The sequence below is a fragment of the Ureibacillus sp. 179-F W5.1 NHS genome, from assembly GCF_045369345.1.
GTDB classification, from domain to species: Bacteria; Bacillota; Bacilli; order Bacillales_A; family Planococcaceae; genus Ureibacillus; species Ureibacillus halotolerans.
In genome coordinates this window covers 1-56955 of record NZ_JBIQFG010000019.1, presented here as the reverse complement: position 1 = coordinate 56955, position 56955 = coordinate 1, and the positions used below count along the sequence as shown (strand labels likewise).

Below are 56955 nucleotides of genomic sequence, written 5' to 3'. Positions count from 1 at the left end.
TTTTTAATATCTTTTCTAGATATCATTTTAATAAGCAAAACTAATTCATATTTCAATCTAATTCCATCCCATTACGAAATGAATGCTTAAACAAATGCTTTTATAGAATCAAATATACAATTGATTTGAAAGGAGATTTTCCTATGCTTTGGCAAGAATAAAGATATGATGGAATTCACCATCAAGAATTTTATTCAATGACTTTAAACACAATTGATGGAAGGGGAAGAAACGATGTCAAAACATCCGCTGGAAAAGTGGGGAGGAATGGTTGGAAACAAAGGTTCACGTTGGGTAACCGTTTTACTCTGGATAGTAGTCGTAGCTATTTTATCAATGACCTTACCACAGATTAACAGTATAGAAAACTACGGTGGAAGTGACTTGCCGAAAGAGGTTATGAGCGAACAAGCAAATGCCCTCATAGAAGAACAATTTCCCTCCGATTCCGGTATTCCATTATTAATTGTCTGGTATAAAGAGGCTGGACTGGGTCATAAGGATCTACAGTCTATTCAAGAGTTGTATAAGCAGTTAGGCGAGCAACCTTTACATGAACAAACATCTCTTCCACCTATTGTAGCTTTGCCAACAGAGGCTTTATTAGGAACTGTTTCAAATAATGGTTCTTCCATTGTTACGCCGATTTTCTTCGATGAAAAGGCGAATACGGATACGATTAAAGAAGGCTTACAAAAAATTGAAGAAATGACGGAAGAAACTTTTGGGGTAAATCCATATGATACAAAACTAGAAGAATCAGGTTTGCATGCCCGTTTCTCAGGTCCTGCGGGTATTTCGGTTGATGCGACCAATTTATTTATGCAAGCGGATATTAAACTATTAATTGCGACAGTCATTTTAATTTTAGTATTACTAATTGTCATTTACCGTTCACCATTATTGGCGGTTACCCCTCTAATTGTAGTAGGGATTGCTTATGGAGCAATTAGCCCTTTGTTAGGGTGGTTTGCTGAAAATGGATGGATTGATAAAGATGCACAAGCGGTTTCGATTATGACCGTTCTGCTATTTGGTGCTGGAACAGATTACTGTCTTTTTTTAATTAGCCGTTATCGTGAAAAGTTACTTGTTGTTGAAAATAAATTTGAAGCCTTACGTCTAGCAATGAAAGAGTCGGGCGGAGCAATTATGATGAGTGCTTTAACGGTCTTTATAGGTTTAGCTACCCTTGGTTTAGCTGATTACGGTGCATTCCAACGTTTTGCAGTGCCATTTAGTTTTGCGATTTTCGTTATGGGAATCGCAGCTTTAACAGTATTACCAGCCATTTTATCTATATTAGGACGTATAGCCTTTTTCCCATTTGTTCCTCGGACAGAGCGGATGGAGCGTCTGAGGGCTGAAGTGAAAAACAAACCTTATAAAGAGCCAAAACTTAAGCATCTTGTTATGGCGAAAGTCGGTGACTATGTAACAAAGAAACCGTGGTTAGTTATTATAGTCACAGGTATCGTATTAGGTGGTCTAGCGATTACTTCTACTCAAATTAAATATAATTATGATTTATTATCATCATTCCCAGAGGATATGCCATCACAGGAAGGCTTTACATTAATTGCAGAAAATTTTTCCCCTGGTGAATTAGCGCCTGTTCAAATTATCGTTGATACAAAAGGGGAAGCGGTTCATTTAACAGACCAAATTGCAGCGCTTCCATACATTGATGTAGTAAGTGAGCCAACTTTTGGAGAAAAGGACTCCAATATTCAGCTTTATGAAGCGGATCTAAATGAAAATCCGTATTCTACGGAAGCGATGGATTTAATACCAGATTTAAAAACCGACATAGAAAAAATGCTAGAAGAGGCTGGTATTGAACAAGCGAATAAAAGCTATTGGATTGGTGGAGAAACAGCAGCACAAGTGGATACAAAAACGGTTCAGGAACGGGATGAATCTATTATTCAACCGGTCATGGTAGTAATCATAGCGATTTTATTATTATTGTATTTACGTTCTGTTCCGGCAACGATTTATCTAGTAGGCACTGTATTAATATCCTTCTTTGCTGCATTAGGTTTAGGGTGGTTAGTACTGACAACTTTCTTTGGAGCGGAATCGATTGCGAGCGCGTTGCCGTTATATTCCTTTGTGTTTTTAATTGCCCTTGGTGAGGATTACAACATCTTTATGATTTCAGAAGTTTGGCAAAATCGTAAAACCCAAAGCATTAAAGAAGCAGTCAAAAATGGGGTTGCTCAAACCGGTTCAGTTATCACATCGGCAGGTTTAATACTAGCTGGTACATTTGCTGTTTTAACAACATTACCAATTCAGCTTTTAGTTCAGTTTGGGATTATTACAGCAATTGGCGTTTTAATCGATACATTTATTGTCCGGCCATTATTAGTACCTGCAATTACCACAGTATTAGGTCGTTGGGCTTTTTGGCCAGGTAATTTATTTAAAAAGGAAGATTAACCATTACATTATGTCCAACACTATTCATCTGATATTTACTTATTGTCCATTACACCCGATGAATATTTCATGTAAATTAATAATAATTTAAGAGGATTCGATCATCGTTCATCGAAAAATCCAATAGGGATAATTATAAACTTTTAGTTAGGGGTGTATGGGAATGACAGTTGAACAAAAAGTGAAAGAATTACATCATTTTATTAACGGTGAGTTAGTAGCAGGTAAAAGTGGTCGTTTTTCCAATGTGTATAATCCATCAACGGGGGAAGTCATTGCACAAGTTCCTCTTGCTGCAAAGGAAGAAGTGAAAAACGCCATAGAGATGGCAAAAAAGGCATTCCCTGAATGGAGAAATACTTCCAGTGGAAAACGGGCAGAAATTGTGATGAGATTCCGTCAGTTAGTGAAGGAAAACGAAGAAGAACTAATCCAAGTGATTTGTACGGAAAGTGGCAAAACAAAGGAGGATGCTAAGGGAGAGATTACCCGTGGTTTAGAGTCAGTAGATTTGGCCATTAATGCTCCCCATCTTTTAAAGGGAGACTATTCAGTTAACGTAGGTGGAAATATTAATGCCTATTCAACAAAATCCCCTATAGGGGTTGTGGCAGCCATTTCTCCTTTTAACTTTCCTGTAATGGTACCCTTCGCCCAAACAAGCATGGCGGTTGCCGTAGGGAATGCTGTTATTTTAAAGCCGTCTGAAAAGGTGCCAATGTCTGCGCTGTTTTTCTCGGAATTATGGAAAAGAGCGGGATTACCTGATGGTATTTGGACGGTTATAAATGGCGACAAAGAAGCGGTTGATGAATTGTTAGCAAATCCAACTGTTCAAGCAATTTCCTTTGTAGGTTCCACACCTGTTGCAGAGTATATTTATCAAACTGGTACAAGTTACAATAAACGGGTTGCAGCCTTTGGTGGTGGGAAAAACTTTATGATTGTAATGCCTGATGCCGATTTAGAAAAAACAGCAAATGCCTTTATTGGAGCCGCATATGGTGCAGCGTCACAACGTTGTATGGCCATTTCAGGTGCGATGGTAGTAGGGAAAGAAACGGCGGATCAATTGGTTGCTATTTTAAAGGAAATGATTGAGAACTTAAAAGTAGGATCTTATACAGATGAAGAAGTTGATTTTGGTCCGGTTATTACGCAACAATCAAAGGATGCGGTTATCGGTTATATTAATCGGAGCATTGAAGAAGGGGCAAAGGTAGTAGTAGACGGACGAAATCCAACTATTTGCCAAACATCAAAAGGGTTTTATTTAGGACCAACGTTATTAGATGAAATTACACCTTCTATGGAAGTTTTCCAACAAGAAGTATTTGGACCTGCCCGCATCGTCGTCCGGGTTGAATCTTTACAAGAAGCGATCGATTTAATAAACGATCATGAACTAGGAAATGGTGTGACGATCTTTACGAATAATGGCGCAGCAGCTCGGAAATTCCAGGAAGAAATAGAAGTGGGGATGGTTGGAGTGAATGTACCCATTCCAATCCCAGTTGGATATTACAATTTCGGCGGGTGGAAACGTTCCAAGTTTGGTGAAGGCTTTATGTTTGGTCCTGATCAAGCTCGCTTCTTTACAAAAAGTAAAACAATATCTGAAAAGTGGTTGAATGGGGATGACGAAACGTCCACAACTTTCGCTTTTCCTAGCAACTCGACAAAATAAATTTTAAGCATGGTCTTCCATAGGGAGGATCATGTTTTTATTTTGAAGAAATTTTACCACTACTTTTGTCAGAAAATTTAAATTATAATATACGTAACTTCCTTTTCTACAAGAGAGGTGTGTGCCAATTGAGTCATTATTCCTTACTAGTTCGTGATATTTTAAAAAATAAACACTTTTATCAAGCAGAAGTTGTCGCTGGTGATGGCGGACTTCATAATACGATTAAATGGGTGCATGTCCTTGAAGTGTCAAATGTTCAAAAACTATTAAAAGGACAGGAGCTCATTTTAACAACCGGTGTCAGTTTTCAACATCATCAAGACCACTTTTTACAATTTGTTATAGGGCTTATCGAAGCAAAATGTGCCGGACTTTGCATTGAATATGGAGCATATATTCAAAAAGTGCCGGAAGAGATTATTCAATTAGCAAACGACCATCAATTTCCCATCATCGTTTTTCATGAAGAAGTTCCTTTTGTTGAAATTACCCAAGACCTACATACCCTTATTATTAACCACCAATATTCCATGATCGCTAAATTAGAAAACTACTCCCAATTACTAAATAAAGAAACTTTACATGCGCAAAATAGTGAACAGTTATTAAAACCTTTATATGAATATTTGAAAATCCAAACGATTTACGAAGTAGAAGGTAAAGATCCAATTTTCTATCCGAATATGGCAAAGAAACAAAGGGAAGCTCTCCTCCAAAAGAAGTTAAATCGGAATGATAGTACCCAATTTATAACAAAACCGATTTATCTGTTCGAACATATTTTTGGAGAAATAACGTTATATAGTGAAGAGAAGGAAATAACCGAGTTTGAGCTCCTCATTTTAGACAGAACGATAACAGCTTTAGCCCAGCTGTTACTTAGGGATTTATATGTGGATGAAAGGAAAAGGAAAGAGGATGCAAAATGGTTAGAGGAATGGTTGGAGGGGGCCCATACCGAATCGGAAATTAAACAATTTTTATTAGCGGAATGGCCAAGCTTTAGGCAAACGGATAGTACAGTACTTATTCTTTCCCTGCCGAGAAACGAAAAAAATCAACAATTGGATCGGACCTATTTTAAATTAAATTGCCATACGATTTTTGATAAAAAGGGTTTTCTTTCTTTTGTCATTGAAAGGAAAAATGATTTTATTTTCATATTATTGAACCGTCAAGATACTGATTCGATGAAGATGAGATTACAAGATTGTCTCGTGAAACTCGAAACATCTAATTTAATCGAAGGTCAAGAAATGGCAGTGGGCAAGTTTGTAAAGGAGTTAACGAAGGTTCATGAAAGTTACAAAAGTGCCCAGGATACGTTATATATTATTCGACATGTTGAAACGGACTCTTCCTTTTATGATGAGTTATATGTATTCCAACTTATTTATCAAATGCAAAAGCATACGAATTTACAAGAAATGATGGAAGAATTGCTTCAACCATTAATCGATTTTGATGAAAAGCATAATGGTCAGTTAGTGGAGACTTTAGAAATTTATTTACAGTCGAATGGTTCTAAACAAGAGACGGCAAAAAAATTATATATCGTAAGGCAAACGTTATACCATCGATTACGAAAAATTGAAAGTTTAATAGGTAAGGATTTTATGAAAGGTGAAAATCGCCTTGCTTTAGAATGGATGCTTTTTGCGCGGAAGTTTATAAAAAGAACTTAAAATTCGTGAGTCAAACCATTTTACTTACTGTTTAATTTCTATTGTTTTATTTTACATTTTGTTACATGAAAATACCCTCTATCTTCTTCATAATATGTGTAAAACAAAGCGTTAATGGGGTATGTATTAATGCTAACAAGATAGGAGTGGGCATGGATGTTGGATACGAATTTAGGAAAAGAATTACTAGAAAAGGATGAAATGTACGTTTGGCATTCGATGAAACCGTATAATCCTAATGGAACGCTAGTTGTGGAGAAATCAAAAGGTGCCCGTATAACGGATGTGGATGGAAAAGAATATATTGATGCAATGGCTGGGTTGTTTTGTGTCAATGTTGGGTATGGTCGGGAGGAATTGGCAAAGGCAGCTTATGATCAAATGGTTTCTAACGCTTATACACCATTATCCCAAGGACATGTTCCTTCTATAAACCTAGCAGAAAAGTTAAATGAACTTCTTGGTGGAGATTACGTTATTTTCTTTTCGAATAGCGGTTCAGAGGCAAACGAGACTGCCTTTAAAATTGTCCGACAATATCATCAGCAACAAGGTAACAGTTCTCGTCTAAAAATACTCTCCCGTTATCGTGCTTACCATGGTAATTCAATGGGCGCATTAGCAGCAACTGGCCAAGCGGAGCGGAAATATAAATACGAACCACTAGCTCCTGGATTTCTTCACGTTTCTCCGCCCGACTCCTATCGAAATAATGAAGACGAGTATACAGATATTTTCAATATTCCGAGTGTAAAAGAAGTGGATCGGGTGATGACATGGGAGCATAGTGATACAATAGCAGCGATGATTTTAGAACCGATTATTACCGGAGGAGGAGCTCTAATACCTCCAGAAGGTTATTTAAAAGGAATCGAAGCAACTTGTAAAAAACATGGTGCATTAATGATAGTAGATGAAGTGATTTGCGGTTTTGGTCGGACTGGAAAGCCCTTTGGATTTATGAATTACGGAGTACAGCCGGATATCATTACAATGGCGAAGGGACTTACTAGTGCATATTTACCTTTATCAGCTACGGCAGTAAAACGGGAAATATATGAAGCGTTCACAGATAGTGGAGACTACGATTTCTTTCGACATGTGAACACGTTCGGTGGAAGCCCAGCAGCTTGTGCATTGGCATTGAAAAACTTAGAAATTATGGAAGAGGAAAAACTGTTTGAGCGTTCTGCAACAAAAGGAACGGAAATGTTGAAGACGTTACAAGCTCGATTAAGTAGCCATCCTTTTGTTGGGGATGTACGGGGTAAAGGGTTATTGATTGGGATTGAATTAGTAAAAGATAAAGAAACAAAGGAACCTATTGAAGTTGAATCGATTAACAAAGTAATAGCGATTTGTAAGGAGAAAGGAGTAATTATCGGTAAAAATGGTACTACAGTTGCTGGATTTAATAATGTTCTCCTTCTATCGCCCCCACTAAATATCTCAGATGAAGATATTCAGGTTGTAATCGATACTTTAGTAGAAGCAATTTATGAGCTGAAGGAATAAAGGGAAAAGCAGAATGATTCATTTCATTCTGCTTTTTGTATCCCTAAACATAGGAATTTCTCAACAAATTATTTGTAATGAAGTAGAAAAATGAAATTATTTCCCGAGAAATGTTTTATTTTGCGAAATAGAACAGATAGTGGGGAAACGTTGATACTTCAATACTTTTAGCTTCCAATGCTGAAATTTTGTCGAATTAAATTTCTCTGTTGGTACAGTTTGTCTGGTTAATAGAAGTAATTTCTAATAAGGTATTAAAAGATGATATAAGCAAAAAAAGTAAATAGAGTTAAAATAAAAGAAGGAAAATAAACTACATACAACAAAGGAGTTTCATCATGACGAAAAAAATTTATGTAATTCATGAAAATGATGACTGGACTCGTCATTTAACAAAAAGATTAGAAGAGTTGAATTTACCTTATGAAACTTGGCATTTAGATGAAGGAATTGTTAATTTAAATGAAGCACCACCTGAAGGCGTATTTTATAATCGAATGAGTGCTTCTTCCCACACTCGTAACCATCGTTTTGCTCCTGAACTAACAGGTGCGGTAATTGATTGGTTAGAGTTTTATGGCAAAAGAGTGTTAAATGGCAGTAACGCCCTTCGATTAGAATTAAGTAAAGTAAAACAATATACGCAATTAGAAAAATACGGTATTCGTGTACCAAAAACAGTAGCGGCTGTTGGGAAAAATCAAATTATGGAAGCTGCTAAATCATTAAATACATTACCGTTCATTACAAAACATAACCGTGCAGGTAAAGGGTTAGGGGTTCAATTATTCTATTCTTTAGAAGCGTTGCAAGAGTATTTAGATAGCCCAGCATTTGAAGAACCCGTCGATGGGATTACTCTCGTTCAACAATATGTAAAATCTCCAGATCAGCATATAACGCGTGTGGAATTTGTTGGTGGGGAGTATGTCTACTCTGTACGAGTTGATACTTCAGAAGGTTTCGAATTATGTCCTGCGGATGCTTGTCAAATTGGAGACTTATTCTGTCCGGTTGGAGAAGAGCCAAAAGATCAAATGAAGTTTAAAATTGTAGATAATTCTCGGACAGAACTCATCGAAAAATATCAACAGTTCTTAAAAGGAAATGGCATTGATGTAGCGGGTATTGAATTTATCGTAGATGAAGAAGGTACTGTATATACTTACGATGTGAATACAAATACAAACTACAACTCTGATGCAGAAGAGGAAGCTCAGAAATTCGCAATGCTTGAATTAGCGAAATTGTTAGGTAGAGAGTTAGAGAATATATAATAGCTGAAAAGGCATCTCCTGTTAAAGCTTTTGCTTTAAAGGAGGTGTTTTTAGTAGAAATTAAAATGTAGGTAGTAAGAGAAAGTAAATCCTTTTAAAATAAAAGGAGTAAAACTTAATGGAAAATTGAGGAGCCTAATCAAATGACTTTAAGACAACAATTGGAACAATACTATCCGTACAATGAACAAGAAGCGAAGGATCAAGAATTGATGTTACGATATATGGATACCTTCGATAATTTACTAACAAGGGAAAATGAATTTGCCCATTTTACAGCTTCTGCATGGCTTGTGAATAAAGAGAGTACAAAAGTATTGATGGTCTATCATAACATTTACCAATCTTGGTCATGGGTTGGTGGACATGCGGATGGGGAAGCGGACTTATTGCATGTAGCATTAAAAGAAGCGATGGAGGAAACAGGACTTACGAACGTCCACGCTGTATCCGATGAGATTTATTCTATAGAAATATTAGGAGTTCCAGCCCATGTGAAAAAGGGAAAACATGTCGCAACCCACGTTCATTTAAATGTAACGTATTTATTAGAAGCGGATGAACAGGACGAAACCTTTATTAAACCGGATGAAAATAGTGATATCGGTTGGTTTGAATTAAGTAAAGCTATCGAAGTTTGTACAGAACCAGATATGAAAGTTGTGTATCAAAAATTAAATGAAAAACTTGATCGAAATTAATAAAGGTAGCGTCTCGTTAGGAGATGCTACCTTTTTCTTATGGGAAAGTTAGTTATAAGTCTATTTCTTTCTCTTTGGAAGAAAACAAATAGTGATGATACGTTTTTTTAAAGGAGAGAATGATACCAATTAACATAAAATTCGATAATAAGGAACTTCCACCATAACTTACAAAAGGCAGCGTAACGCCGGTTATCGGTAAGATCCCCATTGTCATACTAATGTTTTGGAAGATTTGAAAGGTGAATAAACCGATGATTCCTGCACCTACCGTATAGGCAAATGAATCATTCGTTTTCATGATGATAGTAATGAGCCGAAAAAGAAATAAAAAGTACAGTAAAATGACAAAAGTACAACCGATAAAACCTACTTCTTCAGCGATAGTAGAAAAAATAAAATCCGTATGTTTTTCAGGTATGTATACATCATTGTTTAGAAAGCCTTTCCCGGTAATTTCCCCTGACCTAATGGCTAACATTCCTTTTCTTGCTTGAAGGGAAGAATCCTCATATTCATAAGGGAAAAGCCAACCGTTAATCCTTGCTATTTGATGGGGGGATAATTGACCCATAATATGTTTCATGAAAAAATCGTGAAATTGAAAATATAAAATGATCAATGTTACTACAATACTGATAGGGATAGCAGTGAATGTTAGTAATAGTTTTTTATTAATCGTTGAAAAGTAGATCATAGGAATGATCAATGCTAAATAAAGCATTAACATACCTGTATCGGGTTGTTTATAAACGATAATCATTGGTGGTATGACAATCGCTGCGATTTTAGCAAGTAAATAACTATCCGAAATGAGTGTTTGTTTTGCTATTGAGTTTTGATGTTTTTCCATCGTTTTGGCAATGACTAATAAAAAGGCAAACTTTAAAAATTCAGAAGGCTGTAAAGTACCGATAAACTTAATTTTGTACCAAGCTTTTGCTCCATTAATTGGTTTTGCAATACTTTCAGGGGCAACAATTAATCCTATTAATAAAAGAAAGACAAATATATAAAACAACCAAGCAATCTTTTTTAACTGTTCTAAATCTAACATTGCTATAGCAATCATTAAGACAAAACCAATACAGTAGAAAATTATTTGCTTTATGACAAAAGAACCTGGGTATTGGGAAAATGATGCATTACTTGAGTAAATAAATAAACAACTAATAATGCCGAATAGTGCTAAGCATAAAATTATTTGTTTATCTAAATATTTGTTAATCATTTCGATTTGCTCCTAAACATCGGAATTTGGTTTCGATTTACTGAATATACATATATTTGAAACGCTAATAAAATACAAAATGTTCCATCACCGCTTGGGTAGGGGTGTTGTAATTACTTTGTGAAGGACTGATTTATCCACAATAAAAATTATAAATTTAAAACGTTTCATACGTACTATCCACAAAAAAACATTTTGCTTTAAACTTCGTTATAATTACAAAATTCGACCATTTTTCTTTGTGAAATTGAAATTATTTCCCTAGAAATGTCTCTTTTTTTCTTATATAGTTAAATTTTGTATTAATAGAGATTTGTTAATGAAAAGTTGTGACGATACATACTTTAATGTAAAAGAGGGAAAGGGGTGGACGGATGGCTATTGTCATATCAACCATTCATCTTAAAGGTGGCGTTGGAAAGACAACGACAACTGTAGGATTAGCAGAAATGCTAGCGTCGGAGTTTAAGAAAAAGGTATTAATTGTTGATCTTGACCCCCAAACTCACGCAACAATGATGTTGCTTGGTGAACAACGTTGGATGGAATTAAATCAAGATGGATATACGTTAGCGACGATGTTTGAAGAAGCGTTAGACCCAGACGATAAAAAATTTATACTTGAGAAAACATTGCAAAAAAACGTGTCCAATATTCATACAGTGCAAACGATTGATCTTCTCCCATCTAGTCTGGACTTAATTGGCATTCAAGATGTATTAGCTAAAATGCCGACGGGGCCATTTTACTCCAACAATCCAATTGAAATTTTAAAAAATGCTATCCGTCCAATTAAGTATGACTATGACTATATTTTAATTGATTGCCCCCCAAACCTTAGCCTTATTACATTAAACGGAATTCGAATTTCGAATGGATATATTACGCCTACCATACCAGACATATTGTCTTCGTACGGAATTTCCCATGTGATGAATCGTGTGGATGAATTTGCCGATAATATGGATATGAAAATTGAACATTTGGGCATTGTTGTAACAAAATATAAAGAAAACTCAAAAGTACATAGAATTACTTTAGAGCAATTAAAAAGTATGAACATTCATGTGTTTAGACGACTATTTAAAGAAACGAACCAAATGGCAAAAGCGGCGGATTACTACGTATCTTATTCAACTTTCAAACAGAAATGGGGAAAAGACAGTTCATTTCATGCATTTTATTATTTGGCAAAGGAAATAATCGAAATGTATGAAGGATGATAATGATATGGATTATAGTTTGGCTGGAAATCCCATTTTTATTTCCAAAATAATCGAGCCGAAGATGGACAAACTACTATTGAAAAGTTAAAGCTTTGTTGAAAGCGACCTTACTTTTCAAACATATCAATGGGGAGGATAGCAATGCCAAATAAAGAAGCGAATAATACTAGGTCCAATTGTCAAGGGAACGTTTGTGGAACGGAGAAGATTCCAATGAATCGAAATCGTCAATCCAAAAACAGTAGTGAAGAGTTTGCTTCTGAAATTCATATCAATGCAAATTTAGAACAAACCCATTCGAACAATGCCTTCGAAAAAAGGTCAAAAAGACAATTAGAAAGTGAACGCACTGCCTGGAATTAAAGTGTTATTTGGCGCTGTCGGAAACCTGCGATATTAGGGACTAAAGTTTTTCTTTAGTCCCTTTTTGATGGTTTTTAAAAAAATATTTTCCATATTTGTTTAAAAATTAATCCTACTATATTACTATAATAGTATAAGGTTTAATCGGAATGAAATAAATTTAAGGAAGTACCTATAGTAATGAAAAAAACAAATATAAAAATTATTTTAGTTCTTTCAGCTTTATTAGTTTTATTCTTTACATCATTTAGTGTTTATACGACAAATGTAAATATACGAAGTACAGTTGAAGAGGCGATTACCAATCAAAATTTGGAGACGGCTAAAACCATTTCAGAACGATTTGATATTGAAACATATAAAAAATTTTTAAAGAGTCCGCAAAAAAATAATTACTATTGGAAAATTAATAATGACTTAAATAATATTAGAGAAAAAATTGGTGCTCTTTTTGTTTATACAATAGAAGTAGATAGTCCAAAAGTGATGAAAACAATGGTTGCAGGGCTACCTGCTGATAAACAGAAATCCTTTAAAATCGGGAAACTGACGAATGTTCCAAAAAAGCTTGTGAAGATGGCATATTATGAATGCAAGCCATTTACAACAAATATGATAAAAGATCCGGACTATGGAACGTATTTAACAGTAGCAGCACCCATTATAGATGATTCTAATAATGTGCTTGGATATGTTGGTATTGATATTAGTGTGGAAGATATTAATGAAGTAAAAACAAGTGTTTTAGAAAATAATATTATCATTTTTATTTTTAATGCGTTATTTATTTTCATTATGATTACTTGCTTTTATTTCATTCAAAGATGGTATCAAAAGGCAGTTGTAAGAGAAGTTGAATATACCGAGGATACATACCAAGAGGAAATAAAAACGTTAATTACATCTGTTTCTTCATTAAGACATGACATGACAAATCATCTCCAAGTTATACATGGTCTTTTAATCATTGGGGCTGTCGACAAAGCCCAACAATATGTTAATTCCCTAGTTAATGAAGTCCAGTTAATTAAATCAGTATCCGTCGATTCCACAATCGAACATCCTGGATTGGCTATTCTATTGCAAACGAAAAAACTGGCTACAAATAACCATCAAATTAATATGACGACTTCCGTTGACCCGAACCCATTTGATCGAATTAAATCAACGGATATGATTAAAATATTGTCTAACTTAATTGATAATGCGATGGATGCAACAAATGAGTTGCCAGAAGAGCTCCGTCAAATAACAGTTAGCTGTGAAGCAACGGATTGCCATTATATTTTTGAAATAAAAAATACCGGGCCAAAAGTTCCCGAATGTGAAGAAATTTTTAAACAGGGCTTTTCTACAAAACATGCCGAAAAGGGAAAAACAAGAGGCCAAGGCTTGTTTATCGTAAAGGAAGTAGTAGAGAAGTATAATGGCGAAATCGCCCTCTACTCTACAAACGACTATGAAACAATTGCAAGGGTAAAAATTCCCCTTAAATAAAATGCAGATAAACAATCAAAATAGAATAAATGGCCCTAAAATATGGTTCAAATAAAAAGTTTACGGCCTATATAAAAGGAAATGTTCTATTTCGATTGGATTATTTTCGAAATGTAGAATTTCAATTCTTTTTACCTTAAATATAAAACTGAGGTGTCGTTGACATTCTCCTGTTGCTTATTAAAATAGAACTATCTTCGAAGATAAGAAGGGATGAATCGTTTAGTATTCCTTTATAAACGAACATCCCTGGGATGGACAGTTCTATTTTTATAAGCTTTTGATTTAGAGGTGAAATAGTGGAAATGGAAAAGGAAAAATTATTAGAATCGAAAAGCATTTTAATGAAACTGGCGAACGGTATTAATCCATTAAATAATGAACCTATCAATGATCACAGCTTTTTACATGACCCTCAAATTATACGTCCTTTATTTTATCTTTCAGATTATATTTCAAAACAGCTTGAAGTTAAAAAGATACCTCCGAGAAAACCTGCCACATTTCACATAACCGATGAACAATTAAAACAAGTTACATTGCCTCTAGGGAAAATTGGGATTAATGACTTTTCTAAGGCGATTAATGTAGTCATTGATCCTACTATAAGTAAAAAATTAACCGGAACAATGATTAATAAAAAATTAAAAGCAATAGGTATTTTAAGTGAAGAAGTGGATGGAAATGGTCATCGAGTCAAGGTAAAAAATGACAAATAGGAAGGGTATGGTATTGAAAGTGAGACCCGGACTTTTAACGGTAGAGAATACAAAAAGGTTGTTTTTAATGAAATAGGTAAACAATTTTTTGTTAAAAAATATTAAGACGTTAATGGAGTAGGATGTAAATAATATTCACTTAAATAAGGCAGATGGGAGAGGCATTAGAGTGGAAATACGAGATTTATTTGACTTAGAAAATGATGCAAACTTTCAACAATTGAACCAGCAAGTAAATTCCTTTAATACTTTAAAAATATTAAAATTGGAAAATCATGAAATTAGACATTCGAATATATTGGCTTGGTTACTGAACCCAAAGGAAAATCACAATTTGAGTGATTATTTTTTACGTAAAGTAATGGAACATCTTATGTTAATGGATGAAAATGGCGGAAATGTTCAATATCAAAAAATCGGGAATATCCTTAATCATTCCTTAGTCGACAGTCATGTTTATCGAGAAGTAAAGACAGATAAAAATCGATATATTGATTTACTAATTGTGAACCAGCAGTTGAAAACGGTTTTGATCATAGAAAATAAATTTTATTCTTCGGAGTCTGTAAATCAATTGAATGATTATTTGGAATTTACTCGCCATACATTTAAAAATTTTACGATTATTCCTATTTACTTAACCCTTAATGGGGAAAAACCTTCGAATTCCCATTATTTTATTCTAACATACGAGAAAATTGAGGTTATATTACATACTATTTTAGGGTTATATAAAGATCGATTAAGCGATAATGTATTTCAATTTATTAAAGATTATAATCAAATATTAAAAGAAAAATTTTATCCTAATCAGGAACAAATATTACAAGCTATTGATATTTATTTAAATCATAAGCAAACAATCGATGTTCTTTTTGAAGAAACGGCAAGTATATCTAAGCCATTAATTTTTGAAACCGGTTATTATTTTGAATTTTTAATGAAATATAAAAATACGATTCAATATATTTATAAACATGGGCAAAATATTTTGTCCTATAGTTTTGACGAATTTATTAAACTGCAATTTAATAATAATGTGTTGTATCGCTCCCAGCCAACTACTCCTCACTTACTACCGCCAGAATGGGAAGGAATTAGTCATGCCCATTTGAAAGAACCAACCTATTGGTTAGGAAAAGGGTTAGTCGTATGGTTTGAACAAGCGAAAGATAGTCGATTGAGTATGATAGCAGAAATTGGGCCAATTGAATACACCGAACGCCTTTCATTTTTGGAAAAATTAGAGCGAGCAGGTTTATCGGTTAAAGAAAGATCTAAATTAGAAACGGCTCGTTATACCCGTTTCTTTACTCAAAAAATGGATATTAACAAGTGGGATGATATGGCAGAGTTAACACAAGGGATGTTTGACTTATATAACTCAGCAGAATTTACACAAGTAAGAAATCAAGTAGCGGCTATTTTAAAAAATGATGATGTAGAAATAGATGAACCAAAAGCGACTATGGAGAAACAAAAGGGTTATGATTTTAAAGTGAAAGTACAAAGGGCGTTTAGAAAATGGATGGCATTAACGAATATACCTGAAACGGATTATCGTGTATCGAACAAACACCTTTCTTTCATTATTCCACTTTTTGATTCCTTTAAAGATCGATTAGGAGAAACTAGAGAAAAATGGTGGTGGTATAACGGACCATTTCTATTTTGGTTCATGATTAATGAAGATTCCCTTTATTTTACTTTAGAAGTTGGTCCAATCGAGGCAAATAAGCGGATTGTTCTAATGGAACAAATGAAAGAACAGGGGATTATTTTTAGTGAAAAGGGACTTTCTCCAGAAGCAAAATTTAATCGTATCTTTTCGCGATCAGTATCTATTAAATGCTTAGATGAGCCCGAACTACTACGAGTATTTCAAACGTTGTATGATGATCATGATCTGCAAAAGATTTTAAATAAAATCCAGCATATCTATAACGAATTCTATAGCAACATTGAATAATGAATCCACATAATATTCTTTTTATCATAGTTGATATATGAAACTTTTAAAATGTGTATCAATATGTTCAATATAACGAAATTTTGGTATAATGAAGTTATTAGAAGAACAGAGTAAAAAAGACTACTTGATGCTGCAACATCAAGCAGTCAACGGTAATAGCTAGTCCTAAGGGATTGGCAACCAGTTCGAAGTTTAACCTGCATTGAGCGAGAGCTCAGGTAGGTTATTTTTTTTGATTTACTGTAATCACAGTCACAATTAAAGTGGCGAAGGCCACGGAAAACATTAATGTTTCAGAAATAGACAAGGCATCACCGCCTCTCTGTAAAGGAGTTCCGCCAATCGTCCTTTTAAATTTTTTAGCTATTACACCTACATTATAGCACATATGTTCGTATTTTAAAGGGTATAAGGTTGTATTTTATAGAATATGGAAAGATATCCAACGAAGGAAAGGATATGAATGTACTCTATTTTTAATGCTAGCAAGCCCTTTTAACTTCTATTTGTAAATAATTTCAACGCATACTTTGCTCCATATTGAAAATAATAAGCGGAAAATGAATGAAAAGAAGGTAGAACGATGCGAAAACGTCTCCACATTCTAATTATAATGTGTATACTTCCTTTTGTTGTAGCTTGTACGGATAACGGTGATGATACCCCAGTAGAAGCAAAGGAGAATGACGGTAAATTCAATAACTCGTCTAGTAGCAAAATCGATTCATTACTTAAGGAAGTTTAACAACTTTTCCCTTTTTTACTCGAAGGCTTCCTTTTATTCCCTTTTCAAGTATACTTAATAGTAAGAGAATATTATTATGAAGTAATGAAAAGGGGATTCTTCATGTCTAAAATACCTATAATCATTGACACAGATCCGGGAATAGATGATGCAATGATGTTAACATACGTCTATGGAAATGATGATGCTTTAGATATTCGTTTAGTTACAACAAGCTCAGGGAATATCTCCCAAGGAAAATCCAATCATAATGCACGGGTCTTTTTAAGTTACATTGGGGCTAATGTAGAAGTTGCCCGTGGATTAGAAAGTCCTTTCCTTCGTAGATTGGAAATAGCAGAAGATATCCATGGAGAAAGTGGTTTTGGAAACGTCCAGTTTTTAACGCCTCCACTTCCAGTGAGCCATCGTCCGGCGGTGACTGCAATGGTGGAGACGATTTTAAGTAGCGATGAAAAAATAACGATTGTCGCAACTGGTCCTTTGACGAATATCGCGGCATTACTTGTTGCCCATCCTGAAGTAAAAACGAAAATTGAAAGGATTTTATGGATGGGGGGAGCAGCTGTAGGGGGCAATGTTACACCAACGGCAGAATTCAATGCATACGTTGACCCGCATGCTGTCCAAATTGTGTTTAATTCAGGGATTCAAGTTGTAATGAGTGGTTTAGATGTAACTCATAAAGCCTTTATTACAGTGGATGAAATCAAGCGATTAGAAGATATGGGGACGGAATTTACACAAAAGCTCCATGAAATGGTGACATTTTATCTTGATCAAATTGAAAAGACACCTTTTCATGAAGAAAATTATGATCAAGTAGTTCATTTTCATGATGTAGTGCCAGTGATGTATTTATTGCAACCTCACTTGTTTGAAGGAACCGACCACTTTGTGGAGGTGGAGTTAGAAGGTAAAGCAGCGGGTGCTACTATCGTAGATTATTTGAATCGTACAAACAATAAACCAAATGTTCATGTTCTACATAACGTTGAACGGGAGAAGTTTGTTGAAGAATTTATGAAGGCTGTGGAAAATATTTCGGAACGCCTCACAAAATTTTAATTGACCAATGCCCCTTCATCCTTTATTCTATTCAATGAATAGAATGCCCGGCGAACGGGAGAGGTTCATAGCTGATACCCTCTATAAAAAACTATGGAAACATGACGAATGATGCCATGTCCATAACTGGACATGGCTTTTATGTTTTTATAAGAGTTTTATAGAATATGAACTTCTCCTTGTTAATTGTTGGGAAACATTTGCAAGGAGGATTTTTTATGTCTGGCCGTAACCATGAAGAAGGTTTAAAAGATTTAACATTATTAGGAAACCAAAATACACAATATTCATTTGATTATGCACCGGAAGTATTAGAAGCGGTAGATAATCTTCATTCCAATCGGGATTATTTCGTGAAATTTAATTGTCCGGAGTTTACGAGTTTATGCCCATTAACGCATCAACCAGACTTTGCGACGATGTATATTTCTTACATTCCAGATAAAAAGATTGTAGAAAGTAAATCGTTAAAATTGTACTTATTTAGTTTTAGAAACCATGGTGATTTCCATGAAGACTGTGTCAATATTATCATGAACGATTTAATCAAATTACTAGACCCTCGTTACATTGAAGTTTGGGGTAAATTTACGCCACGCGGAGGAATTTCGATTGACCCTTGGTGTAACTACGGGAAACCGGGAACGAAATATGAAGAGATGGCTCATCATCGTTTAATGAACCATGATTTAAATCCTGAAAAAATTGATAATCGTTAAGAATGAAATTAAATAAAGAGGTTATTAGCGACCCTCTATAAAAAACTAAGGAAAAACAGCATTTTTCTTAGAATGCTGTTTTTTCATTAATAAAGGAGATTTTTTCACATGAAGCAGGGAAAAGCCGTTGTTGTATTTAGTGGAGGACAAGATAGTACAACTTGTTTGTTTTGGGCAAAAGAACGCTATGAAGAAGTGGTAGCTGTAACCTTTGATTACGGTCAAAGGCATCGGCTTGAAATTGACTGCGCAAAGGAAATAACGAAAGAATTAGGGATTGCTCATCACATGTTAGATATGTCGCTATTGAATCAGTTAGCACCGAACGCTTTAACAAGGGGAACTATTCCAGTGGAAGATGGGGAAGGTGGCGAATTACCATCAACCTTTGTGCCTGGGCGTAATTTGTTGTTTCTATCCTTTGCTGGGGTGTTGGCAAAACAAATAGGGGCGAAACATATTGTTACAGGCGTTTGTGAAACAGATTTTAGCGGCTATCCCGATTGCCGGGATATTTTTATTAAGTCGCTAAACGTTACGTTAAATTTATCAATGGATGATACTTTCGTCATTGAAACACCGTTAATGTGGCTTAATAAAGCGCAAACGTGGGAATTGGCAGATCAGCTCGGTGCCCTTGAATTTGTCCGCGAAAAAACACTCACTTGTTATAACGGAATAAAGGCGGACGGTTGTGGGGAATGTCCAGCTTGTAAGTTGCGTAAAAGAGGTTTAGATGAGTACTTAAACTCGAAGGTAGAGTCTTAAAAGACCAAGTTTTTAATTGAAATTTAAGGAGTAGTAAAATGAGAATCATATTTTATTTATTATCAATTGTCGTTGCCAATGTGGTGACGGCTGCCTTTGCACCATTGCAATTTGGAATGTTTATCGTTCCGATGGGGACGTTGTTTGTTGGAGCGACGTTCATTTTCCGGGATTTAGTACAAAATAAATACGGACGGAAAAAAACGTATTTATTTATTTTTACAGCATTAGTTTTGTCGGCAATCGTCTCCTTTCTACTAGGAGATACATTAATGATCGTAGCAGCATCAGCTATTTCCTTTATTTTAGCTGAAACGGCCGATACGGAAATTTATACTCGATTGAAATTACCTATCGCTTGGCGCGTTTTCTATAGTGGTCTAGTAGGAGGATTACTAGATTCGGCAGTGTTTGTCATTATTGGTTTAAGCCCTCTTGGCGCCGGTATGTTACCATGGGAAGCTGTACCAGCTGCTATTATCGGTCAAATTATCGTGAAAACCGTTATCCAAATGTTTGGTGCTATAATTTTAAGCCAAGTGCATGGAAAGAAAAGTAACAGTTTTGCTTAATAAATCGTTTTCTAAAAAACTGGTGTAGCTTGAAAAAGTTTCCGCCAGTTTTTTTATAGGACAATATGTAAAGATATCTTTACATATTGTCCATTTTTATTTATATTAAATGTAAAGATATCTTTACATTTAATATGGGGTGAAAAGTTTTGTGAAAGTAATTAATCATATTAAAGAAGTTCGGTTAGCCAAAAAAATTACGCAAATTCAAATGGCGGAAGATTTGCAAATTACTCGTCAAACGATTAATGCCATTGAGAAAAATAAGTATAATCCAAGTCTGGAATTGGCTCTAAAATTAGCTAAATATTTGGATGTTCCTTTTGAACAATTATTTTACTTAGAGGAAAAGGAGTGAAGTAGGTGAGCGTTAAGAGGTTACAGCATTTGTTATGGACTGTGATTGTTCTATGTATGATAATAGGCGGTTTTTTAGGTATATATATCATTGGAAAAGAAACGGGTGATTATCCTGTTGAATTAATGTTGCCAATTATCATTGGAGTTATAGGTGGATTAATGGTATTTTTGATGGTTTCTAAATGGAGTCAGAAAAGAAGGGGAAATGTGCCTGAAATCGATGAACGAACTTTAAAAAATCTCCAAAAGTATTTTTTGGGGGCGCTATATTTTATTTTAATAGGCAGTGGGGCTGCTCTATTAATTGCGTATGCAATGGGAGTAAAAACGATCGAAACGGGACTGTTGATTTTATGTTTAGGCGGAGTGTTTTTAATGACGATTGCTGGGGCATTTATTGTTAAAAGAGTTTGAGGAAGTAAAGAGGGGTGGGTCCATTGGGTATTCGTCTCTTACTCACTCAAGTAGTAGGAGTAGTAGGATAATTAAACTTTTTGTCGAATTATACTTACTAACAATGGATAGAAGGAGGGGTTTTTTGGGTTCCAATCCAAAGTTACCGTTAACAGTTGAAGACAAAGGCAAACTTCGAAAAGCGAAAGTGAAATTAGGAGATATACATACACTAAGTACAAATCAAATAGCAGAAATACTGGAAATGTCGTTAGACGAAGCAAAGAAAATAAAAGCACTTGCAGAATTTCAACGAGTCCCATCCATTGGATATGAACTTGCAGAAAAGCTCGTTAACCATTTACATATTTTTTCTTTACAAGAGTTACAGGAAAAAGACGGTGCGACATTATTTAATGAATTAGAGAAGAAAATGGGCGTTTGGACGGATAGTTGTGTAGAAGATCAAATACGATGTGTCATTCATTTCGCCAATAACCCGAAGAGTAACAAGCAATGGTTTGAATTTACACAGGAAAGAAAAAAGTATCGGGAAGTCTATGGGTATCCAGATGATCGACCTGAAACGGCTTGGTATGAATAGGGAGGAAAGGATAATGAAAACACGATTATCCTACGTAAGAACGTAAAAATTTAGAAACTTCTATCGAGTGGTATACAGCTGTATTAGGTTTTAAAGTAGAGGCTACTTGGCCACCGGAAAAACCAAACTATGCCCATTAGAGTGTATCTGTAGGGGACGGTTGAAATTCGATAAAATATGGTTGATTTAGAAATAAATCAGAGCCAGGGGACAGGTGAGTAAGTGATAAATAAAAGTTTAGGATTCTATATAGCTTTTGGTGGAATTGTAGGGTTATTTTTTGGCGGTATGTGGAATGGAATCGGGGCAATGGTATTAATTTATATTGCACAACAATTAGAATATATAGCAAGAAATAAAAAACAATAATCTTATAATTTCCCTTAAATAGAGCGATTTTAAAAGGATTACCCCCATGTTTGTTGAACTTAATTTATAGAGAAAGGGGTTCAAGTATGATGATAAATGAATTAGATTTTAGAATAGCAGAAGAAACAGATTTAGATCAAATTGTTCAAATGCTTGCTGATGATGTGTTGGGGAGTCAGCGGGAACGATATGAACAGCCGCTGCCAGTAAGTTATATAGAAGCTTTTCAGGCGATATCGTCAGACCCAAACAATGAGTTAGTAGTAGCTTGTATAGGAGAGGACGTGGTAGGTGTACTACAAATTACCTTTACTCCATATCTAACATATCAAGGTGGGTGGCGAGCAACAATTGAGGGCGTTCGAACGGCGACTTCTATGCGCGGGAAAGGGCTCGGGACAGAGTTATTCAAATGGGCTATTGAAAGGGCAAAGGAACGAGGTTGTCATCTAGTTCAACTAACGACAGATAAAAAGCGACCAGATGCTTTGCGATTTTATGAACGGATTGGTTTTAAAGCAACCCATGAAGGTATGAAAATGAAACTTTAATAGTACATAGGAAAGGACGTTACCCATGGCGGAACGTCCTTTTTTAATGAAATCGAAATCAATTGGTATTTACATAGAATCATTTCTATTATATAGTTAGTTAGGAATACTAACTACTTTGGAGGTTTTTATGAATCTGTTTTCAACAATCTACCGCTTTAATAAATTGTATGTGAACCGACTTCAAGAAATATGTTCTGCTAATGGAATTACGCCTGTACAATGGCTAGTTATAAATCATGTATTTAAAAATGAAGGATGTACAAGTATCGATATTGTGAAAGAGTGGTCTGTTGAGAAGCCAACAGTATCTACTTTAGTGCGTAAATTGAACGAACAGGGGATACTTGAATTCACAAGCGGTGAAGATAAACGGCAAAAATATTTGTCTTTAACTGTTGAAGGGCAGATCCTTTGTAGAAAAGTAGGAGAAAAAGTAATGGAACTCCAATCATTTGTAACAGAGCCAATGTCAGAGGAAATGGTAAATGAATGGACGGAACAGCTTATGATATTAGAGGAGCGTTTGAAACACTATGAAGGATAAAATATGGACAAAAAATTTTATATCAGTTGCACTCATTAACTTTTTGGCCGTATTAATGTTTTATTTATTAATCGTCACAATCGGAAGTTACACTATAAAAACTTACGATGCATCTACAAGTATGGCTGGTCTTGTATCCAGTATTTATGTTATTGGCGCTTTAGTAGGGCGGCTAATGACAGGTAGACTTATTGAAAAAATAGGACCGTCGAAAATTTTAATAATTGGCGTTATTGGTTTCTTTATTACATCATGTTTATATTTTATTGAAATACATATTGCCTTTTTATTAATTGTACGTTTTATTCAAGGAGTATTTGTCGGTATTATTGGTTCTGCTGCCGGTACAATTGTTGCATATATTTTACCAGCTAACCGAAAAGGAGAAGGGATCGGTTACTATAGTTTAAGTGCCATCTTAGCGACAGCGATTGGTCCGTTTATCGGCCTTCTATTAATGAAATTTGAACATGGAAATACGTTAATTTTCGGATTTAATGTTTTTCTATCATTATGTATGATTGTGATGCTTGCTTTTGTAAAAATAGAGATTACCATCGCATCAAAGAAAAACGAACAAGAAATCGAAGGAAAACAATCCTTTATTTCAAAGGTGATGGAACCGAAATCGATTCCAATTTCTTTCGTTGCACTACTTATTGGGTTTGCCTATTCAGGTGTGATGTCCTACATTTCTCCATATGCGGAGGAAATAGATTTAGTTACGGCAGCGAGTGTATTCTTTATTGTTTATGCCTTCGCAACGATTGTAACGAGACCTATTACCGGAAAGCTGATGGACAAAAAGGGACCAAACATCATCGTTTACCCAGCGTTAGTCATTTTTGCACTAGGGATGTATTTATTTAGTACAGCCCACAGCTCATTCGTGTTATTACTAGCTGCCGCGTTAATAGGGTTAGGTTTTGGTAATTTCAACTCAATTGCTCAAACAATCGCCGTAAAAGTAACAGAGCCACACCGTTTCGGCTTTGCAACATCCACTTATTATATTTTTTATGATTTAGGTCTAGGTTTCGGCCCATACTTACTTGGAATTCTCGTTCCATTACTTGGATTCCAAACGATGTTTATGTGGATGGTACCGGTCATTATTATTTGTATTCCACTTTACTTTGTTTTACATGGAAGAAAAGCGAAACAATATATTTAAAATCGATAAAAGAGGTAACTTACAATCGTAGGTTACCTCTTTTTTATGGTTAACTTTCTATTTATTCCAAGAAGGATTCGATTACTTTTTGTTGAAATTAAGGATGAATAGATTGATAAGGGACTTAATAAAAGTGGAGGGGATGAGATGGAAGTAGTTACAAAAACATTATCAACAGAAAGGGTCTTTTTAAGGGAAATGGTTGAAGATGATTGGGTCGACGTACATAAATATGCTTCCCAAGAAATCGTCTGTCGCTACCAACCTTGGGGACCGAATACTTTACAGGAATCTAAAATGTTTGTAAATGAAGTTTTAGCTGACGCATCTAAAACCCCAAGGAGAAGATATGTCTTCGCTATTATAAACAAAAAGGATGACGAAATGGTCGGAGCTGGAGAGTTGCACCTTCGCGATTTTACGAACAAAACGGGGGAAATTGGATATGTGGTGAACCCAGATTATTGGGGTAAGGGGATCGCAACAGAGGTGGCAATGCTGTTGATTGACTTTGGCTTTGAGCATTTCAATCTCCATCGCATTTATGCTACTTGTGATCCTAGAAATATTGGTTCATATAAAGTGTTGGAAAAAGTCGGTATGACGAAGGAAGGGAGAATTCGAGAAAACTTGAAAATGAAAGATGGTTGGAGGGATTCATTCCTTTATAGTATTTTGAAATATGAGTGGGGTAAATAACGATTAACAAAGAGGGTTGTGAGCGTATGCCTGAAATTTTATCACGGAAAGTTCTTCTAGATTTGGCGGTATCGTTAGATGGTTTCATTGAAGGGCAAAACGGCGAAATAGACTGGTGCATCATGGATGAGGAAATGGGGTTTAACAATTTCCTAAATCAAATTGACACGATTTTTTATGGACGGAAAAGCTATGATTTATGGGGAGAATCTACGCCGGATATAGAAGATGTAGATTTGCAAAAGCAAATGGAATCTATCCACACTAAAAAGAAATACGTCTTTTCCAGAACACAAAAAGGGACGGATCAAAAAGCGGTTTACATTAATGAAAATATTTTAGAAGAAGTGGAGAAAATTAAAAGTCAGTCAGGAAAAGATATATGGTTGTACGGTGGCTCAAGTCTAATTACTACTTTTATGAACTTAGGGCTTGTAGATGAATTAAGATTATCGGTTCACCCAGTTATTTTAGGAGAGGGGAAACCTTTGTTTGTTAATATCAAACAAAGGTTAAATTTAAATCTAGTCGATACAAGAAGGTTTTCCTCTGGAGTAGTGCAATTAATCTATCATTTGAAGTAAGGTTTTAGAGGGTAGCTTTTGCCACTCCTTTTTTAATGTTCTTAAAATCCATAGAAATATAGTCAACAAAAATAAAAGAATAGGAAGAAAACCAATAAATTTAAAAGCATTATTTGCTCCCTGAAAATAGTACCCAATAAAAGTTTAAGGTATCAATCATAAAATAAAAAACTTGAAGATTATAAATGAAGGTAATGAATCTTTCTTATAGAATTTAATAGTTCAGGAAAGAGAGGGGATCATTGAATGGACAATTCATTCGTAATAAGTTTAGATGAAAGTCATTCTTTAAATTTTTTAATTTACTTACAAAATATTTATCTTAACCAACATCGTAGCGGAGAGCATTTAAAGTATCCCTACTTGTCTACGACGGTTCCGTTTAAAGAAGATTTTGAGTCAAGATTCAAAGAACTATGGGAAGAGGTATTACAAAAAATTTCGGATGAAAAAGTTCATGATTTAAATTTTTTTCATAAGGAAAGAAACCGGTTTTATGAAAGATTCTTCGTAATCAATGACAGTAGTTTAAAATTATTTGATGAAATTTACACAGCTTTCCAAGTTTGGTGGAGTAGTAATGTAGGGCACTTTGCAATCGAGAGGTCAGTGGATGAAATGGTGCATCCAGTTTATTTAGAATTGGCCAATTTTCTAAAGGTAAGTAAAAGGACACCTAAAACAAATTTACATATTAGTTTACTATATGATGATTGTTTATTAGTGAAAAATGAAGTTTCTTCTTACTTTGCCGTCCTTTCTTTAAACGATATGTATTATAAACAAGATCAATTGGCTTCAAAATTAAAAGGGTGTTTAGATTAGGGGAATTAATTCTCGCCTAATGAAACGTATGGGGAATTGTAACGTACAATAACTAAAGGGGGGGAAGTATATTGAAATATGTAATCATTGGTTTTATCCTTTCATTAGTAGGAATCATTGTATCTTTGGTATTTTGGGATATTCATATGATTCCTGTTATTACTAGTAGTATCGGTGTCGTTTTTTTAGTTGCTACACTGATTTTTTCGGGAACACTTGTAAGCGGAGATCGAATTAGGGCAAATTACGCCACCGAATCGGAAGAAGATCGGAAGAGCCGATATAAAATGTTTACTAGCTCACTTTTACTTGCTATCCCTAATTTTATTGTGTCTATCGTTTTTTCCTTTTTATTGAATAACGGATAAGAAAAATCCTTACTTTTAACAAGTAGGGATTTTTATGAATTCACATATAGCGTATCAGTTGAAATCGATTGACCGAGTTGCTTTAAGTAATTGTGTAATTGCCCACGGTGATGGTATAAGTGGGTGATGGCATCGAAAGTAACTTTAGCTTGAGTCACTTTTTCTCCAAAGGGATGGCGGATTAGCTTCGTATTAAATTCATCATTTGGTATCGCTTTAACAAACGTTTCTAACTTTTTAAATCCATCTAGGAAGAAATGATATAAGCCAGGGGTATCAATATGGTTAATCAAAAAGGGTTCATCCAATGGGAAAATACATTCATCTGGCAGTTGCTCCAGAATGTTCGCCGTCATCATCGGAATACCAGATATGTGATTCACAAGTGAAAAAAGACTTCTCAAATTATTATGGGGAGCCCAATCAGCAAAATCTTCCTTATACAGTAAAATATAATGACTTATATTGTCTTTTAAAAAATATAGCTCCTTTAACAAAATTTCTTTATTCATTCCGTATCCTCCAATAGATTTAATAATGTTTATCTAATAAAAGAAGTACATAACTAGATGCTGCAGTAAAATAGGTAAGTCGTATCACAATGTACATAAAGTGCTCCATTGAGGACAGTTTTCTTGCTCGTTTCGCTTTCTTTAATTGCAACAAATAAACAATGGTACTTAAAAATAGAATTGAAATTGAAATATCAAACAAATTTTCTAATAGATTGACCAATGTACCCATCTCCTTATTAAGAAGATACGGATTTTACCTTCGAAATATGACAGTTGTTTACCAACCCTTTTAATCTTCTACGGTCCTCTGCTTATATTTCCAGAAAAAGAAATAACCTACTTCACCAAGGCAATAAAAGAAAAAGAGTCTAAATAGAATGGTAGGATTTAAATTCGAAAATAGAAAATAGGAAATTATAAAACCGATAATCCATCCAAATAATATGTAAGTAAAATGCTTTGCTCGCATTTTTAAATAGTTCAAATGTATACCTCCAAAATCGTTAGTTTTTCCTTAACAGTTTTATAACTTCTTCTCCAATGATTCGAATTCCTTCCTCGATTTTCCTTTTTTCTACTTGAGAGACGCTCAAACGGATGACGTTATCTTTTTTATATGGAGGTAGGTACATGCCTGTCGCATCTTGAACAAGAACGTTTTTCTTTTTTAAAGAATTTACGAGATGGGATGCCTTCAATGGATAGGGCAATTGAATCGAAGAGTAAAATCCAGATTCGGCACCGGTGAAGGTTACTCCTTCAGATAAATAGGTAAGGAAAGCCCTTTTTAACATCTCGCCTTTTTTCTTATAAATTGTTCTTAAATTTTGTATATGGGCATTATACATCCCGCTTTGCAAATAAATTTCCAAGGCACCTTGCGTTAAAACAGGAGAGTGGACATCGGCAGCAAACTTTGCTTTCGAAAAAAGCTCAATAAGCGACTCAGGTAAAACAGCGGCCCCAAGTCTTAAGCCAGGTAAAAGTACTTTTGAAAAACTTTTCGTATAAATGACTCTGCCAGAAGGATCGTAGGCAAACATCGGATCCGCTTTTTTCCGTGTATCAAGATCTCCCATATAATCATCCTCGATAATGAATACATCATATTTTTGGGCCAATTCAACGATCTTTTTCTTTTCCTTATTTGTATAACTATAGCCGGTAGGATTTTGAAATCTGGAAACAGTATAAAAGAATTTAATAGGCCGTTCTTTAAAGATTTTTTCTAATTGTTTCAAGTCGATGCCTTCTTTTGTTATTTCAATCCCAACTGCATTCAGCCCTCTTGATGAAATTGACTCAATCATACTGAAATGAGTTGGCTGCTCGATACAAATTTCCGTCTTGCCATTAGGGAAGGGGAGGGCTACTAAAATATCAAGGGCTTGTTGGGAACCGGAAACGACACAAATTCTTTGTGCTGGTGCAAACACTTGAAGCGCTTGCAATTGCTTCGATAATTGGGATCTTAAAATAGGTAAACCGAGGGGCTCGGCGTATTGAAACATGTCTTCTTTATATAATTCGATTGCCTGATTCATACAATGTTGATAATCACGGTAGGGCATATGCCATTTGTCAGGACCGGCAGAAACAAAATCAATCATTTCCTCTGTTTCGGAATCTAAATGACGACTGCCGACGAGATAATAACCGCTTTTTGGAACAGCATAAATTTTATGTTGCTTTTCCAATTCATTATAAGCTTTAATAATTGTATTTTTACTACATTTAAAGGCCTCTGAAAGGGCTCGGATAGACGGCAATTTCCCTCCGGGTTGAAGGCGGCCGTCAGCAATTTGTGCATGAATTTCATTCATAATTTCTTGATATTTCGTGTCCATATTTAAATTTCCACCCCTTATTTTGTATGGGTACAGATGGCGTTTTTACTATCTACCGGAAATGAATCTACCTCTTTAGTATAAAGGATGGAAGTTCCAAAAACTTCTAAAATAAGGAGGTTATTCAAATGGACAAGGTAAAGAAAGGTTCAATGAAAAAGGTTTCTAGTTTCATAGGGTTGTGTTTACTCTCAATCGTCCTTGCTTTTACTACTTTTTCTTCAACTCCAGGCGCGGAAGGTAAAAAAACGAAGGAATTGCATATTGAACAATTATTTGATGGAAGAGATGGCACGATGGTTTTGAAAAATTTAAAAAATGATCAGATGTATGTCTATAACCGTGAGAGAAGTGAAGAACGATTCACACCCGAATCGACTTTTAAAGTGCCGAATTCGTTAATCGGTTTGGAGACAGGCGCAGTAAGAGATGAGTATGAAGTGAAAAGATGGGATGGAGTGATAAGAGAATTTGAAAGTTGGAATCGGGATCACACCTTAGCCTCCGCTATAAGGGAATCCGCTATTTGGTTTTATCAAGATATGGCGCGGGATATCGGGGTAACGAACATGGAAAAGTTTGTGAATCAAATAGGGTATGGAAATAGAGATATATCTGGTGGAATCGACGAATTTTGGCTCGACAGTACATTGGAAATTTCAGCAATAGAACAAGTAGACTTTATAGAAAGCTTAGTAGAAGAAGATCTTCCTTTTACGGAAAAGAACCAAAAAACCGTCAAAAGAATTTTGATTCAAGACGAACAGGATGAGTATACGCTCCACGGTAAAACGGGAACGAGACTTTCAGATATGGGATTAGGATGGTATGTCGGCTTTATTGAAACGGAGAAAGAAACATGGGTGTTTGCTGTTAACCTAGATGGCTCCGGAACAGAATCAAAACAAATTACGGTGGAAACGTTAAAGAAAATGGATATTCTTGATGAAGAGTAATAGGTAGTAAATTTCAATTGTTTAGAAGTCATTTTGAAATTATTCAAATGGCTTCTTTTTTTATATAAATGCACTATATTTCTAGCAAATTAAATTTTTTGAAAAAATTTAAGTAAAAACATTTGACTAATCTCAAGTAAGTTTGTAGGATTTAATTAACTGATGAGTCAGTTAGGAGGGTGTGAATGATGCAAGATCGAATGAGAAGGCAGGATAGAAAGCAACAATTATTGGCGATTGCATTAGAATTATTTGCAACAAAAGGCTTTGAGAATACGAAAATTTCTGACATAGTAGCAAAGGCTGAAGTCTCCCAAGGGACGTTTTATTGGCATTTTGAAAGTAAAGAAGCCATTTGTTTAGAGATGTTGGAAGCTGGTCGTGTTCAAATTTTAAATGCGATCCAAATCGGATATCGTACAACGAAGGTGGATGTGAAAGATTCAGTTGTCTCTTCCATGAATATATTTGAACATATATTTCAATTTGCTGAAGAAAATCCGTTTTTAATGCAAATCATACTAAAAGGGATTCATTCACAGCCTACATTACAAGCAAAAGTGGATGAAATTAAAACGGATATGGAAGCTGCTTTTGCAAAAAATATAAGAAGGGCAAAAGAGTTGCATATGACAAATGAACACATCAATCCAGAGATGCAGGCTGTTTTTGTCATGAGTCTTCTCGAAGGGGTTTTATCGCGATGGTTATTTAAAACATCCTCATCAAGCCAAGTATTGCAGCATCATTCACTACAACAAATTATTGAAGAGACCGTTAAATTTGAATTTTTCGGTATTTTCGGAGTCTAAAACAGGAGGGAAAAAACATGAAAAAGGCAAAATGGTTAATATCACTTGTAGCAGTTACTTCACTAATATTAGCTGCATGTGGAACAGATACAACGAAAGATTCAAAAAAAGAAGAAACAAATGCTCTTGAGCAAATTCAACAAGATGGCAAAATGACAGTTGGTATTATGGGGACATATGCGCCTTACAATTACTTAAACGAAAATAAAGAATATGATGGATTTGACGTAGATATCGCTAAAGAATTAGCTAATCGACTAGGTGTAGAAGCAGAGTTTGTCGCACAAGACTTCTCAGGTCTTATTCCAGGCTTACAAAAAGATAAATTTGATATATTAGTGAGCCAAGTAACGATTACGGAAGAACGTCAAAAACAAATTGATTTTACAGAACCATACATTACAAACCAAGTAAAAGTCATTGTAAAAGAATCCAATACAGACATTCAATCAAAAGAAGACTTTAAAGGGAAAAAAATCGGTGTTGGACTAGGTACAAATGATGAAACGTATTTACGTACAGAATTAATGCCTGAAGTTGGAGATTTTACAATTAATACGTACGACGATGTCATTACAACTTTAAAAGATTTAGATGCAGGTCGTATTGATGCAACAATTAACAATGTATATGCTTTAAAACCTGTCATTGAAGAAAACGGATATGCGATTAAAGCAGTTGGCGAACCAATCAAATCCGATAAAGCGGCCGTTGCGGTGAAAAAAGGAAATACAGAGCTTGTTGATGCATTAAATAAAGCATTAGAAGAAATGAAACAAGATGGTACGTACGAAGAAATTTTCATGAAATGGTTTGAAGAAGCACCACCAGCAGAATAAGAAAGTAGGTCACTACAATGGATTTGGTTATTGAAAATATCCCCTTTTTACTAAAAGGGGCATACTATACTTTACTTATCACAGTGGTGTCAATGTTCTTTGGTTTAATAATTGGTTTAATTACCGCGGTTGCCCGACTGAAGGGCAATCGCTTTCTACGTATGATTGCAAGAGTATACGTTTCAATTATCCGTGGAACACCGCCACTAGTTCAAATTGTCATTGTTTACTACGGTTTAGTCGACTACGGTATTGAATTTGGACCATTAACAGCTGCATGTATCGCTTTAAGTATTAATATTGGTGCTTATGTTTCGGAAGCCTTCCGTGGTGCGATTGAATCCGTACCAAAAGGTCAAACAGAAGCAGCGATTGCAACGGGGATGACCGAACGTCAAGCAATGCGCCGTATCGTAATTCCACAAGCTGTACGTTATGCAATTCCACCATTAGGAAATACCTTTGTCGGGATGTTAAAGGAAACATCACTCGTTTCAGTCATTGCAGTGACAGAATTAATGCGTTCTGCCCAACTGTTAGTATCTCAATATTATGTGTATATGCCATTTTATTTAGCAATTGCTGTCATGTATTGGATAATGAGTACGTTCTTTACGTTTATATTGCATAAAATTGAAAAACGGTTGTCTGTTTACTAAAGGGGGCGCAACGCATGATTGAGATTAAACATCTACAAAAAAACTTCGGAAAAAACGAAGTATTAAAGGACATTTCATTAACGATTCCCGCAAAACAAGTCGTAGCAGTAATTGGTCCTAGTGGTTCTGGAAAAAGTACGTTTTTAAGATGTATGAATGGGTTAGAGGCGATAACGGGCGGCACAGTCAAAGTGAATGGACATGTCATTGACCCACAAGCGCAAAGAAAAGTTTTACAAAAAGAAATACACGCCATCCGCCAAGAAACAGGGATGGTATTTCAACAATTTAACTTATACCCACATAAAACTGTTGTGGAAAATGTCATGGAAGCACTGCTCGTTGTGAAAAAAATGAATAAAGAGCAAGCCTATGTCATTGCTTCCGACTTACTTTTAAAAGTCGGTCTTGCCGAGAAAGAGGAATCCTATCCTTCTCAGCTTTCAGGTGGTCAACAACAACGGGTTGCTATCGCACGAGCCCTTGCAATGGAGCCAAAGTTAATGTTATTTGATGAACCAACATCGGCGCTAGATCCAGAGCTAGTAGGAGAAGTATTAAAAGTAATGAGGGATTTGGCGGAAGATGGGATGACAATGGTTATCGTAACCCATGAAATGAAGTTCGCAAAAGAGGTAGCAGATCGGATTTTATTTATGGCGGATGGTGTCATTGTCGAAGATGCTAATCCAGTAGAATTTTTTGAACACCCAGAAACAGAAAGAGCACAAAAGTTTTTACGACAAGTTTCAGAATTTTAACTTGGAACATGAAAGGAAATGAACAAAATGCAAATTAAAGCAAAATGGCAAGGTGGACGTGCCTTTACAGCAGTTGGACCAACTGGCTATCCCATGACGATGGATGCGACAGCCAACTATGGTGGAGAAGGGAAGGCGGCAACACCAACCGAAATGTTACTTGCTTCATTAGCCGGTTGTATCGGAATAGATGTGACAATGATTTTAAAACCACATTTAGATGATATTGAAAACATAGAAATAACAGTAGATGGTGTACGTCGTGAAGAATTACCAACAGCCTTCACTGCTGCTACACTTACTTTCGTAGTAGATGGTAACATTACACCTAAAAAAGTATGGCGCGCCATTCATTTAGGGGAAGAAAAATATTGTGCCGTGTCTGCATCTTTAAAAGCTGAAATCAATTACAAATTAATTTTAAATGGCGAAGAAGTAACTGCTGAACAAGTATAATGAAAAATGATTGAAAGAGTTGTATCGTACATCTCTTTCAATCATTTTTTGTTTTAGAGCATTTCACCTGAATAGAACGAACTAGCTAATTTATCAAAGTCATATTCTTTCAGTTCCTCTAAAGTAATATTAGCGTGTGCACCTTCATGGACCATCAAGTTACTGTTTTCACCAACATGAACTAAAATAACCGGCTTATCCGTAGCATAAGCATATCCGAGTTCCCAAGCGGTTCCGCTGTCGGAATAATTTCCATGATAGATGCCTACAACGATTTCAGCCCACTTAATATGTTTAATATCATCCATAAATGTTTCAATGGACCATTGGCGTGAACCCACTTCAGCGTTTGGGGATGCCGACTTTCTCATTGGAGAGAATACTTTTAATTGTTTCTCTGCTAAAATCTCCTCAACTTGTTCTAAATAACCGATCTCTTTATCGTTAAAAAAAGGACTAGCTAAATAAACTCTTTTCATTTCGTGTGACCCCCTGAGTGATTTTCAAAAATCACTTCATTATTAACCAATACTACGGTTAATCATAATCAAGTCTACCCATCCCTTCAATAACAATTACTTAAATAAGTTTGTTGGACGTTTTTTGAGTTGAAGGAATCATTTATTTAAAGAAATAACGAGTCCCATGATTGAGTAATGAAATTAAAAGTGCAAATGTAGGGGAGTAAAGTTGTAGAAGGAGAAAGTCAATTTTTATTGAAGTAATAAAAATGACCGAATATATTCAAATTTTAAAAGTTTAGAAAGGAGACAGGGCGATGAAATTAAAATTGATATTATACTTATTTCTAATCTTCTGTTTCTTACCTACTTTAGTAAGTTGTGAGAATTCTAGTAGTCCGGAACCTGATATTGTTACAGATAACGCGAGTGTAGAAGGGATCATAATATTTGATAAAAAGTCAGGGAAAAAAATTCTAATTCAAGATACAAATTTTAACTACGATGATATGGAACTACCTTTAAATACTTTATTAGATAAATATTATAATAAGGTACTATTTCTGAGTTTTAAAGATGAATCACTTTTAGAACATATACAAACCGGGCAAAAAGTAAAGGTTTGGTATAGTGAAATTCTAGAATCGAATCCTCCTACTTACAAAGTTAATAAATTAGAAGTTTCAGAAAATTAAAATTAATAAATTTACAGATTATACAAATAATGGTATTATTTAATTGGAAATTCTATCAATAGGAGGTTAGGAAATGAGAAGGATTATTTCTGCAGTATTATTTGGATTGATGGCTCTCGCTATTACAGTTAGTCCAAGTTTTGCTAATACTATTTCAAATAGTAATAGCCCCTATGATTTAATTAATTCTAAAGGTCAAATTATTAAGTATTCGGATTTACAAAACCAAGTACAAAGTTATAATGTTAGTGAATCTAGAGGGAAAGTTGGAAGTGGTAAAGTTTTACCAGAAAGAGAAATACCTAAAGATCCAAATAAACCTACGATAAACTTCGGTACAGGTCAAATAATAGATGAAGATAAAGATTCTAATAGCTTTTCTCCTTTTGCAGTCATTGGTACAGATCAACGTACAAAGGTTACAGATACTACTAAAACTCCACATAAGCAAATAGCTTACGTTGAATTAGAATATGATAATTTTTATGCTGCATGTACAGGTACTTTAATTGGTAAGGATTTAGTTTTAACAAATGCTCATTGTGTGCATGATTTAGATACAGGTGAAAGTGCAGTAGGCGGTGTGGTAATTCCAGCATTAAAGGACAACCATTACTCATACGGTGCATATTTTATCCAAGATTATTATCATCCAGTCGGGTATTCAAACTCAGGAGATAGTCAATACGATTTTGCCATTCTAAAACTTGAAAAGTATGGGTCATATGATGCTGGTGATATTGTAGGATACCTTCCATATAAACAAGTAACAAACCTATCAGGAACTACGATTAAAATATATGGTTATCCATCAGATTTAATAGAGGAAACTGGATTATACAATCAATGGGGAATGTCAGGAACTGTTAGTCAAGAGTCTACTAACTTAGCATATTATACGATTGACACTTTTAATGGACAATCTGGGTCCGCAATGCTTAATACTTCAAATCAAGTTGTCGGAGTTCATAATGCTTCATATAGATTACAGAATGGAAATGTTATAAATGGAGGCCCAAAAATGACGAAACCAATGGTAGACTTTATAACTTGGGCTTCATTACAATAAAAACGAATTTTTATATAAAAGAGCCAATAAAGGCTCTTTTTTCTTGTCTCTCACTTTTAGTCAAATTCCCAGAATTATACAATGTATGTATTTATTATACAATATAGAAAGTGTCAGTCCGTTATTCTATTCTTTTTTAAAAAAGAAAAGCGAGGCGAATAAATATGAATCATTTAGAATGGGTAAAATTTGCAGAAGAAGACTTTGATTACTACTTTCAATTAGTTTCCGATGAAAAGGTGATGGAGCAAATTACTGAACGGGCCATTCCTTTCACTGAAGCCCAGGAGAACTTTCAAAAAATATTAGAACGGAATCGAAAATATGATATTTTTGGGACTTACAAAGTGTGCGAGGGTGGAAAGTTTATTGGTCTAGGGCATTTAACGTTGAATCCAACCAATGAGGAAGAAGCTGAAATCGGCTATATGATATTACCTGAACATTGGGGGAAGGGCTATGGGAAGGCTATTGGAAAGCAATTGGTGGAACTTGCCAAAGGAACAAACGTCACAACGTTAAAAGCCATTATCGATCCGAATAATATCGCCTCTAGAAAAATTTTAATCAATCTCGGTTTTGAAACGGAAAAAGTTTGTGAAATAGACGGGTTACCGGGAGAAATTTTAAGCCGGGCAATTTAAATTGAGGAAAGAATTCAAAATTAGGCGGTGTTTTATGAAAAAAGTATTCGTGGCAATTGGATTCGCTATCATTATTGCTGGAGCACTTGTATTTTACAATAAGCTCTACTATCCATCGCTACCAATAGAAACTATAAGCAAAAGGGAAGTTTTAGAGAAACTAAATACTTCTGATCAACCAATCGTTTTTTTATCAAAGGAAAATGGTCAAGAATGGTATATAGTACACACTCCAAATACATCCGAATCTGATGAAATCATTAAAGAAATGGTTAGTCAAAGTGGATGGACTTTCACAGACAAGGATGGAAGTGGACTTTTCTTTGAAAAACAAGGCAAAAAGCTAATTGTAACAACGCAAAAGTGGACTAGTGAGTATGTGTTAGTGGATATCCCGGCTGATTGGAAGGAATAGTAGAGTGGGAGGTGTTCTCTAAAAATAAGACGATGCTATTTTTTAGTTAATAAAATTCAAAATTTCCTAGAGTAATGGCCAGTTTTTAAGAAATTTAGAGTTAGAAATGCCGAACTTTAACATCAAATCGGCCAGATGTATCTTTAGCAGAAACTTACAAGGCTGCTTGTAATCCTAAATAACAAATGCAGGAGGTTTTCTAATGGATGTTCATTATTTTGAACCAATTTCCATCTTTTACTTAGTTTTAGCCCTATTAATTTTGTATCCTATTCTATTCATAATTCTACTAATATCTAGTAAAGTAAATCTTTTAGAAAATTCTTATATGGAATTTCTGCAATTTTATATGCTTACGTCATTTGGTATAGTTATGGATTAGGAGTTTATTTAGATGAATTGGAATACAATGCTGCAAATGAAACGGTGATATTTGGGAATTTCGGATATTTCCATTTAATTTTATTAGCCTTTCCATATATTTTCCTTTTATTTGGGTTTTCGTCTAAGGATAAGAGATTAAATAATTAAAGAATGAGACTAGGGCAAAATCCAAACCACCATTTTCTCGGGTAGAAAAAATGGTGGTTTTTTGTGGCTAAAAAAATGATTACTACCAAATTTTTATTTTAGATTTCGACTAGTTCTAGTCATCTCATTTTTTTATAGAGTAGATTCGTTTAATTTAAAGTAGTTCAAATTGAATAAAAGTAAAATATGAAAATAGTCTTATGGTCTAATTTGATAAATAAAGATACTGTTAATAATATACAATTCCAACAAATATTATTGCATTAAAGCAACTGAAAAGAAGGGTAATTAATATGAAAAAATTTTTAGCATTAACGAGTTTGGCGTTTTTATTAACAGGTTGTAGTCAATTTGTAGAAGGCGTTAAGGAAGGTGTCAATGAAGCGGCAGAGGCACAAGATTCAGAGCAAAAAATAAATGATTTAAAAGAACAGTTAAATAAGGAAATTCAAGTAGAGCCAGTCACTCTTCAAGAAAGTGAATACAATGAGTATATAACAGGAAAAATCGATACTTTGAAAAAAAATCAAGAAGTGATACTTGATGTGTTTAATAATAGTTCTACTATAGAAGATCCAATGTTAAAAATGGGTAATGCAGCGATTGAGAATATGAAAATTTCAAAGGAAATTCAAACTGCAACAGTGCCTGAAAAATATAAAGAAACTCATCAATACTTTGTGGATGCTACGAATAGTTATTTAGTGTATTTAGAAAAGTTAAAAGAAGGATTACTTGTAAACGAAGTAGATGTAAGTAGCGTACTTGATAAATATGAAGAAATGAATGATTTCTTAATGAAAGGTTTAACGATGCTAAACGATTTAGATCCAGAAGCGGTTGGGGATGGAACAATTACAACCGAAGATTTAGATGAATTGGATAGTTTAGCTGGTATTGACCATGATAGTGTAACACTAAATGTATCAAAGGATGGGAAAGAATTAATTGGGAAATGGTTATATGACGACAAGTCTGTAGCCATTGTATTAAATGCTGATGGTTCTTATGAAGGATATGGTAGAGGACTATATCCTAGTAAAGATAATGTAATGTTAGGAACATGGGAATATGATTTCAGAACACATCAATTACTCATCGAAAACAATGAAGTATATAAGGATGGAAAAAGTGTATCCGCAGGTAACAGAGCCAAACAGGAAATGGTTTTAACCTATTTTAAAGATGGTATTCTTCGCATGATGGATGCCCAGACGTTAGCGGAATTTAGTTTTGAAAAGCAAAAAGAGGAAAAAGAATAAATAAATCCAAATAAATGACAGTTAGACGTTTATCCAAAATGGATGAACGTCTTTTTTGTCTAATTTAAACGAAACCAATAAAGGACAAATCTATTATTTACCGAATGTTATATTTAATCACTTAATGTAAGGAGTGGTGATAGATGGTGAAATCACTTTTAAAAGGAATGGAAGGGGTTTTTATTCCCGTTAAGGATCCGAAATTTTCAGCGGCATGGTATAAAGAGATATTAGGTTTTGAGCTTGTGTATCTCGAAGAAGAGGCGGCGGTGATGAAGATTAGCGAACATTCACCTACTGTTGTTTGTCTAGTTAAAACTGCTAACCACAAGCCAATGAAGTTTCCAGAAAATCAATTTGGTGTAGGAAAATACTACAACTTCATTCCCCAAGATATCGAAGAAATGTACACATATTTAGTTGAAAAGAACGTCAAAGTAAATGAAATGGGTGGGGAAGGAACGACGAAATTTTTTACTTTCTATGATCCAGATCATAATCCTTTAGGTGTTTGCCAATAAGGAAGTTACTACATTACAGAAGGAAGGCCAAGATTTGATGACAACAATCATTAACCGTTTAAACCAAGTTCAGGAAGACGGTCATTTTTCCGGAACAGTTCTAGTAAAAAAAGAAGAAGAAATTTTAGCAATGGAAAGTTACGGATTTGCCAGTCGTTCTGAACAAATTGAAAACAAACCAGATACTCGATTCGGGATTGCATCGGGCTGTAAACTGTTTACTGCGGTCGCGATTTGTCAACTAGTGGAGGCAGGAAAACTTTCCTTTGAAACGAAGCTGCAGGAATGTTTAAAGTATTCTTTTATTCACTTCGATCAAGATATTACGGTTCATCATTTATTAACCCATACGGCTGGAATACCCGACTATTTTGATGAGGAAGTAATGGAAGATTTTGAAGAGTTATGGATTAAAAATCCGATGTACTTAATAAGGAATTTGGAAAATTTCTTACCGCTATTTCAAAATGAATCGATGAAATCGGGAGTAGGGGAAAAGTTCCACTATAACAACGCAGGATATATCTTACTGGGGCTTATTGTAGAACAAGTAAGCCAGCGTCCATTCTCTGAATATGTAAAGGAGAATATATTCAAAAGAGCGAATATGAAAGGCGCTGGTTATTTTGAAATGGATTCACTACCAGAAAAAACGGCTCTTGGGTATATTGATTTTCCAGATGGTACTTGGAAGACGAATATCTATTCATTACCAGTCAAAGGGGGGTCCGATGGAGGGGCCTTTGTGAGCGTAAAGGATATGTCAAATTTCTGGCATGCCCTGATGGATCATCAATTATTAAGGGATGAATACACTCGTAAACTACTTACACCTCACATTCAAGTAAATGAAAATAGTTATTACGGTTATGGTGTTTGGATTCAAAAAAAGGGAAATGAAATGTTCAAGTATCACATAATGGGATACGATCCGGGAGTAAGTTTTCACTCTGCCTTTTATCCTTCATTCTCCATCCAAACTGTCATTTGCTCGAACAAATCTGAAGGTGCTTTTGCCATGATGAAGGCAATTGAAGAGGAAATAGTTGCACAAAGATTAATTAAATAAGCAATAAATAGGCGTTTGTTCAAGGAGGATAAACGCCTTTATTTGTTAAAACTTTAATAATATTAAACTAAACTTGAATTTTATTAAAAATAATGTTTAAATAAAATTAAATAATGATGAAGGGGTGGTGTGATGGATAAGCACGATATTCCAAGTTGGTTATTATCTTTAGAGAAAGAAGACGTTGAATTTATTAAAAATTTCATATTAAATTCAGGTTCTTTAAAAGATATTGCAAGATACTACGAAGTTTCTTATCCGACGGTGAGAATTCGCCTGGATAAATTGATTGAAAAAATTAAAGTTAATGAAAGTACGGAAAATGAAGAATTCATTCGTTTTATTAAAAAACTATCCATCGATGATCGGATTAGTTTAGAAGATGCAAAATTAATCATTGAGAAATATAAAAAGGAGGTACAAAACAAATGAATGACTGGTATCGACTAGGCATCATTGTACTCGTATTTGCTGTTCAACATTTTTTATCGACTAGGAACGAGAGGTATTTAGGTTCTATTATACCGATTGCCTATTTCGTATTTTTATTATATATCCAAACAACTGGAATGGTTGACTGGTCTATTCTGAAACTCATTTTACTGATTATTGTAGGGGAAGCATTTTTAATTGGATATTGGATTAGTGGAAGAAAAATTGTTGCCAATAAAACGCAAAAAGAATTAGAAAAAATGAAAGCTCGTGAAATTTAACTACAGTGAAATAAGCCCTAGACCAAAATAATCTAGGGCTTATTTTATTATTTTGAGCCTTTAAAAAGAAAAGTAACTACGATTTTCGTTTCAGCCGAATTGGGCAAGTTTTGCAAAAGTGCCCTTTGTTTTCTGTTAAATAAGATAAACAGCAAGTTTTTCTATCTTGAGCAGGGCCCTCTAGGTTGCTTAGAGCCTCATCCGTACTTTTAAACTTTAGAAATGGATTATCTTTATAGCTGCCGAATAAAATCCCTTTCCCACGAGCAGCAATCCATTCAAAATCCTCTTTCATATCGAGATACCTAGCCGAATATTGATGGTCATCTAACAAGTTTTTATACATCCAAACAATGTATATATATATGTTTTCCCACATGATGATTTTTGATAGTTTTGTTGTCTGATGAAGTTGGTTAAATAAAACTTCGATATGGTTCGCAAATATGCCCGTTAAAATTTCATTTCTCCAATTCTCCCTGTCCTGTGGTGCCGGACTTAACTTTATATTGTTAAATTTGATTGAAGGCAGCCATAACGGATCCGATTCATCTAACGTTTGAATGGAAACGTTTTGAAAGGAAAAGTTGATTCGTTTGTTCAACACGCTCATTGAATATAGCGCGGCTAGGATTGCAAAACTATATCGTTTTACAAAAAGGGATGCAGCGACACCAAGGTTAGCAGCCTTTGTTTTTTCTTTGATCGCCGTTAAATAAAGATGAATTTGTGCTTCATCTAATAAATCACTTATTTGAATCGATAAAGGGGACGAATTCGTTAAGGAAGTGAAACGAAATTTTTCCTCAAGTATTTTTAATTCATCGGGAGAGAACGTGTTCAATAGAGTTTTTCACCCCATTCATATGTCGACCTTTCCCATATGGGACACACATAGGGGTACCAAATATAGGATCTGCCACTACTTCACAATCTAAATGAAATACACTTTTCACTAATTCCCGATCTACGATTTCTTCCGGCTTCCCTTGGGCAAATACCGCTTTATCTTTTACCGCAATGATGTTATGGGCATAGCGACAAGCTAAATTTAAGTCGTGTAATACCATGACAATCGTTCGTTTTTCTTTTTCGTTCAGTTCAAAAAGAAGATCTAAAACTTCAATTTGATGAGTTAAATCGAGATACGTTGTCGGTTCATCTAATAAAATTGTATTTGTATCTTGGGCAAGGGTCATAGCAATCCAAGCTCTTTGTCTTTGTCCACCAGATAAAGAATCCACTAAACGATCGGAAAGCTCTGTCATCCCTGTAGAATGTAGGGCATGACGGACAATTTCTTCATCCTTTGATGACCATTGTTGGTACCATTTTTGATATGGATAGCGTCCTTGTTTCACTAATTGTAAGACCGTTAACCCTTCTGGAGATACAGGTCCTTGGGGTAGCATCGCTAACTTTTTCGCTACTTCCTTTGTAGGCAGCTTCATCATCGCTTCTCCATCTAACAAAATAGCGCCACTTTGAGGCTTTAGTAATCTAGCCATTGAGCGAAGAAGGGTAGACTTCCCGCAACCATTACTTCCAATCAGAACGGTAATTTCACCATTTGGAATCGTAATGTTTAATTGGTCTAATATAATCTGTTCCCCGTAAGTTACCGTTAAATCTTTCGTTTCTAATACATGCATGATCGTTACTCCTTTTTAAGCATTTCGGTGTCTATATAAAAGATAGATAAAATAAGGCGCCCCTATCGTAGCGGTAAATACGCCAGCGGGAACTTCAATCGGTAAAAAGAGCGTTCTACCAATCGTATCAGCAAGTAACACTAAAATAGCTCCTATTATGGCGGAAAGAGGCAAAAGATTGCCAAAGGATGAACCGACTAATTTTCGAGCAATATGGGGTGCCATTAAACCGACAAACCCAATACCTCCTGCAAAGGCCACAGCACTTCCAATTAGAGCTGTACTTAGTAATAACAGCCCTAAACGCTGTCTTTCAATTTTTGTCCCAAGACCTAAAGCGATGTCTTCTCCAAGTTCTTGAATATTTAAATGTCTCGTCATCATAAACGTAATGATTAATAAGACAATGGTGATGGGCGCTAAAATTTGAACATTGTTCCAATTCGATCCATAAACGGAGCCGGTTATCCAGACATTCGCCTGACTTGCCTGAACAATCGGACCTAAAATCATAAATAAATTCGTTAACGCTTTTGTTAATGCCCATAAACCAATTCCGATTAGTACTAAACGGAAAGGGGATAGGCCGTTTTTCCATGCAAGGATATAAAGGAGAAAGGCAATAATCGTTGCTCCTATAAAGGCGGCAAGGGGCATCCAATGGATACTTACCGTTAAAACATTACTATCGTTACTAAAAAGTGCTAAAAATAACACGACCGCGACTGATGCTCCACCGGTAATGCCCGTTACATCCGGTGATGCTAATGGATTTCGAAGAATGGATTGTAAAATGGCTCCGGCTACTGCCAGACTAATCCCAACCAAAATGGATATTAAAATTCTTGGCATTCGAAAAGATTCAACGACCATCGATTCAAAACTATCACTATTCCCTAGAAGTATATTGAATACTTTCCAAGGAGAAAAATATTGCTCTCCCATACCAGCGCTTAAAAGGAAAAGAAAGCAAAGAAAAAGAAGGAAAGAGACATTATATTTAAATGCTTTATGATCCACTAAAAAAGAGAATTTCTCCCGAAAAGCTCTTACTGAAGTATATTTTTTCATGTTACTTTCCACCTTTTCTTGCAATGTAAATAAAGAATGGTATACCGACGAGTGCCGTCATAATACCAACGGGTACTTCTTCCGGCATCAGTACATATCGTGCACCGATATCCGCTATCACAAGGAAAATTCCTCCGACGATTGCGCAGTAAGGGATAATCCAACGATAATCAATTCCTACAACCGTTCTTACAATATGTGGTACGACAATACCGATAAATCCGATGGGACCAGCAATCGCAACAGAACCACCAGCAAGTAAAATAATCGCTAGCCCCGTTACTAACTTTACAAATCCTGTCCGTTGTCCTAATCCTTTCGCTACATCATCGCCCATCGTTAAAATATTTATCTTCGAAGCTATCACTAAAGCGATTACGACCCCAATGATGATATAGGGGAGTACGGATAGTAAAATGGCTAGTTCTCTCCCTTGAACAGAGCCAGACATCCAAAATAACATTTGATCCAAAGCCGATTCATCCATAACAAGTAGTCCTTGAGTTAACGAACCAAAAAGCGCTGCAATGGCGGCCCCGGAAAGGGTCATTTTAATAGGTGTCATGCCGTCCCGACCAACGGAGCCTAAAAAGTACACTAAGAGCCCTGCAATCATTGCGCCTAAAAAAGCAATCCAAGTTGTTGCTTGTAAAGAAGAGATAGAAAATAACATGAGTGCAACGACAATAAAAAAGCTCGCACCCGCGTTAAATCCTAAAATGTCTGGAGAAGCTAGAGGGTTTCTAGTTAAGGCTTGCAATAAAGCCCCAGCTATCGCCAAACTTGCCCCTACAACTGTCCCAATTAAAGCCCTCGGTAGTCGAACATCTTGAATAATGATATGTTCATTGGAGCCGTCAAAATGGCTAAAGGCATCGATTACTGTATGGAACGTTAAATCCGTATAGCCAAGAACTAGGCTTAGAAAATTTACGATTAGAAGTAAAATAACTCCTAATACTAATCCAGCTACTTTTCCATTTTTGCTATGAAGTTGCATATCGTTTTCTCCCTATGTATCTATTTATAATTTGAGAAATGGTCGAAAAAATAATAGTGATTATCATTTTCAATTACATATTGACAGAGATTATTTTATCCAATAGTATTCAGAATGTAAATGAAAATCATTCTCAAAAGGGGATAGAAAAATGATAAACTTTTTTAAGCATAGTAAACTTTTATTTTTTACTGCTTTACTATTTGTTGTCGTACTAAGTGGGTGCGGAAACAAGGCAGAAACTTCGAAGGAAGATAGTACATCTGATAAAGCATCAAGTACAGAAAGTTATACAGTTGAACACGCAATGGAGTCAACGGAAATAAAGAAAACACCTGAACGTGTGGTTATTTTAACAAACGAAGGAACAGAGGCTTTATTAGCTTTAGGCGTGAAACCAGTAGGAGCTGTAGAGTCTTGGACTGGCGATCCTTGGTATGACCATATTAAAGCGGATATGGAAGGGGTCACGAGTGTTGGTACGGAAGGTGAACCAAGTTTAGAAACGATTGCATCATTAAAGCCTGATTTAATTATCGGGAACAAAATGCGTCATGAAAAAATTTATGAACAGTTAAAATCGATTGCCCCAACAGTATTTGCTGAAGATCTTCGTGGAGATTGGAAGAAAAACTTTGAGCTTTACGCTAAAGCTGTGAACAAAGAAGAAGAAGGGAAAAAAGTAATTGGCGATTTTGATAACCGTATTGCGGATTTAAAAAGCAAATTAGGTGACCAATTACAAAAAGAAATATCGATTGTACGCTTTATGGCAGGAGATGTTCGAATCTATCATAAAGATACATTCTCTGGTGTGATATTAGATCAATTAGGATTTGCCCGTCCAGAATCACAAAATGTGGATGATTTTGCGGAAAAAAATGTAACAAAAGAACGTATACCTGCAATGGATGGAGATATGATTTTCTACTTCTCTTATGAAACAGGTGATGGTGAAGCTTCTAAACTAGAAGAAGAATGGGTGAATGATCCATTATTTAAAAACTTAAGTGCCGTTAAAGAAGGGAACATTCATAAAGTAAGTGATGAAATTTGGAATACAGCTGGAGGCGTCAAGGCTGCTAACTTAATGTTAGACGATATCGAAAAATTTTTCCTTGAAGGCAAATAAGCCTTAAAATCAAGTAAGGTATTTAGAACAAGTTCGTTCTAAATACTTTTTTGTTTTACTCAAGTTAGCCTTAACAAAGATTTTTCATGCAAAGGTAAAATCTAGTACAAGTAAAACATATATTTATTAAAAATTTTGAATTCATCTAGGAACTACTATTCATTCAATATCGTCCTATCATTATTAGCGATTTACTTAGTCGGGGACGGTTACTATTGGAAAGGTAATGGAATGAATAGAGCTTTCATCGCTGAGTTTTCCTTTTCGTAATAAGGGTATCACTATACAAAGAGGAGTGACAAGTAATGGAAGTATATGTTATTACTTTTATTGGATTAGCCCTTTTGTTTCTCTTTGTAACCTTCGGAGTTCAAATGGGCGTTGATAGTTCAAAACAAGTGAAGGCTTTAAAGACGGAATTGAAAAATATAAAAAAACAAATAAAAGAGTTAGAGGAAAAGCAAAAATAGATTGAGAAATAAAAAGTATTATTCCGCTAGAATGGAGCAGAATTCGTTTTTATAAATGCGAAAAGTAAAAGGAGCTTTTTTCATGGAAAGTCATATAATCGACCAAACAGAACGCATCAAGAAGTCATTGCGAAAATCGTGGTCTTTACAATCTAGTTCAAAATGGAGCGCGGATAATCCTGCAAAGGGCCAATGTGGAGTAACGGCATTAGTTGTACACGACATTTTAGGCGGGGAAATCAGAAAGACGAAACTACCAGATGGATGGCACTTTTATAATGTAATTAGCGGGGAACGTTTTGATTTTACAGCTTCACAATTTGAAGAAGACATCGTTTATACGGATGTTCTCTCGAACCGAGAGGAAGCCTATGCTGATACGAACGAATCACAGTACAGCTATTTAAAACAAACAGTATTCATGAACTTAAAGAATGAATCATAACCTAGGTGCTTTGCTTGAAACAGCAAGGCATTTTTTGTTCTCTTGTAATGAAAGGAAAAATGAAACAGTTAGAAGAAATAGTTATAAAGAGGAGGGAGATTAAATGGCTAATATTCAAATGATTGAGGTCAATACTGAAATGCTAGAAGGTATAGGAAGCTATTGTCTTAGAAGTAAGAAAAAATCACAAGGATACATAAATAAAAATAAATGGCTAAACAAACGATTTGAAGAAGGTTTGAAGTATATTCAATTACTAAAAAACAATAAACAAGTAGGGTTTATTGAATATACGGATGCAGAATTTTCTTCTCGAGTCGTTCACGCTGATGATTATTTAGTTATTCATTGTCTTTGGGTAAGTGAAACAGGTAAAGGTCACGGGGCTAAACTTATTAACAAATGCATTCAAGATGCAAAGAGTCGTTTGAAAAAAGGTGTCATAGTTGTAACAAACTCGGAAACTTCTTGGACACCAAGTAAAGAGATTTTTTTGAAAAACAACTTTAAGTTGGTAGATACAGCACCTTATCAATTTGAGTTGCTCGTCTATCGGTTTGAAAATAACACTTCTTTACCTACCTTTCCTACTAATTGGGAGAATCGCATACAACGATTTCAAGACCTTACAATACTCCGTTCTTTTCAATGTCCATATGTAGAAGTAGCAACAGAAAATCTAATTACCGCTGCAAATGAACTAGGATTGGATGTAAACGTAATTGATTTGAAAAATAGAGGTGAGTTAATGGAGTTATCCCCAACGCCATATGGTATTTTTTCCGTTGTCTTTAAGGGAACTCTTATTTCCTTTCATCGATTGACGATTCATTCGGTAATGAAGCGGTTAAAAGAGCTTATGGATTAAATTCATCTCATATACACTGGGACATTTGTATGGAATTTTATTTATTATGGAAAACGAAACTGTGATGAGCATATATCAAAGGATTTATGCTCTTTTTTGTTGAAAGGATTAGTAGAGTAACAATTCTACAAAACGGGGAGGAAATGTAATGATTATTAGACTCGCAGAAACAAAAGACATTGATCAACTAATTAAAATGAGATGGGATTTTACGATTGAGCACGATGAAAGTAAGAAAAATGCGTCTTTCGAGGATTTCGAAAAGGAATGTCATGCATTTTTAGAAATTGCCCTTCAAAGGGATAGGTGGTTTATTTGGATTGCTGAGGAAAATGGAAAAGTGGCATCCCATATATACATAGAGGTAATTCAAAAAGTACCAAGACCAGGTAGAGTAACCCGTCCATTTGCGTATATGACAAATGTTTATACCATTCCCGAGTATAGAAATAAGGGAGTAGGAAGTAACTTGCTAAGGTCAATAAATAACTGGGTGAAAGAAAATGAGTATGAATTTGTTATTGTATGGCCAAGTGATGAAGCCATTCACTTTTATCAGAAAAATGGTTACGTTCATTGCAAAGAGCCGATGGAGTTCTTCCCAAATTAAGTTAGGTTTGCTTTTGGAAATAAGAAGAGGGAGAAAATTAAAAAATACATGAAGGTTTGTGAAGAGAATCAAGGTCTATAGTATTTTATACCTAAAATAATACCTAAAAAAGGTCCTTTTTTATATCGAATCCAACGTTTATAATAGGTTGAACGAAGTGGTTTAGATAAGAAAAAGTACCTATTTTTAAGTCTTTCCACTCCTTATCATTCACAACTCTGTCATCGTTATCAGAGAAATAGAAAAAGAAAGTTGAGGGTTCATTTTGAAGTGGTTTAAAGACTTAAAAACAGCTACTAAATTGATTAGTACATTCATTATCATGAGTGTCGTTTTAGGTGCGGTAGGAATTTACAGTTTGATCAATTTAAGTAGCATGGATGAGAAAATAGGTTTTATGTATAACGAGCGGGTTATACCGATTAGCGATTTAGGTAGAGCAGAGACAGATTTCCAACGACTGCGAGTACTTATTCGTGACATGATGTTTACATCAACGACGCAAGAGAGAAAAGACGAAATCAATGAACAAGGTGTTCAAGCTATTGAAGAAATAGAAAGTAAGTTAGAGAAGTACAGTAATACCATTATTACCCCGGAAGAGCAGGCAATTCTTGACGAAATTTATCCTGCATTCGACGATTATTTATCCATTTATGATACAGCGTTAGAGTTTGCTTATGCTGGTGATGTTGAAAGTTATTTAGAAAAAGCACCTGAATTTGCGGAAGCGGGAGATAAAGTACAAGGATATCTTAAAGATCTTATTGATTTGAATATTCATTTAGCTGATACAACAAATATGGAGTCGAAAGAACTGTATAATTCTGCTACCATCATTACGATTATTGTGCTAATTCTTTCAGTTCTATTTGCAATTGGTTTAGGCGTTGTTATAGCTAGACTTATTTCGAAACCTTTAAAAGATGTCTCCGGTTTAGTTGCAGATGTTTCACAAGGGGACTTGACGAAAACAATCTCTATCAATACGAAAGATGAAGTTGGCGACTTAGCTCGTTCGATTAATCGTATGATCATCAGCTTACGTTCAACAGTTGAAGGAATTCTTTTATCTGCAGAAAATGTATCAGCATCTGCACAAGAAATTTCTGCTACAACGGAAGAAGTAGCGAGCAGTGCGTCTACTCAAGCAAATGATGCTCAAAAAATTACCGAATTATTTAAAGAGATTGCTAAAGGTGCTGACAGTCAAGCATACGATGCTCAAACAATAAAAGAATTGTTCGGAGAATTGAATAAAGCGATTGATTTGGTTGCGAATAATGCGAATGAAACAGCTACTTTAAGCGATCATTTATCGAAAGTAGCGTTCGATGGAACAAAAGTTGTGGAAGCATCGATTATAGGCATGGAGGATATTAGCCATCAAATGACATTGCTTGAAAAAGAGGCAAATCATATTGGCGATATTATTCAGGTGATTGATGATATTGCAAGCCAAACAAACTTGTTAGCCTTAAATGCAGCAATTGAAGCGGCTCGAGCAGGCGAGCACGGAAAAGGGTTTGCCGTTGTAGCTGAAGAAGTTCGTAAATTAGCAGAACAGTCTAGCGATGCGACGAAGGAAATTACCACAATTATTAAAGGGATTCAAAACAACACGTCTCAAAGTGTGCATGCTGTAGTTGAGGGAGTCAAATCAACAAAACGTACTGGACAAGCCTTTAATGAAATTACAGAGATGATGGCTAAAGCAAACGAAAAGACAATGGAAATTGCTTCTGCAAGTGTTCAACAATCTACACAATCTAACCATGTTATGAAGGCGATTGAGAGTATAGCATCAGCAAGTGCTCAACAATCTTCCCAATCAGCTAGTGTAATGCAAGCGGTAGAGAGTATTGCAGCGACAAGTGAAGAAGCCGCTGCAGCAAGTGAACAAACAGCAGCAACATCCCAGTCATTAGCAAACTTAGCTGAAAAATTAAATGAATCTGTCTCAATCTTTAAAATTCATAAATAGAAAAGGTTATTTACCATCCTATTAAACGAAATCGATAAAATGCTAAGGAAACAGAAAATTTCCTTAGCATTTTTTATTGACAGAAAAGTGGTATGCTGATATGATTATACACATAAGTATATAACCATAAAGCTTAAGGTGTCCATGAAAGGGTTTGAAATGATATTAAAATGTCGGAATTAAAAATGAAAAGTGGTGATAAGATTGGGCAGTTTATTAGATCAAGATAAACCAATTTATGTACAAATACGTGAAAAAATTGAAGATCAAATCGTGGACGAACAACTGAAAGAAGGAGAGCAAGCACCTTCTACAAACCAGCTTGTAAGTTTTTATAAAATCAATCATGCAACGGTATCGAAAGGGGTTAATCAACTAGTGGAAGAAGGCATTTTATTTAAAAAGAGAGGAATCGGCATGTTCGTAGCAGAAGGTGCAAGAGAAAAACTCATCCAAAAAAGAAAAGATGCTTTTTTAGATAATTTTGTTGTAGGTCTCGTTCAAGAAGCGAATAAGTTAGGCATAAGCGATCAGGAACTATTTGATTTAATTAAAAAATGTAAAGGAAGTGATGGGGAATGACCATACAAATTGATGTAAAAAATCTTTCTCTCCAATTTGGAAACCATTATGCGTTAAAAGATGTAAGCTTTCAGTTAAGTGACAATAAAATATACGGATTAATCGGGAGAAATGGTGCAGGTAAAACATCGCTATTATCCATACTAGCATCCTTTCGCGAACCGACTAATGGTACGTTAAAAATAAATGGGGAAGTTCCTTTTGAAAATGCGAAAATCATGCAACAAGTGAATTTCATCTTCAATAAAGACAATCAAGATGAAACAGAAAAATTGGAACGAATATTGGGAGATGTTCAGCGGTATCGACCAAATTTTGATATGGAATATGCCAATTACTTAGTGAAGAAATTCAACTTACCTGTTGATAAGCCCATTCGTAAGCTTTCTAAGGGAATGCAATCAGCGGTCAATGCCGTAATAGGTTTAGCTAGTCGTACACCGATTACGATTTTTGATGAAGTTTATAACGGGATGGATGCCCCAACTAGAGAAATCTTTTATCAAGAGTTGTTGGAAGACCAATCTGAGCATCCCCGTATCATCATCCTTTCGACACACCTTGTATCTGAAATGGATTATTTATTTGACGAAGTTTTGATTTTAAATAAAGGGCAACTTGTACTCCATGAAGATTATGAAACGGTTGTGACAAAAGGGGCTTCCATTACAGGGGCAAGTGAAGCTGTTGATGCCTTTACGCAATCTATGAACATATTAAATACGAAACAATTAGGGAATACAAAATCCGTTATGGTTTATGGGGAATTAAGTGATGCAGATCGCAAGCTCGCCCATCAAAATGGTTTGGAAGTTGGACCGATCTCACTACAAGACCTATTTATTCATTTAACAGAGGGGGAAGAATAAGATGCCACGAATTTATCCTAAAGTAGCAAAGGATATGTTTTTAGTCCAAGGATCATGGGCATTTGGCTTTATGGGGGTCATGCTCATTATTCAATTCGTGAAAATCATGTCATCGATATTGAGCGATGTTAAAATCGTATCTTCACTATTTAAAGAGAGTGGTGGCGTAAATACGTATTTCGATTCATTATTCATTGCTTCTAATATTTTTATGCTGGTCATTGGGATTATTTCCGCGGTGAGCGTACTATCCCATTATGTGAGCAATGGTGTTACAAGAAAAGATTATTTCAAGGGGACATTAATTGGCACGTTAGGCCTTGCGATTACGATTCCAGTTGCTGGTGCGATTATTTCCGCAGTAATAACTTTCATCGTGAACCTTTTGAACATTCCGGTAAATATGAATCCACTAGATGGATCGATGAACGAGACGGAAGGGCACCTTATTGCAGAATTAATTTTATCCATCATTTTCACACCGTATGAAGACCCTAGCTCTAGTTGGCTACTAGCTATCTTCATTTTCGCAATAAATATTTTCACTTATTATGTAGCGGGTTGGTTAATTGGCGCGGCCTTTAGTCGATTCGGTATATTCGGTATCGTATCAATTGTGCTAGCCTTTGTTTTAATTTATATTGAGGATATTTTAATATCCATTAGCTTAGGTTTACCAGTTCCAAGTTTTATAACAATAACAGAATTACCCCTCGCTTTTTCTGTAATCGGAACTTTCGTGTTAATTGCCATTTACTGTTGGTTAATTCGTCTAATGACGAAAAAAATAATTGTGAAATATTAGTTTAGTAGAGTTAATCCGGGAGGGTTAGCTCTTTTTTATTGGTCCTTATTTATCCGACGGTTATGTAATGTTACTGGGGGAGGAAAACTAAATTTATTTTACATCTGGCTTGTTTTTTTCTGCTCTTTCAAGTATTTCGAAAAGGTCTTTTACAATTTCCTTTCCTTGGATTTCATATTCCTTGCCGTTAAAATAAACGATACCGTTTTTGTTTATATAAATATGGTTTGATGTATTGTTGTAAATAAAGAAAACTGAATAACCTTCTGAAAAAGAAAAAGTCTCTTTATAATCAGGTATGCGTTTTACAGTTAGTTTTTCAATAGAATTTATAACAGTGGGGTGAAGGGGATGCTCTTCATCAATTATCGTAAAAGCCTTCAATATGTCTTCTTCACTTAAGTTAATAATGGTAATGTCATGTATTTCTTCACTTAGCTGATATGTATCAAAAAACGCCTCTACGAGTTTTTTTGTTCGGTATTCATTCCAATAAAATACGAGAATAATAACTAGAATTGTAACGAGGACAGTACGCTTAATCCATGTTTTTTTCATTAGAAAAGAGCCTTCCTTCAACAATTAAGATACTTAAGATTCTAACTTTTATGGAATTTTTAGTCAAAGACTTCTAGTTATAGAAATGACATTGGAATTTATTTAAACCGACTATCAGATACAAATAAATAATGATAAAAGAGGTGTATAGGTATGAATTGGAGAAATGGAATATTTGTTTTATTCAGTTTGATATTTATATCAGGTTGTCAAAGTGCAAATAAAATACCTGAATTTATTTCTTCTCCAGAGGATGTAGTAAATAAGCCTAATGGAATACAAAATATCGAGCGATTTGAACAATTTCTTAGCAACATGAAAGAAGGGAAAGAAGATGAAGTTCGAATCGTTCATTATACAATAGAAGGAGATCCCATTTTGCATGTTCTAGAGTATGATGGAGAAATCATTCATTCAACCTATGATACTCGGAGAGATAAGTATGGTCAAGGAAGCGTTAGCCAGACAACATGCAGTTCCATTGAGGAAATACAAACAGGAGAAGATACGGAATATAATTTAGAGGGGAGCGGAAATTCGGAAGTCAACATTATACTTACTGTACAGGAATAGTAAAAATGGATTTTCTCCCTTAATAAACGGAATAAAAACAATATAATGGACCCAATAAAAAAACCAAAACATTGTGGATGACGGTCGTTGTTCAAAAATACTTTTCATAGAAACAAATAGTCTTAACTCAATATCGTTAAAGCTTTTTCAAAATCCGAAATAAAAGGTGCATATATAAAAACGAAGAAGTTTTTTAGATTTGGACAATTATGTTCATGTTGCAATAAAAGCATGTATGGAAAAAAGTGACGGCTGAAATAATGCGGTCCTTTTTTGTTACTCAACAAAACCAGCTAATAGTTGTCAAGATTTTTCAATAAAAATATTAAAACCTACATGCTATACTAAAAAAAGGGTACACCAAATAAGCCTTCCTCTTTAAAATTGGAAGGTTTTGTTTTATGTGCTTAGATATACTTTTTAATCCTCGTTTTGGAAGGTTACTTTCCTTTTTAGTAGGGCATAAATCCAATGTAAAAGCTTATTAGCACAAGCAATTATTGCTACTCTAAAAGGTTTTCCTTCTTCGCGTTTTTTATCGTAGAACTCTCTTAATTTCTTGTTTCTAGGGAGTATTTCATCACTTGTTTTTTGCTTGCGTGCATCTCTTATACCGCATTGTACAGCCATAAACAATGCTTGCCTTAACCTGCTAGAACCTCTTTTGGTTATGCGATTTATGGAAGCAGTAAATCTACCTGAAGAGTAAACGCTAGGATCTATTCCAGCGAATGCTACTAGCTTTTTAGGATGATTAAACCGCTCTATCTCTCCAATTTCAGAGATGATTGTTGCCGCAATCTTTTCTCCAACACCAGGGATAGACTGGATTATCTCATATTCTTTAATTTCTTTAGCGAGGGCATCTATTTCTGCTGCTAACTTTGATAGATGCTCTTGATATTGAAGAACAATGTTAATAAACATTCTTAGGTTAAAGATATGGCTTTGGTACAAGTTGTTTTGAAATGGATTACGTAATGCAGCTTCTCTCAATTTAATTGCTTTTTCTTTTGCCCATTTTTCTGAACGGGTTGTACATAATTCCGCAATTTTATTAGTAAGATCTGATTCGCTAACACTTAAAACCTCTTTGGAGGTTGGGAAGATTGATAGAATCTGTAACGAAATTTTTGAATAGAGATTCCCAAAGACACCTCTATATTCAGGGAAAACCTGATCTAAAATGGATTGTAGCTGTAATTTTGTTTGTGCAGCTGTGCTTGATACTGTTTCTTGTTGTCTAGTGAGATTACGAAGATTTAAGAGTTGTATGCCTCTTTTCTTATATGGTTCTAACTCTTCCTTGTAATACAGCTCACATAGATGATAGGCATCAATGGCATCAGTCTTTACCTTGCGTAAATTTGTACTTCTAGCTCGATGAGAGACAAGTGGGTTTACAATAATATAGACGTATTGTTGCTCCTCCAAAAATTGAATGACAGGAATATGATATTGACCTGTAGATTCTAAAATAACCGAAGGTTGCTTACCATCAGCTAATTTCTCTATATCTCTTAGAAATTCTAATAAACTATCTAAACCTTCAAGAGTATGTTTAATACTAAAGCTCTTACGATATGGTTTGCCTTTATCTAAAAAGGCTTGCACCTGACTTTCTCCTTTTGAAACATCCAGACCTACGACTGGATTCATAATTAAATCTCCTCCTAAAGAAAACTAAATTCGTCGGTAACCCCTAAAGCTGCTTGTAATGTCATAGGTTCGCTTGTTAAACGGGATCCTTGTCCCAACCAGCTCGAAACATGTTTATACAAGTAGGGGGTGAACAGTTTTGTTGACGGGATTAAGTCCCACGGGCCAGACGTTCTACCCCGACTACCGTTATAATAAGACCTAAACGAAAAAGGTCAACCAGAAAAATCTGGCTAACCTCATATTACGATCGGGCCATATTGTTGAATAACATTTTTTCTGGGTGAGTGTTAGAAAAGATGCAGATTTATAACGATAAGAGATTTGCTATACAAGTTTTTATGCAAATTAAAGAACAAGCCCAGCAAGTATAAACACCGTTCCATCAACGGTTTTCCTCATCTGTATAAAATGCTGCATAACCAATGTTCATACAAAAATGCACGAAACGTTGATTTAACAACGTTCGTGCATTTTTAATGTGGCCCCAAACTTTCATTTGGGAACTTTTTTTGTATGCACTTGAATGAAGCGTAAAACTACTCTTTTATTTAATCAATGAGATAGCTGCCAATTCTGGATACCTTTTATTAATTAGTCAGAGATAGTTACTAATTCAGAAAGTTTCTTAGCTACATCTTCAAGCGAATCTTCCGCAGTATCTAAACCACTTCTAGATGCTAATAAAGGACTTACATCTCGAAGTGCATCATAAGTTGTACCATGAACAATTGGAATTAAACGGTCTGTAGCAAGTAATACAGACAGTTCCTTATCTGCAATACCCTCTTTTGTTAAACGATTTAGGAATGATGGAGTTACTAATACGATTCCAACTTTTGAAGCTGCAAGCCCTTTATCAATAGCTCGTAATAATGGCGCACCTAGCAAGACATCTTTTTCACTAAACCATACTGATACACCTAAAGACTCAAGTAAATCATGTAAATCTTTAGCCGATTCTTTCCTATCGTCCCAAGCATGACAAAGAAAAACATCTCTTAAATCTGGCTTAGCAACAGTTATTTCCTCAACTTTGTTACGAATTGGTGTAAGAGTTCTAATTTCTGCTGAAGTGTAAATTACAGAAGAAGTAGATTTTGACCATCTCGGTTTAGAACTACGACTCGAACTCCCACCTGAACCCCCACTATTTGTACTTCTCGTATCATAATATGACGGAGAAGAATAAGATGGAGAAGAATACCTACCATAACCGCCTCTACTACTACATGCTGGACAATTTGCTGCAGCACTTGCTGAATTATGCCCTCTTACTGGAGCTGTACATCTAACCATTCGTTTTCTTTTCCCCCTAGACTTGTTATTTTCCAAATACTAGCCAAAATATATCACAATCATATTTAATCGTGTCTGTCGCTATCTAACCGTTCCTAAGCTACCATTTGGGGACTTATTTGATATCAAATTTAATTCTTCTTACTACCATAAATTAAAATCTACTTTACTCGTTTTAATCTAGGCTTACTTTTTCTGACTTCTCTTGAATCTATTTCTTTGAATGCTTCTTTGACTGTTGCTTTAGCTGTTGCTGCAGCAACATTTGTAACTATTCTTCCAATAAAATTTTCCCATCCACCACTTTTTTAATTATATGCAGTTGAGCTGCACCACCAGAAATCCACTTTCCTGTTTTTTCGTTATAAATTTTCCCCTTCATTATTAAAATCTCCCCTTTCAAAAGCTAATCCGTCGGAAAGCATTTGCCCATCGAGATACGTTTACAAGTTTAGAAGAAGCTCAGGCCTATCTAACAGAAATCAT

General features: G+C 35.1%; 64 protein-coding genes, 1 pseudogene and 2 riboswitches. Of the genes and pseudogenes, 53 read left to right on the top strand and 12 right to left on the bottom strand.

Annotated elements, in window-relative coordinates; all coding sequences use genetic code 11:
- Positions 1 to 234 precede the first annotated feature (234 nt).
- From ACH0B5_RS10270 to ACH0B5_RS10245, 6 genes are all read left to right on the top strand, one after another.
- The gene (locus ACH0B5_RS10270) at positions 235 to 2445 is read left to right on the top strand and encodes an MMPL family transporter (RefSeq protein WP_122972809.1); all 2211 of its coding nucleotides are present in this window, start codon (positions 235 to 237) and stop codon (positions 2443 to 2445) included.
- A 163-nt stretch (positions 2446 to 2608) separates the two neighbouring features.
- Positions 2609 to 4132, top strand: coding sequence for a CoA-acylating methylmalonate-semialdehyde dehydrogenase (locus ACH0B5_RS10265; RefSeq protein WP_406927791.1), 1524 nt, complete (start codon positions 2609 to 2611; stop codon positions 4130 to 4132).
- Between the two features lie 128 nt (positions 4133 to 4260).
- A complete protein-coding gene (locus ACH0B5_RS10260) occupies positions 4261 to 5820 on the top strand; it encodes a PucR family transcriptional regulator (protein ID WP_122972811.1) in 1560 nt (519 codons plus the stop codon).
- A gap of 156 nt (positions 5821 to 5976) precedes the next feature.
- Positions 5977 to 7335: an aspartate aminotransferase family protein gene (locus ACH0B5_RS10255; protein WP_122972812.1), complete on the top strand. Its 1359-nt coding sequence runs from the start codon at positions 5977 to 5979 to the stop codon at positions 7333 to 7335.
- 338 nt (positions 7336 to 7673) lie between these two features.
- A complete protein-coding gene (locus ACH0B5_RS10250) occupies positions 7674 to 8612 on the top strand; it encodes an ATP-grasp domain-containing protein (RefSeq protein WP_122972813.1) in 939 nt (312 codons plus the stop codon).
- Between the two features lie 143 nt (positions 8613 to 8755).
- Positions 8756 to 9313 carry an NUDIX hydrolase gene (locus ACH0B5_RS10245; RefSeq protein ID WP_406927790.1) on the top strand — a complete coding sequence of 186 codons (558 nt, stop codon included), beginning with the start codon at positions 8756 to 8758 and terminating at the stop codon, positions 9311 to 9313.
- A 52-nt stretch (positions 9314 to 9365) separates the two neighbouring features.
- On the opposite strand, the gene ACH0B5_RS10240 is transcribed toward ACH0B5_RS10245, so the two are convergent.
- Complete coding sequence (locus tag ACH0B5_RS10240; protein WP_341361568.1) at positions 9366 to 10544, bottom strand: FtsW/RodA/SpoVE family cell cycle protein; 1179 nt, start codon at positions 10542 to 10544, stop codon at positions 9366 to 9368.
- A gap of 374 nt (positions 10545 to 10918) precedes the next feature.
- On the opposite strand from ACH0B5_RS10240, the gene ACH0B5_RS10235 reads away from it, so the two are divergent.
- The 22 genes and pseudogenes from ACH0B5_RS10235 to ACH0B5_RS10130 all read left to right on the top strand — a co-directional run bounded on the left by ACH0B5_RS10235 (position 10919) and on the right by ACH0B5_RS10130 (position 26667).
- Positions 10919 to 11767 (top strand): ParA family protein, encoded by an 849-nt coding sequence (locus ACH0B5_RS10235; protein ID WP_341361569.1) that lies wholly within the window; start codon positions 10919 to 10921, stop codon positions 11765 to 11767.
- A gap of 144 nt (positions 11768 to 11911) precedes the next feature.
- A complete protein-coding gene (locus ACH0B5_RS10230; protein ID WP_341361570.1) occupies positions 11912 to 12133 on the top strand; it encodes a DUF1540 domain-containing protein in 222 nt (73 codons plus the stop codon).
- 180 nt (positions 12134 to 12313) lie between these two features.
- A complete protein-coding gene (locus ACH0B5_RS10225) occupies positions 12314 to 13630 on the top strand; it encodes an ATP-binding protein (RefSeq protein WP_341361571.1) in 1317 nt (438 codons plus the stop codon).
- A 305-nt stretch (positions 13631 to 13935) separates the two neighbouring features.
- The gene (locus ACH0B5_RS10220) at positions 13936 to 14349 is read left to right on the top strand and encodes a hypothetical protein (protein WP_341361572.1); all 414 of its coding nucleotides are present in this window, start codon (positions 13936 to 13938) and stop codon (positions 14347 to 14349) included.
- Between the two features lie 169 nt (positions 14350 to 14518).
- Complete coding sequence (locus ACH0B5_RS10215; protein WP_341361573.1) at positions 14519 to 16318, top strand: PDDEXK-like family protein; 1800 nt, start codon at positions 14519 to 14521, stop codon at positions 16316 to 16318.
- A 586-nt stretch (positions 16319 to 16904) separates the two neighbouring features.
- Complete coding sequence (locus tag ACH0B5_RS10210; RefSeq protein ID WP_341361574.1) at positions 16905 to 17066, top strand: hypothetical protein; 162 nt, start codon at positions 16905 to 16907, stop codon at positions 17064 to 17066.
- Positions 17067 to 17168: 102 nt separating this feature from the next.
- Positions 17169 to 18134, top strand: a complete 966-nt coding sequence (locus ACH0B5_RS10205; protein WP_341361575.1) for a nucleoside hydrolase — start codon at positions 17169 to 17171, stop codon at positions 18132 to 18134.
- A 54-nt stretch (positions 18135 to 18188) separates the two neighbouring features.
- A riboswitch (PreQ1 riboswitch) is annotated at positions 18189 to 18235 on the top strand.
- Between the two features lie 117 nt (positions 18236 to 18352).
- Complete coding sequence (gene queF / locus ACH0B5_RS10200) at positions 18353 to 18853, top strand: preQ(1) synthase (protein ID WP_191706446.1); 501 nt, start codon at positions 18353 to 18355, stop codon at positions 18851 to 18853.
- A gap of 11 nt (positions 18854 to 18864) precedes the next feature.
- Positions 18865 to 18908: riboswitch (PreQ1 riboswitch) on the top strand.
- 53 nt (positions 18909 to 18961) lie between these two features.
- Positions 18962 to 19621, top strand: coding sequence for a 7-cyano-7-deazaguanine synthase QueC (queC, locus tag ACH0B5_RS10195; protein WP_341361576.1), 660 nt, complete (start codon positions 18962 to 18964; stop codon positions 19619 to 19621).
- A 38-nt stretch (positions 19622 to 19659) separates the two neighbouring features.
- Positions 19660 to 20193, top strand: a complete 534-nt coding sequence (locus tag ACH0B5_RS10190; protein ID WP_341361577.1) for a VUT family protein — start codon at positions 19660 to 19662, stop codon at positions 20191 to 20193.
- Between the two features lie 151 nt (positions 20194 to 20344).
- Positions 20345 to 20551 (top strand): helix-turn-helix transcriptional regulator, encoded by a 207-nt coding sequence (locus tag ACH0B5_RS10185; RefSeq protein ID WP_191706449.1) that lies wholly within the window; start codon positions 20345 to 20347, stop codon positions 20549 to 20551.
- A 5-nt stretch (positions 20552 to 20556) separates the two neighbouring features.
- Positions 20557 to 20967 carry a hypothetical protein gene (locus ACH0B5_RS10180; protein ID WP_341361578.1) on the top strand — a complete coding sequence of 137 codons (411 nt, stop codon included), beginning with the start codon at positions 20557 to 20559 and terminating at the stop codon, positions 20965 to 20967.
- 124 nt (positions 20968 to 21091) lie between these two features.
- Positions 21092 to 21550 (top strand): helix-hairpin-helix domain-containing protein, encoded by a 459-nt coding sequence (locus tag ACH0B5_RS10175; RefSeq protein ID WP_341361579.1) that lies wholly within the window; start codon positions 21092 to 21094, stop codon positions 21548 to 21550.
- 53 nt (positions 21551 to 21603) lie between these two features.
- Positions 21604 to 21690, top strand: a pseudogene (locus ACH0B5_RS10170) (hypothetical protein); the annotation flags it as partial.
- 82 nt (positions 21691 to 21772) lie between these two features.
- On the top strand, positions 21773 to 21919 hold the full coding sequence (locus ACH0B5_RS10165) for a hypothetical protein (protein ID WP_341361580.1): 147 nt from the start codon (positions 21773 to 21775) through the stop codon (positions 21917 to 21919).
- Positions 21920 to 22008: 89 nt separating this feature from the next.
- Entirely contained in the window at positions 22009 to 22470 is a 462-nt protein-coding gene (locus ACH0B5_RS10160) for a GNAT family N-acetyltransferase (protein ID WP_406927793.1), read from the top strand.
- A gap of 130 nt (positions 22471 to 22600) precedes the next feature.
- Positions 22601 to 23017 carry a MarR family winged helix-turn-helix transcriptional regulator gene (locus ACH0B5_RS10155; protein WP_341361581.1) on the top strand — a complete coding sequence of 139 codons (417 nt, stop codon included), beginning with the start codon at positions 22601 to 22603 and terminating at the stop codon, positions 23015 to 23017.
- The gene (locus tag ACH0B5_RS10150; protein WP_122973451.1) at positions 23007 to 24191 is read left to right on the top strand and encodes an MFS transporter; all 1185 of its coding nucleotides are present in this window, start codon (positions 23007 to 23009) and stop codon (positions 24189 to 24191) included. The genes ACH0B5_RS10155 and ACH0B5_RS10150 overlap by 11 nt, the downstream gene beginning before the upstream one ends.
- Positions 24192 to 24338: 147 nt before the next feature.
- Positions 24339 to 24890: a GNAT family N-acetyltransferase gene (locus ACH0B5_RS10145; RefSeq protein WP_406927789.1), complete on the top strand. Its 552-nt coding sequence runs from the start codon at positions 24339 to 24341 to the stop codon at positions 24888 to 24890.
- Between the two features lie 26 nt (positions 24891 to 24916).
- Positions 24917 to 25474 (top strand): dihydrofolate reductase family protein, encoded by a 558-nt coding sequence (locus ACH0B5_RS10140; protein ID WP_122973449.1) that lies wholly within the window; start codon positions 24917 to 24919, stop codon positions 25472 to 25474.
- 246 nt (positions 25475 to 25720) lie between these two features.
- On the top strand, positions 25721 to 26299 hold the full coding sequence (locus ACH0B5_RS10135; RefSeq protein WP_122973448.1) for a hypothetical protein: 579 nt from the start codon (positions 25721 to 25723) through the stop codon (positions 26297 to 26299).
- A 71-nt stretch (positions 26300 to 26370) separates the two neighbouring features.
- Positions 26371 to 26667: a DUF5316 domain-containing protein gene (locus ACH0B5_RS10130; protein ID WP_341361583.1), complete on the top strand. Its 297-nt coding sequence runs from the start codon at positions 26371 to 26373 to the stop codon at positions 26665 to 26667.
- 32 nt (positions 26668 to 26699) lie between these two features.
- Here ACH0B5_RS10130 and ACH0B5_RS10125 read toward each other — a convergent pair whose 3' ends face one another.
- The 3 genes from ACH0B5_RS10125 to ACH0B5_RS10115 all read right to left on the bottom strand — a co-directional run bounded on the left by ACH0B5_RS10125 (position 26700) and on the right by ACH0B5_RS10115 (position 29029).
- Positions 26700 to 27179 carry a DinB family protein gene (locus ACH0B5_RS10125; protein ID WP_341361584.1) on the bottom strand — a complete coding sequence of 160 codons (480 nt, stop codon included), beginning with the start codon at positions 27177 to 27179 and terminating at the stop codon, positions 26700 to 26702.
- A 19-nt stretch (positions 27180 to 27198) separates the two neighbouring features.
- Complete coding sequence (locus ACH0B5_RS10120) at positions 27199 to 27402, bottom strand: hypothetical protein (RefSeq protein WP_406927788.1); 204 nt, start codon at positions 27400 to 27402, stop codon at positions 27199 to 27201.
- 283 nt (positions 27403 to 27685) lie between these two features.
- The gene (locus ACH0B5_RS10115; protein WP_406927787.1) at positions 27686 to 29029 is read right to left on the bottom strand and encodes an aminotransferase-like domain-containing protein; all 1344 of its coding nucleotides are present in this window, start codon (positions 29027 to 29029) and stop codon (positions 27686 to 27688) included.
- Positions 29030 to 29181: 152 nt separating this feature from the next.
- Between ACH0B5_RS10115 and blaOXA the strand changes: the two genes are divergently transcribed.
- The 6 genes from blaOXA (at position 29182) to ACH0B5_RS10085 (ending at position 33512) form a co-directional block, all read left to right on the top strand.
- The gene (gene blaOXA, locus ACH0B5_RS10110) at positions 29182 to 29985 is read left to right on the top strand and encodes a class D beta-lactamase (protein ID WP_122973029.1); all 804 of its coding nucleotides are present in this window, start codon (positions 29182 to 29184) and stop codon (positions 29983 to 29985) included.
- Between the two features lie 185 nt (positions 29986 to 30170).
- Positions 30171 to 30797, top strand: a complete 627-nt coding sequence (locus tag ACH0B5_RS10105) for a TetR/AcrR family transcriptional regulator (protein WP_122973000.1) — start codon at positions 30171 to 30173, stop codon at positions 30795 to 30797.
- A gap of 17 nt (positions 30798 to 30814) precedes the next feature.
- The gene (locus ACH0B5_RS10100) at positions 30815 to 31636 is read left to right on the top strand and encodes a substrate-binding periplasmic protein (protein WP_122973001.1); all 822 of its coding nucleotides are present in this window, start codon (positions 30815 to 30817) and stop codon (positions 31634 to 31636) included.
- Between the two features lie 17 nt (positions 31637 to 31653).
- On the top strand, positions 31654 to 32295 hold the full coding sequence (locus ACH0B5_RS10095; protein ID WP_122973002.1) for an amino acid ABC transporter permease: 642 nt from the start codon (positions 31654 to 31656) through the stop codon (positions 32293 to 32295).
- 14 nt (positions 32296 to 32309) lie between these two features.
- Positions 32310 to 33056, top strand: a complete 747-nt coding sequence (locus tag ACH0B5_RS10090; RefSeq protein WP_122973003.1) for an amino acid ABC transporter ATP-binding protein — start codon at positions 32310 to 32312, stop codon at positions 33054 to 33056.
- A gap of 27 nt (positions 33057 to 33083) precedes the next feature.
- A complete protein-coding gene (locus tag ACH0B5_RS10085) occupies positions 33084 to 33512 on the top strand; it encodes an OsmC family protein (protein ID WP_406927786.1) in 429 nt (142 codons plus the stop codon).
- 53 nt (positions 33513 to 33565) lie between these two features.
- On the opposite strand, the gene ACH0B5_RS10080 is transcribed toward ACH0B5_RS10085, so the two are convergent.
- Entirely contained in the window at positions 33566 to 33991 is a 426-nt protein-coding gene (locus ACH0B5_RS10080; RefSeq protein ID WP_191706477.1) for a nucleoside 2-deoxyribosyltransferase, read from the bottom strand.
- A gap of 299 nt (positions 33992 to 34290) precedes the next feature.
- Between ACH0B5_RS10080 and ACH0B5_RS10075 the strand changes: the two genes are divergently transcribed.
- The 9 genes from ACH0B5_RS10075 to ACH0B5_RS10035 all read left to right on the top strand — a co-directional run bounded on the left by ACH0B5_RS10075 (position 34291) and on the right by ACH0B5_RS10035 (position 40892).
- The gene (locus ACH0B5_RS10075) at positions 34291 to 34668 is read left to right on the top strand and encodes a DUF3221 domain-containing protein (protein ID WP_122973006.1); all 378 of its coding nucleotides are present in this window, start codon (positions 34291 to 34293) and stop codon (positions 34666 to 34668) included.
- A gap of 73 nt (positions 34669 to 34741) precedes the next feature.
- Positions 34742 to 35737, top strand: a complete 996-nt coding sequence (locus ACH0B5_RS10070; RefSeq protein WP_406927785.1) for a trypsin-like serine peptidase — start codon at positions 34742 to 34744, stop codon at positions 35735 to 35737.
- A gap of 164 nt (positions 35738 to 35901) precedes the next feature.
- Positions 35902 to 36381 carry a GNAT family N-acetyltransferase gene (locus ACH0B5_RS10065; RefSeq protein ID WP_406927784.1) on the top strand — a complete coding sequence of 160 codons (480 nt, stop codon included), beginning with the start codon at positions 35902 to 35904 and terminating at the stop codon, positions 36379 to 36381.
- Between the two features lie 34 nt (positions 36382 to 36415).
- Positions 36416 to 36796 carry a hypothetical protein gene (locus ACH0B5_RS10060; RefSeq protein ID WP_406927783.1) on the top strand — a complete coding sequence of 127 codons (381 nt, stop codon included), beginning with the start codon at positions 36416 to 36418 and terminating at the stop codon, positions 36794 to 36796.
- Positions 36797 to 37620: 824 nt separating this feature from the next.
- Entirely contained in the window at positions 37621 to 38589 is a 969-nt protein-coding gene (locus ACH0B5_RS10055) for a DUF3994 domain-containing protein (protein WP_122973011.1), read from the top strand.
- A 143-nt stretch (positions 38590 to 38732) separates the two neighbouring features.
- Positions 38733 to 39110 carry a VOC family protein gene (locus ACH0B5_RS10050; RefSeq protein ID WP_122973012.1) on the top strand — a complete coding sequence of 126 codons (378 nt, stop codon included), beginning with the start codon at positions 38733 to 38735 and terminating at the stop codon, positions 39108 to 39110.
- A 34-nt stretch (positions 39111 to 39144) separates the two neighbouring features.
- Positions 39145 to 40179, top strand: a complete 1035-nt coding sequence (locus ACH0B5_RS10045; RefSeq protein WP_122973013.1) for a serine hydrolase domain-containing protein — start codon at positions 39145 to 39147, stop codon at positions 40177 to 40179.
- A 132-nt stretch (positions 40180 to 40311) separates the two neighbouring features.
- Positions 40312 to 40611 carry a DUF2089 family protein gene (locus ACH0B5_RS10040; RefSeq protein ID WP_122973014.1) on the top strand — a complete coding sequence of 100 codons (300 nt, stop codon included), beginning with the start codon at positions 40312 to 40314 and terminating at the stop codon, positions 40609 to 40611.
- Entirely contained in the window at positions 40608 to 40892 is a 285-nt protein-coding gene (locus tag ACH0B5_RS10035) for a hypothetical protein (protein WP_341361610.1), read from the top strand. Before ACH0B5_RS10040 ends, ACH0B5_RS10035 begins: the two co-directional genes overlap by 4 nt.
- 76 nt (positions 40893 to 40968) lie before the next feature.
- On the opposite strand, the gene ACH0B5_RS10030 is transcribed toward ACH0B5_RS10035, so the two are convergent.
- The 4 genes from ACH0B5_RS10030 to ACH0B5_RS10015 are packed head-to-tail and all read right to left on the bottom strand — an operon-like array spanning position 40969 to position 44615.
- The gene (locus tag ACH0B5_RS10030) at positions 40969 to 41736 is read right to left on the bottom strand and encodes an IucA/IucC family C-terminal-domain containing protein (RefSeq protein ID WP_341361611.1); all 768 of its coding nucleotides are present in this window, start codon (positions 41734 to 41736) and stop codon (positions 40969 to 40971) included.
- Positions 41714 to 42544: an ABC transporter ATP-binding protein gene (locus ACH0B5_RS10025; RefSeq protein WP_341361612.1), complete on the bottom strand. Its 831-nt coding sequence runs from the start codon at positions 42542 to 42544 to the stop codon at positions 41714 to 41716. The genes ACH0B5_RS10030 and ACH0B5_RS10025 overlap by 23 nt, the downstream gene beginning before the upstream one ends.
- A 15-nt stretch (positions 42545 to 42559) precedes the next feature.
- A complete protein-coding gene (locus tag ACH0B5_RS10020) occupies positions 42560 to 43615 on the bottom strand; it encodes a FecCD family ABC transporter permease (RefSeq protein WP_122973017.1) in 1056 nt (351 codons plus the stop codon).
- Between the two features lies 1 nt (position 43616).
- Complete coding sequence (locus ACH0B5_RS10015) at positions 43617 to 44615, bottom strand: FecCD family ABC transporter permease (protein ID WP_406927782.1); 999 nt, start codon at positions 44613 to 44615, stop codon at positions 43617 to 43619.
- Between the two features lie 151 nt (positions 44616 to 44766).
- Between ACH0B5_RS10015 and ACH0B5_RS10010 the strand changes: the two genes are divergently transcribed.
- From ACH0B5_RS10010 to ACH0B5_RS09970, 9 genes are all read left to right on the top strand, one after another.
- A complete protein-coding gene (locus ACH0B5_RS10010; RefSeq protein WP_406927781.1) occupies positions 44767 to 45747 on the top strand; it encodes an ABC transporter substrate-binding protein in 981 nt (326 codons plus the stop codon).
- Positions 45748 to 46052: 305 nt separating this feature from the next.
- Complete coding sequence (locus ACH0B5_RS10005; protein ID WP_158599721.1) at positions 46053 to 46217, top strand: DUF5320 domain-containing protein; 165 nt, start codon at positions 46053 to 46055, stop codon at positions 46215 to 46217.
- An 82-nt stretch (positions 46218 to 46299) separates the two neighbouring features.
- Positions 46300 to 46662: a YunG family protein gene (locus ACH0B5_RS10000; RefSeq protein ID WP_122973020.1), complete on the top strand. Its 363-nt coding sequence runs from the start codon at positions 46300 to 46302 to the stop codon at positions 46660 to 46662.
- 103 nt (positions 46663 to 46765) lie between these two features.
- Complete coding sequence (locus ACH0B5_RS09995; protein WP_122973021.1) at positions 46766 to 47530, top strand: GNAT family N-acetyltransferase; 765 nt, start codon at positions 46766 to 46768, stop codon at positions 47528 to 47530.
- A 148-nt stretch (positions 47531 to 47678) separates the two neighbouring features.
- Complete coding sequence (locus tag ACH0B5_RS09990) at positions 47679 to 48140, top strand: GNAT family N-acetyltransferase (protein WP_341361616.1); 462 nt, start codon at positions 47679 to 47681, stop codon at positions 48138 to 48140.
- Positions 48141 to 48405: 265 nt separating this feature from the next.
- Positions 48406 to 50124, top strand: coding sequence for a methyl-accepting chemotaxis protein (locus ACH0B5_RS09985; protein ID WP_341361617.1), 1719 nt, complete (start codon positions 48406 to 48408; stop codon positions 50122 to 50124).
- 204 nt (positions 50125 to 50328) lie between these two features.
- Entirely contained in the window at positions 50329 to 50706 is a 378-nt protein-coding gene (locus ACH0B5_RS09980; RefSeq protein ID WP_191706498.1) for a GntR family transcriptional regulator, read from the top strand.
- The gene (locus tag ACH0B5_RS09975; protein ID WP_341361618.1) at positions 50703 to 51575 is read left to right on the top strand and encodes an ATP-binding cassette domain-containing protein; all 873 of its coding nucleotides are present in this window, start codon (positions 50703 to 50705) and stop codon (positions 51573 to 51575) included. Before ACH0B5_RS09980 ends, ACH0B5_RS09975 begins: the two co-directional genes overlap by 4 nt.
- A gap of 1 nt (position 51576) precedes the next feature.
- Entirely contained in the window at positions 51577 to 52380 is an 804-nt protein-coding gene (locus tag ACH0B5_RS09970) for a hypothetical protein (protein WP_341361619.1), read from the top strand.
- A gap of 93 nt (positions 52381 to 52473) precedes the next feature.
- Here the strand turns inward: ACH0B5_RS09970 and ACH0B5_RS09965 are convergent, their stop codons facing one another.
- Complete coding sequence (locus ACH0B5_RS09965; protein ID WP_122973027.1) at positions 52474 to 52938, bottom strand: hypothetical protein; 465 nt, start codon at positions 52936 to 52938, stop codon at positions 52474 to 52476.
- A gap of 153 nt (positions 52939 to 53091) precedes the next feature.
- Between ACH0B5_RS09965 and ACH0B5_RS09960 the strand changes: the two genes are divergently transcribed.
- Positions 53092 to 53511, top strand: coding sequence for a DUF4362 domain-containing protein (locus ACH0B5_RS09960; protein ID WP_406927780.1), 420 nt, complete (start codon positions 53092 to 53094; stop codon positions 53509 to 53511).
- Positions 53512 to 53931: 420 nt separating this feature from the next.
- On the opposite strand, the gene ACH0B5_RS09955 is transcribed toward ACH0B5_RS09960, so the two are convergent.
- Together ACH0B5_RS09955 and ACH0B5_RS09950 are read right to left on the bottom strand one after the other, a co-directional pair.
- On the bottom strand, positions 53932 to 55170 hold the full coding sequence (locus tag ACH0B5_RS09955) for an IS110 family RNA-guided transposase (RefSeq protein WP_191709098.1): 1239 nt from the start codon (positions 55168 to 55170) through the stop codon (positions 53932 to 53934).
- Positions 55171 to 55764: 594 nt separating this feature from the next.
- Positions 55765 to 56469 carry a toll/interleukin-1 receptor domain-containing protein gene (locus ACH0B5_RS09950; protein ID WP_122973747.1) on the bottom strand — a complete coding sequence of 235 codons (705 nt, stop codon included), beginning with the start codon at positions 56467 to 56469 and terminating at the stop codon, positions 55765 to 55767.
- Between the last annotated feature and the right edge of the window lie 486 nt (positions 56470 to 56955).

Excerpts from the sequence above, each read along its gene's own strand:
- ACH0B5_RS10220 (WP_341361572.1), top strand. The coding sequence starts at position 13,936 with ATGGAAAAGGAAAAATTATTAGAATCGAAAAGCATTTTAATGAAACTG.
- ACH0B5_RS09950 (WP_122973747.1), bottom strand. The coding sequence starts at position 56,469 with ATGGTTAGATGTACAGCTCCAGTAAGAGGGCATAATTCAGCAAGTGCT.
- ACH0B5_RS10255 (WP_122972812.1), top strand. The coding sequence starts at position 5,977 with ATGTTGGATACGAATTTAGGAAAAGAATTACTAGAAAAGGATGAAATG.
- ACH0B5_RS10085 (WP_406927786.1), top strand. The coding sequence starts at position 33,084 with ATGCAAATTAAAGCAAAATGGCAAGGTGGACGTGCCTTTACAGCAGTT.
- ACH0B5_RS10070 (WP_406927785.1), top strand. The coding sequence starts at position 34,742 with ATGAGAAGGATTATTTCTGCAGTATTATTTGGATTGATGGCTCTCGCT.
- ACH0B5_RS10145 (WP_406927789.1), top strand. The coding sequence starts at position 24,339 with ATGGAAGTAGTTACAAAAACATTATCAACAGAAAGGGTCTTTTTAAGG.
- ACH0B5_RS10210 (WP_341361574.1), top strand. The coding sequence starts at position 16,905 with ATGCGAAAACGTCTCCACATTCTAATTATAATGTGTATACTTCCTTTT.
- ACH0B5_RS10100 (WP_122973001.1), top strand. The coding sequence starts at position 30,815 with ATGAAAAAGGCAAAATGGTTAATATCACTTGTAGCAGTTACTTCACTA.
- ACH0B5_RS10150 (WP_122973451.1), top strand. The coding sequence starts at position 23,007 with ATGAAGGATAAAATATGGACAAAAAATTTTATATCAGTTGCACTCATT.
- ACH0B5_RS10125 (WP_341361584.1), bottom strand. The coding sequence starts at position 27,179 with ATGAATAAAGAAATTTTGTTAAAGGAGCTATATTTTTTAAAAGACAAT.
- ACH0B5_RS10155 (WP_341361581.1), top strand. The coding sequence starts at position 22,601 with ATGAATCTGTTTTCAACAATCTACCGCTTTAATAAATTGTATGTGAAC.
- ACH0B5_RS09955 (WP_191709098.1), bottom strand. The coding sequence starts at position 55,170 with ATGAATCCAGTCGTAGGTCTGGATGTTTCAAAAGGAGAAAGTCAGGTG.
- ACH0B5_RS09975 (WP_341361618.1), top strand. The coding sequence starts at position 50,703 with ATGACCATACAAATTGATGTAAAAAATCTTTCTCTCCAATTTGGAAAC.
- ACH0B5_RS10230 (WP_341361570.1), top strand. The coding sequence starts at position 11,912 with ATGCCAAATAAAGAAGCGAATAATACTAGGTCCAATTGTCAAGGGAAC.
- ACH0B5_RS10020 (WP_122973017.1), bottom strand. The coding sequence starts at position 43,615 with ATGAAAAAATATACTTCAGTAAGAGCTTTTCGGGAGAAATTCTCTTTT.
- ACH0B5_RS10075 (WP_122973006.1), top strand. The coding sequence starts at position 34,291 with ATGAAATTAAAATTGATATTATACTTATTTCTAATCTTCTGTTTCTTA.
- ACH0B5_RS10080 (WP_191706477.1), bottom strand. The coding sequence starts at position 33,991 with ATGAAAAGAGTTTATTTAGCTAGTCCTTTTTTTAACGATAAAGAGATC.
- ACH0B5_RS10015 (WP_406927782.1), bottom strand. The coding sequence starts at position 44,615 with ATGCAACTTCATAGCAAAAATGGAAAAGTAGCTGGATTAGTATTAGGA.
- ACH0B5_RS10005 (WP_158599721.1), top strand. The coding sequence starts at position 46,053 with ATGGAAGTATATGTTATTACTTTTATTGGATTAGCCCTTTTGTTTCTC.
- ACH0B5_RS10035 (WP_341361610.1), top strand. The coding sequence starts at position 40,608 with ATGAATGACTGGTATCGACTAGGCATCATTGTACTCGTATTTGCTGTT.
- ACH0B5_RS10050 (WP_122973012.1), top strand. The coding sequence starts at position 38,733 with ATGGTGAAATCACTTTTAAAAGGAATGGAAGGGGTTTTTATTCCCGTT.
- ACH0B5_RS10265 (WP_406927791.1), top strand. The coding sequence starts at position 2,609 with ATGACAGTTGAACAAAAAGTGAAAGAATTACATCATTTTATTAACGGT.
- ACH0B5_RS09960 (WP_406927780.1), top strand. The coding sequence starts at position 53,092 with ATGAATTGGAGAAATGGAATATTTGTTTTATTCAGTTTGATATTTATA.
- ACH0B5_RS10250 (WP_122972813.1), top strand. The coding sequence starts at position 7,674 with ATGACGAAAAAAATTTATGTAATTCATGAAAATGATGACTGGACTCGT.
- ACH0B5_RS10065 (WP_406927784.1), top strand. The coding sequence starts at position 35,902 with ATGAATCATTTAGAATGGGTAAAATTTGCAGAAGAAGACTTTGATTAC.
- ACH0B5_RS10205 (WP_341361575.1), top strand. The coding sequence starts at position 17,169 with ATGTCTAAAATACCTATAATCATTGACACAGATCCGGGAATAGATGAT.
- ACH0B5_RS10235 (WP_341361569.1), top strand. The coding sequence starts at position 10,919 with ATGGCTATTGTCATATCAACCATTCATCTTAAAGGTGGCGTTGGAAAG.
- ACH0B5_RS10090 (WP_122973003.1), top strand. The coding sequence starts at position 32,310 with ATGATTGAGATTAAACATCTACAAAAAAACTTCGGAAAAAACGAAGTA.
- blaOXA (WP_122973029.1), top strand. The coding sequence starts at position 29,182 with ATGAAAAAGGTTTCTAGTTTCATAGGGTTGTGTTTACTCTCAATCGTC.
- ACH0B5_RS09995 (WP_122973021.1), top strand. The coding sequence starts at position 46,766 with ATGGCTAATATTCAAATGATTGAGGTCAATACTGAAATGCTAGAAGGT.
- ACH0B5_RS10060 (WP_406927783.1), top strand. The coding sequence starts at position 36,416 with ATGAAAAAAGTATTCGTGGCAATTGGATTCGCTATCATTATTGCTGGA.
- ACH0B5_RS10190 (WP_341361577.1), top strand. The coding sequence starts at position 19,660 with ATGAGAATCATATTTTATTTATTATCAATTGTCGTTGCCAATGTGGTG.
- ACH0B5_RS10000 (WP_122973020.1), top strand. The coding sequence starts at position 46,300 with ATGGAAAGTCATATAATCGACCAAACAGAACGCATCAAGAAGTCATTG.
- ACH0B5_RS10270 (WP_122972809.1), top strand. The coding sequence starts at position 235 with ATGTCAAAACATCCGCTGGAAAAGTGGGGAGGAATGGTTGGAAACAAA.
- ACH0B5_RS10040 (WP_122973014.1), top strand. The coding sequence starts at position 40,312 with ATGGATAAGCACGATATTCCAAGTTGGTTATTATCTTTAGAGAAAGAA.
- ACH0B5_RS10095 (WP_122973002.1), top strand. The coding sequence starts at position 31,654 with ATGGATTTGGTTATTGAAAATATCCCCTTTTTACTAAAAGGGGCATAC.
- ACH0B5_RS09990 (WP_341361616.1), top strand. The coding sequence starts at position 47,679 with ATGATTATTAGACTCGCAGAAACAAAAGACATTGATCAACTAATTAAA.
- ACH0B5_RS10225 (WP_341361571.1), top strand. The coding sequence starts at position 12,314 with ATGAAAAAAACAAATATAAAAATTATTTTAGTTCTTTCAGCTTTATTA.
- ACH0B5_RS09965 (WP_122973027.1), bottom strand. The coding sequence starts at position 52,938 with ATGAAAAAAACATGGATTAAGCGTACTGTCCTCGTTACAATTCTAGTT.
- queC (WP_341361576.1), top strand. The coding sequence starts at position 18,962 with ATGAAGCAGGGAAAAGCCGTTGTTGTATTTAGTGGAGGACAAGATAGT.
- ACH0B5_RS10240 (WP_341361568.1), bottom strand. The coding sequence starts at position 10,544 with ATGATTAACAAATATTTAGATAAACAAATAATTTTATGCTTAGCACTA.
- ACH0B5_RS10025 (WP_341361612.1), bottom strand. The coding sequence starts at position 42,544 with ATGCATGTATTAGAAACGAAAGATTTAACGGTAACTTACGGGGAACAG.
- ACH0B5_RS10115 (WP_406927787.1), bottom strand. The coding sequence starts at position 29,029 with ATGGACACGAAATATCAAGAAATTATGAATGAAATTCATGCACAAATT.
- ACH0B5_RS09970 (WP_341361619.1), top strand. The coding sequence starts at position 51,577 with ATGCCACGAATTTATCCTAAAGTAGCAAAGGATATGTTTTTAGTCCAA.
- ACH0B5_RS10160 (WP_406927793.1), top strand. The coding sequence starts at position 22,009 with ATGATAAATGAATTAGATTTTAGAATAGCAGAAGAAACAGATTTAGAT.
- ACH0B5_RS10105 (WP_122973000.1), top strand. The coding sequence starts at position 30,171 with ATGATGCAAGATCGAATGAGAAGGCAGGATAGAAAGCAACAATTATTG.
- ACH0B5_RS10055 (WP_122973011.1), top strand. The coding sequence starts at position 37,621 with ATGAAAAAATTTTTAGCATTAACGAGTTTGGCGTTTTTATTAACAGGT.
- ACH0B5_RS10010 (WP_406927781.1), top strand. The coding sequence starts at position 44,767 with ATGATAAACTTTTTTAAGCATAGTAAACTTTTATTTTTTACTGCTTTA.
- queF (WP_191706446.1), top strand. The coding sequence starts at position 18,353 with ATGTCTGGCCGTAACCATGAAGAAGGTTTAAAAGATTTAACATTATTA.
- ACH0B5_RS10135 (WP_122973448.1), top strand. The coding sequence starts at position 25,721 with ATGGACAATTCATTCGTAATAAGTTTAGATGAAAGTCATTCTTTAAAT.
- ACH0B5_RS10140 (WP_122973449.1), top strand. The coding sequence starts at position 24,917 with ATGCCTGAAATTTTATCACGGAAAGTTCTTCTAGATTTGGCGGTATCG.
- ACH0B5_RS10245 (WP_406927790.1), top strand. The coding sequence starts at position 8,756 with ATGACTTTAAGACAACAATTGGAACAATACTATCCGTACAATGAACAA.